A 57671-nucleotide genomic window follows, 5' to 3' on the forward strand; every position below is an offset into this window, starting at 1 on the left:
GGGCGCGAGGTCACCCCGCTCCAGGCCGTCCAGGAGATGAACCGGCGTGCGGGGGCCCAGGGCGTGGGGCGTATTGACATGGTGGAGGACCGGCTGGTGGGCATTAAGTCCCGCGAGATCTACGAGGCCCCCGGGGCGGTGGCCCTCATTGAGGCCCACCGGGCCCTGGAGGCCGTCACCCTGGAGCGTCTTCAGCGCCGCTACAAGCGCCAGATGGAGCAGGTCTGGGGCGAACTGGTCTACGAGGCCCAGTGGTACTCCCCGCTCAAGCGCTCCATGGACGCCTTTATCGAGGACACCCAGAGGTACGTCAACGGGGACATCCGCATGGTGCTGCACGGCGGGAGGGCCACCGTCAACGGGCGCAGGACCGATACCGGGCTGTACGACTTCAACCTGGCCACCTACGAGACCGGGGACACCTTCGACCAGTCCTCCTCGCGCGGCTTTATTGAGATCTACGGAATGCAGTCCAAGCTCGCCGCGGCCCGCGACGTGCGCCTGGGCGGCGCCGGCTTCTGAGGACGGCCGGGGCCTCCCGCGGCCCCGGCCCTGACCCCGGCCCCGTCTCTCGCGAGAACGGTACTTGTTGCTCGTGAGAACGGTACTTGTTGTTCGCGAGAACGGTACTTATTCGTCACCCGCTACGGGACCTGGCGCCTCTGCGGGGGTCCCTATGCGGGGACGTAGCAGGTAGTGCAGAAGGTGGTGCCCTTCTCCTCCATGACGAGCAGGTGGCCGGGGTCGCCCAGGAAGACGCCACCGAATGCCGGCAGGAGGCTCGCGTACTGCTTCCCGTCCACGACCCAGGAGAGTCTGTCCATGACCCGGGAGAACAGGACGACTGACGGTATGTCCTGCACCGGCCTGCCGGTGGAGGCGTCGACGAGGCTCACCGACGACCCCCTGCCGGCCCAGCACATGGCGGCCGACCCGTCCGCCAGGACCGTGAAGTCGACCTCGTACCTTCCTCCACTGAAGGTGTTGTCGTCCCCCAGGTTGAGGGAGGGGCCCGCGCCCCCGGCGTCGCCCCGGCGGCTGAAGGTCCCGTCCCCGTTCTGGACCAGGGCGACGCCGTTCTCCGCCACCACGGCCGTCGCCCCGCTGAGGCTGGTCAGTGAACGTTGGACGACGTCGACTGAGGGGACGCCGTCGAAGACGATGCGCGCGTACTGCCCGGTCTGCTCCCACTGCAGTGCACCGTCCCAGCCAAAGGCGCGGGCTTGGGCCGTGTGCTCTGACGCCGTAGTGACCACGACGACCCCGTCCGTGGCCAGGATAATGCCGCGCTCACTCGGCTCGACGAGCGGTGTCAGGGTCGCCGTGGTCGCTCCTGTCGTAATGTCAATCAGGTGCGGGGTAATGGTGTCACGGTTGCCACCAGCACTGGTGCGCGACGACCGGTAGCCTATGAGGACGTCGGGGCGGGCCGGGTCGAAGAAGGCCGACACATAGGCCTCGTTTGTGCGCCAGGTCTCCTGCATCTGACGGCTGACCGCGATAATAGGACCTTCTGCCGCCGCTCCGTCCCCGTCCTGGTACGGTGGCACCTTCAGCAGGAGGGCGGTGTCATTGTCGAGCGCCCCGAGGAACAGGTGCGACGCAGTGTCCCAGGGGACGGGGGTCACGCCCCCGCTGCGCGGGTCGATGATCTTGTCAACGAGCAGGGGATAGCTCCCCCACCATGACGTATGCACACTGTGGTGACCGTGCTGAAAGTCGTCCCAGTCCCAGTGCGACGCCGCCACCTCGACCGGTTCCCCGACGCCGGAACCGTCAATCGGGTAAAGACGGTAGGAACTCGGCTCCGTGTCCTCTAGGGTACCGTGGAGACCGAACACGTAGTCACCCTGGGGGGATGTGCACATGCCCCTGAATGAGTCAATGCTCCAGGTTCGGGTAGCGCCCCGGGCGAAGTTGGGTGACAGGGCGGACATGGAGAACGTTCCGTGTTTTGTCTGTGGTTCCTCTTCTGTGGGGTCCTGGGGTTCTTCTGAGAGGTAGTGGGAGAGGCTCCAGGTGCTAATGCCGCCTAGGGTGGCTAGGGCGGCTCCGCCTGCGAGGAGGGGGAGTGCTCGGTTGATGGTGCGTCGGGACGGGCCCTGGGGGTGTGTGGTCCCCGGGGTCTGGTTGCTGGTGGTGGTCGGGGTGCTGGTGTCTGTGGTGGGTGCTGGGTAGGGGGTGGTCTGGGCCTGGTCGTTCCGCGGGGTCGTGGTCCCCGCGGTGGCCGGGACGGTGGCTGGGGCCAGACTGGTAGCCAGGGTGTTGGCGGGGGCTGAGCCAGCGGCCGGGGCCTGGTTGCCGGTGGTCGGGGTCGGGTTGGTGGTTGTGGTGGCCTGGTAGTGGGTGATCCACTGGTGGAGGGCGGGGTAGCAGTGGGGGTGGGCGGCAATGGCCGGGTGGAGGTCGGGGCGGGTTGCGGCTATGCGGGCGAGCTCGGCGGCGGGGGTGTGCGGGTTGCTCAGGGCCTCGGCGTCGGGGTCCCGGGGGTGGCGTGGTAGGTGATGGGGTGCTGGTCATGGGTGGAGGGTAGCTCGGGTGGCGCGTGCGTCGTCGTGCCTGATGGGGGTAGGTTCCTGTCCGTGGTGTAGTGGCCTGATGTCATCCTGTGTCGGGGACGTACCCTAGCTGCCGGCGACGTGCCATAGTCACCGGGGACGTACTCTGGAGGCCGTCTGGGGTACGTCGCCAATGACTAGGGTACGTCACCGATAGCTAGGGTACGTTGTCGGTGACTATGGCACGTCACCGTGGGGGATGAAGAGGGTGAGGGGGACAAGGTGCCGCGGGACCCGGTGGGCACCCCTCGCAGCGCCCCGTCCTCGCGGCGGGCGGCCCTGCGGCAGAGGCGTCCGCGGCCAGGCCACCAGGGCGACCCCCCGTTCTCACGGCCAACAAGTACCGTTCTCACGACGAATAAGTACCGTTCTCGCGGAGGAGGGGGTGCGCGAGGGCGTGGACGCTGGGGGCGCGGGCGCCGGGCCGGCTCAGGGCCAGCGTGTTCCTGCTGGCTGGCCCCCACCGAGTCGTGCCCACGACCCAGGGCAGGTCGCTGCCCGCCCTGGCTCCTCTCGTGGTCGCCCGAGTCGCGCCCACGACCCGGGCAGGTCACCAGCACCGGCTGGCCCCGGGATCCGCCTGGCCCCCCACCGCGTGGCCGAGTCGGGCCGCGGGGGCGGCAGCCCGGCCCCGGGATCCGCCTGGCCCCCACCGCGTGGCCGAGTCGGTCAAAAACCTCTTACTATGTCCCCGGCGGGCGTGGTCCGCCCTCGGCAACGCCGAGGCTTTGCTGACAACGTAACGGAAGGCGGCGGATCATCGATGGAGCGCACGCGGACACGCGCTGCTGTGATGAGCTCACGGCCCAGGCTCATGCCCGCGCTGGGCACCTGGGCCTCCTTCCTGACCTTCTCCGGCCAGGGAGTGCGCAATATCGTCGGGTGGACCCTGTTCGGGGTCATCGCCGCCATCAGCACTGTCATCCTCCTGGTCGTCTTCCTGCGTGAGGGGCACCGCGTCCCCCTGCGCGCCCTGCCGCCAGTGGCCTGTGCCTACACCGTCCTGTGCGTCCTCAGCCTCGCCTGGTCGCAGTTCCCGGCGGAGACCGCGCTCGCAGCCGCGCTCATGGTGACTACGAGCGCGGTCGGCATTCTGCTGGCCTGCAGCCTGTCGCTGCGTGAGCTCACCGTCGCGCTGGGACGTGCCCTGGAGGCGACGATCGCCCTGAGCCTGGTCCTGGAGGCCTGGGTCGCCCTGGTCCTGCACCACCCCCTGGCGCCCCTGTACATGCGGAACTGGGACGTGATCCCGTCGTCCTACTACTGGAGCGACGGGCTGCTCTTTCAGGGTGGTCCGATCCAGGGGATCATCGGCAACCGCAACCCCCTGGCCTTCGTGGCCCTGCTGACCCTCATCTGCGTGGTCGTACGATGGCGTGACCACCAGATCAGCAACTCCCACCTCGTCGTGTGGTCCGCCCTGTGCCTGCTCACCCTGGCGCTGACCCGTTCGGCCACCGTCACCGTGGCCACGATGGTGTGCGGGGGGCTCGCCTTCCTGCTGTGGTGCCTGCGCAGGCTGGGGGGCGCCAGGCGGCGGCGGGCGCTCGTCATGGCCGCAGGGGCGGCCATGGTGGCGGGGGCCCTGTCACTGGTCTTCAACCAGACCATCATTATGCTCCTGGGGCGCTCACCCGACGCCAGCGGACGATGGGTGATCTGGGAGCGGGTGATCGCGCTGTGGCAGCAGCGCCCCATCCTCGGCTGGGGGTGGATCATGTACTGGGAGCCCTGGATCCCCATGTTCCAAACCCTGGTCATCCGTCCTGACGGCACCCCTACCATGAGCGCGCACAACGCCTACGTCGAGGCGCTGTTCCAGACCGGCGTCGTCGGTGCGCTGCTCATTGTCCTGCTCATGGCCCAGCTGCTGATCCAGACGGGGCGGCTGGCGCTGCGCTACCTGGACTCCGACTCCTCCGTCCTCCTGCCCGTCCTGCTGACCACGGCCCTGGCGGTGCAGGCACTCAGCGAGTCCCGCCTGCTCTCGGAGGGCAACTGGATGGTCGTCTGCGCCCTGGCCACCTGGCTGGGGCTTCACCGTATGGTCGAGAGGACGGCGAGCCGCTGGCGTCCCTCGTCAGACGCCACCCGCAGCATCTACCTCCCGGCAAGCTCCCGTCGCAGCGAGCGCGTGCTCGTGCCCTAGGCGCGCCTTTCCGGGGGTGGGCGGTCGGGTCCATCGCCGCGGCACCACCCCACAGATGCCGTCCAGCCTCTTCCGGAGTGGGTGGTCAGGTCGGGGCTGCTGGCAGGGTGCGGATGACTGACTCGTACTTGTCGTCCCGAAGCTCTTCGTGGTGCACGCTGACGCATCCGCTGGCTCCTGGGGGCGGTGGGGCCTGCCCCGTCGTCGTGGAGGCCGCCCGGCGGTGGATCCTGGCGGCGGGGCCTGCGCGCCGACTGTCCTTAATCTCCCGCCGTCTCCCGCCCTCGCGTGAGAGCAGGCGCCAACCTGTCCATGGCCGCTGTCCATGGCCACGCGGGTCCTGTCTGGACGCCCCCGACCCCACGCTCGACGCCCTCCTGCTGTCCATGGCCACGAGGGCCCTGTGCTGTTTCCCACCCCTGCGTGAGAGCAGATTGGTTATGCGCACCCTGGCGGGGCCGGGCGCCTGGTTCTGTCGCAATCTGAGGATCAGAGCTGGGCCCACCCTGTTCCCGTCTTTGTACACTTTATGTCCGCGCAGGTCAGGGGTTCGCGGGTCAATGCGGTCGGGGGTGCCCTCCGTTCTGATCCTCAGATTGCGTCACGCACACGGTCCGGGCCACCAGACAGGCGGCAGACTATCCAGAGCTCCGCATAAACCACCTCGAACTGCGCCCGGAGACCACCCGGGCGGCCCCGAGCCGCCCAGATCCGGGGCGCACAGCCTCCTCGAAGGACTGACCGGCCGCCCCTGAGGCGTCCCCACAGCCACCAGGCACCCGGGCCGCCAGACGACCGCCGGGACTAGGACGCACCCGCACAGGCCAGTAGGCGCGTGCCACCCGGCAGTCCACCCCACCACCGAGCCACCGTCCTTCCCGTACGGTCATGACACCGCCTGAGGGCCGTCGGCAGGCAGGCCAGCGTCACGGTCCTCCTCGTACGGTCATGACGACCGCACCACCCGACAGCCCAGCTACCCGCAACCGCCCATCAGCGCTTCCGGGTTCGTGCCAGCGGTCATGTGCCACAGCCCCAGGCACCCGGGCCGCCCTGGCGGTCAGGCCCTGACCCACAGGGGCCACCCGAGCCGCAGCCCCAGGCACCCGGGCCGCCCAGAACCCATTGACGAGCGCTCCTGGCGACCCGGCCCCAGGGGCAGCCCGACGCGCCATCCGTCCTCACCACATAAGTACCGTTCTCGCGGCGAACAAGTACCGTTCTCGCGAGCAATAAGTACCGTTCTCGCGGAGAGGGGGCGGACTGGTGGGTGCCGCGAGGCAGCCGCGGGGCCAGCTCCACCACCGGCGTCGCCCCAGGCTCCCTGGTCCACGTGGCAACCACAGCCCGTAACCCAGGTCACCCAGGCCGAGCTCGAGGCCCTCCCGGTCCACGTGGGTAGGCCGGATGACGGTGTGGGCCTACAGTCCTAGGCGGAGGCCTGCTAGGTACCGCGGCCGGGCGCCGGGGACCCACCAGGGCCCGCTGAGGGGTGCCAGATCGCTCGGCCCGTGCGACCATAGGGCCATGGCTGAGACCCAGGCCGCCACGGAGGCGGCAGCGCCCAACCAGTTGTTCCCCGGTAAGCAGTTCATCTCCACCGTCCTGGAGGCACTGGATACCAAGACCCGGATGACGGGCAATATAGCCCAGCGGTACCTCATGCGCGCGGCCATGGCGGGCATGATCGTGGCCGTCTTCTACATTGTCAACTACGCCATTGTCGGGACCTTCGCCGAGCTAGGGGCGGCGGGGGTGGGGAAGTTTCTCGGCGCCCTCGCGTTCGGACCGGCCCTGGTATTCATCTACTACACCAAGTCCGAGCTCCTGACATCCAATATGATGGTGGTGGTCATCGGCCGCTACTACAAGCGTATTACCACGTGGCGGGGCATGAGGGTCCTGTTCATGTGCTTTATGGGCAACTTCCTGGGCGGGCTCGTCTTCGCCGTCATGTACCGTTTCTCCACCCTGGTGGGAGGCGCCACCGGGGAGCAGGCCGTCCACTCCGTGCAGGCCAAGCTGGCCTACATGGACTCGGTCTCCGGGGTGGGGGACCTCTTCGTACGGGCCATCCTGTGCAACTTCATGATCAACCTGGCGATGCTCCTCATCTACAACGGGTTCATCCACGACGACTGGTCCAAGATCGTGTCCATGATCGTGGCCGTGTTCGTCTTCGCCTTCCTGGGGTTCGAGCACTCCGTGGCCAACACGGTCCTGTTCACCGTCGTGGGCCTCACCCACGGGATCGACGTCCTGGCCGCGAGCGGGAACGTGGCGGTGGCGCTCCTGGGCAACTTCGTGGGCGGAGGCGTCCTCATTGGCGCCTACTACGCCTACGCCAACGACGACCGCTGGGTCCGCAGCCGGGTCAGGGCCGCCGTACCGCACTCCTGAGTCGGGGCGCGCACCGGCGACGTACCTTAGTCACCGGGGACGTACCCTGGAGGTACGTTGCCAGCGATTAAGGTACGTCGCCGGTGGCTACGGTACGTTCCCGGCAACTAAAGTACGTTTCCGGCGACCCGGCGTCCGTGACCGGCGCGGGGGCACGACCCCGGTCCCCGTCCCGGAAGTAGGCCATGATGGCCCCATGAGTGACACCACCGCCACACCGCCCGACGCCCCCTCCTGCCCGGTCGGACCCGCCCCGGGCATGAGCCTGTGGGGAGGGCGTTTTCGCGGCGGCCCGGCCGACGCCCTGGCTGCCCTGAGCGTCTCGACGCACTTCGACTGGCGCCTGGCCCGCTACGACGTCGCCGGCTCACGGGCTCACGCCCGGGCCCTGCACGGTGCCGGGCTGCTGGACGACTCCCAGCTGGAGGACATGCTCCAGGCCCTGGACCGCCTGGAGGACGACGTCGTCTCCGGCGCCTTCGCACCCGTGCCCGCCGACGAGGACGTCCACACCGCCCTGGAGCGGGGCCTCATGGAGCGCGCCGGGGAGGACCTGGGCGGGCGCCTGCGTGCGGGGCGCAGCCGCAACGACCAGATCGCCACCCTCATCCGCATGTACCTGCGTGACCAGGCCCGCCACGTCGCCGGGCTCGTCCTGGACGTGGTCGATGCGCTCACCGGCCAGGCCGCAGCGGCAGGGGAGGCCATTATGCCGGGACGCACCCACCTCCAGCACGCCCAGCCGGTCCTGGTGGCCCACCAGCTGCTCGCCCACGCCTGGCCGCTCATGCGTGACGTGGAGCGCCTGGAGGACGTCGACGCCCGTGCCGCCGTGTCCCCCTACGGCTCCGGCGCCCTGGCCGGCAGCACCCTGGGCCTGGACCCTGACGCCGTCGCCGCCGACCTCGGCTTCTCCTCCGCCGTGGAGAACTCCATCGACGGCACGGCCTCGCGCGACGTGGTCGCGGAGTTCAGCTTCGTCCTGGCCATGACCGCCGTGGACATCTCCCGCCTGAGCGAGGAGATCATTATCTGGAACACCAAGGAGTTCGGGTTCGTCACCCTGGACGACTCCTACTCCACCGGCTCCTCGATCATGCCCCAGAAGAAGAACCCGGATGTGGCCGAGCTGGCACGCGGCAAGGCCGGCCGCCTCATTGGGGACCTCACCGGCCTGCTGGCCACCCTCAAGGCCCTGCCCCTGGCCTACGACCGCGACCTGCAGGAGGACAAGGAGCCGGTCTTCGACGCCGTGGACACCCTGGCCGTGCTCCTGCCCGCCGTGGCCGGCATGGTGGGCACCATGGTCCTGGACTATGGGCGCATGGCCGCCCTGGCCCCCCAGGGCTTCTCCCTGGCCACCGACGTGGCCGAGTGGCTGGTGCGCCGTGGCGTCCCCTTCCGCACCGCCCACGAGATCTCCGGGGCCTGCGTGCGAGTCTGCGAGGAGCGCGGCATTGAGCTGTGGGAGCTGAGCGACGACGACTTCGCCGCCATTGACCCCCGCCTGACGCCGGGGGTGCGCGAGGTGCTCTCCGCTGAGGGCTCCGTGGCCGCCCGCGCCGGCCGGGGCGGTACCGCGCCCGTGCGCGTCGCCGAGCAGCTGGCCCGGGCGACCGCCCACGCCGCCACCCTACGGGCCTTCGCCCGCCAGGGCTCCCTCCTGGACGGCCTCGGGGCGCGGGTGCCAGCTGACGCCGGGACGGGGCGGGGCTAGTGCCCGGGGACGCCGGCCAGGGCCGGGTACCGCCACCCACGGACCCGCCGGCAGGGGTGGTACCGCGCCCGGGCGTGGCCCCCGAGGTGGCCGAGGTGCTGGGGCGCGACAGTCTCCAGGCCGCCCCCGCCCTCCTGGGGGCCGTCTTCTCCGCGACAGACCCGGACGGCACCGTCTCCGTGCGCCTGACGGAGGTAGAGGCCTACCGGGGCGAGGCCGACCCCGGCTCCCACGCCTACCGGGGCCGTACGGCCCGCAACGCCTCCATGTTCGAGGCCGGGGGCGTCATCTACGTCTACTTCACCTACGGTATGCACCACTGCCTCAATGTCGTCACCGGCCCGGCCGGCCTCTCACGCGCCGTGCTCCTGCGCGCGGGGGAGGTGGTGGCCGGGGTGGAGCTGGCCAGACGACGTCGTCCCGCCGCGAGGAACGACCGCGACCTGGCCCGCGGGCCAGCACGGCTGTGCGCCGCCCTGGGACTGGACCGCTCCGAGGACGGCACCGCCCTGGGCGGGCCCGGCTCGCGCGTCAGCCTCGCACTGCCGACACCGGATCAGGCCCCCGAGGCGGCGCGCATCCGCACCGGTCCGCGCACCGGGGTAGCGGGCCCCGGCGGCGACGGCAAGGCCTATCCCTGGCGCTTCTGGCTCGAGGGTGAGCCCACCGTCTCCCCCTACAAACCGGCGGCGCCTCGGCGCAGGCGGGGAAGACGATGACTGGCCCCGCCGTCGATCCCGCGGGACCGGCCGACTACTGGAACCACAACACCGCCTTCCACCAAGAGCTCGTCCGGGACGCCGGGCGGCGCGGAGGGCGGGCTCTCGACGTCGGATGCGGCGAGGGGCTCCTGCTCGCGCGCCTGGCAGGCGTGTGCCGGGAAGCCGTCGGGATCGACAGTGACGAGCAGTCGCTCAGCCGGGCGCGACGGCGTCTTGAGCGCATGCCGAACGCCGAGGCGCTTGCCCACAACATCATGGAGCCGGACCTCGCCGAACGCCTCGGCACCTTCGAGACCGTTACCTGCGTCGCCGTGCTCCACCATCTCCCACTTGACGAGGGTCTGGCCGCCCTGGGCGCACTGGTCGCTCCCGGCGGGCGGCTCATCGTCATCGGTCTGGCCGCCGAGAAGAGCCCATGGGACTGGATCATCTCCGGGTTGAGCATCCTGCCGATCCGGGTGATGAGCGCCTGGCACCGCGAGACCCGCGACGTCGGCGTCGTCACCGCCCGAGCGCGCGAATCGTTGGGGGAGATCCGCGCAGCCTCCTCCAGGATTCTTCCGGGCGCCCGGGTGAGACGGCGCTTCTACTACCGCTACTCCCTCGTATGGGACAGGCCTCGGGATGCGGGATGGATGGCGTGAACGATGTGACGCGCGCGGGCGAAGCGGGTCCTGCAGGTGGTGCCCGGCTCACCGGCCCGATCCCACTGCGGGAGCTCTACAGGCTGTTGAGAGCCGAACTCGGCGAGGTCGAGATGTGGCCTGCGCAGTCGGGTACCGAGTACGTCTGCGGCGCCGTCCTGGTGCAGAACACCGCCTGGGGCAGCGTCCAGCGCGTCCTGGAGGACCTGCGGCGGGCCACCGCCTTCGACCCGGCCCGCCTGCTCGCCCTCGATGAGACCGATCTGATCGATCTCATCCGTCCCTGCGGGTTCATGAGGGCCAAGGCCCGCGCCCTGCGCGCCTACGCCAGCTGGGTCCTCAGCCCGGCGGGGACGGCCGCCCCCGGCCTGGACGACGCCGCCCTGCGCCAGGCGCTGCTGGCGCTGCCCGGATTCGGCCCCGAGACCGCCGACGTCGTCGCCCTCATGGCCTACGACCGCCCCCGCTTCGTCTTCGACGCCTACGGGCGCAGGCTGCTGCGCCAGGCCGGTTACGAGATGGGGCGGCGCTACGAGGACGCCCGCCGCGCCCACGAGGCCGCGGTCAAGGCCGCAGGGTTCGACGTCGCCGAGCTCAAGGACCTCCACGGGCTCATTATCCTGGCCGGCCAGCACGCCCGCGCCGCAGGCGGCTGGGAGGCCTACGGGCCCACAATCGGCATTGGGGCCTGACACCCCTGGCCCGGGGGACGGTGCGCCGCTGTCAGCGCGTCAACCCCAGGACGGTGGCGGGCGCGCCCGGCTCCCTGACCCGGGGTGCGGCACCGGACCCGGCTACAGGGCGCCGGGCGGGCCGGGTCGTGGCAGACTATCCGCGCCGGGAGCAGACCCGGTTCCGGGCGCACCGCCTGGGGGCAGGGCCTGCGAGAGCGCACCAGGAGCACTCCGAGGTGCGCGGGAAACTCACGCGGACGCAGGGGACCTGGACGGGGACCGCCCTACGGGCCAGCCCCGGGGAAACTCACACGGACGCAGGGATAAAGACACATGGAAGGCGACAGGACAGTGACAGACATCCTGGACGAACTGCAGTGGCGCGGGCTCATCGCCCAGCACACCGACATTGACGCGCTGCGCGCGGCCCTGGCCGAGGGCCCGGTCACCTTCTACTGCGGCTTTGACCCCACGGCCCCGAGCCTCCACCACGGCCACCTCGTGGCGGTCAAGGTCATGCGCCACCTCCAACTGGCAGGGCACCACCCGCTGGCACTGGTGGGGGGCGCCACCGGCCTCATTGGCGACCCCCGCGCCAGGGGGGAGCGCTCCCTGAACACCAAGGACGTCGTGGCCTCCTGGGCCCGGTCGCTCCAGGCCCAGCTGGAGAGGCTCCTGGACTTCGAGGGCGACAACCCCGCGCGCATTGTCAACAACCTGGACTGGACCCAGGCGATGAGCGCCATCGACTTCCTGCGCGACCTGGGCAAGCACTTCCGCATGGGTACCATGCTCTCCAAGGACGTCGTGGCCCGCCGGCTGGCCAGCGAGGAGGGCATCTCCTACACCGAGTTCAGCTACCAGGTCCTCCAGGCCAACGACTACCTGGAGCTCTACCGGCGCCACGGCTGCACCCTGGAGGTGGGCGGCAACGACCAGTGGGGCAACCTCGTGGGCGGCATGGACCTCATCCACAAGGTCGAGGGCGCCTCGGTCCACGTCATGACCAACCCGCTGATCACCAAGGCCGACGGCACCAAGTTCGGCAAGACCGAGGGCGGGGCCGTGTGGCTCAACCCCGAGATGCTCAGCCCCTACGCCTTCTACCAGTTCTGGCTGCAGACCGACGACGCCGACGTGGTGCGCTTCCTGAAGATCTTCACCTTCCTGGGGCGTGAGGAGATCGAGCGGCTCGAGGCGGCCACGGCCGACAACCCCAGGGCGCGCCAGGCCCAGCGGGCCCTGGCCCGGGAGGTCACGGCCTGGGTGCACGGGGCCGAGGCCCTGGCCCAGGCCCAGGCGGCCACGGCGGCCCTGTGGGGGCGCGGGGACCTGCGCGAGCTGAGCGCCGGGACCCTGGCGGCGGCCACCGTCTCCCTGCCCGCCACCGAGCTCGTGGTGGGGGAGTCCACCGTGGTGGACCTGCTGGTGGGTGCGGGCCTGGAGAGGGGGCGCAACGCCGCCCGCAAGACCGTGGCCGCGGGCGGCGCCTACCTCAACAATGTCAAGGTGACCGACCAGGAGGCGACGGTGGGCGCGGACGACCTGCTGGCCGGGGGAGTGGTGCTGGTGCGCAAGGGCCGACGCACCCTCGCCGTGGCACGGACCGCCTGACCTCAATACCTGTGGGCAGAGTCACTGTTACTGGGTTTGACGGGTGGAGGCGTTCTACGTATTGTTCTCTCCGGCCCGTGACGAGGTGGAGCGATCCACCAAGGTGCGGGCCGGGGAGCCGAGGGGCGTGACGGCGTCGAGGCAGCTCAGATCACATGGTGACGAGTTGACGAGGCGGACCTGATCCCCTAAAGTTTTCCGAGCTGCCTGAGGGCGGGGTCGCGATGATCGTGGCCGTCAATCTCTGGGTGTGTTGTTTGAGATCTCGATAGTGTGTCTTGTTTTTGTGTTTTTGTTTGTCTGGTTTTTTGCTGGGTGTGTTCTGGGGCCTGGTGCTTGGGTTCTGGGGTGTGCTTGGCTTGTTTTGTTTGTCTGGGTGGTGCTGGTTCCTGGGGGGCTTGTGTTTCCTGGGTTCGTGGTGTCTCCTGGGTGATTGGTTTTTTTGGAGAGTTTGATCCTGGCTCAGGACGAACGCTGGCGGCGTGCTTAACACATGCAAGTCGAACGGGCCTGCCCTTTTTTGGGTGGGTTAGTGGCGAACGGGTGAGTATCACGTGAGTAACCTGCCCCCTGCTCCTGGATAACGCTCTGAAAGGGGTGCTAATACGGGGTGTGCTGGTGCTGCCGCATGGTGGTGCCGGGATAGGTTCCCCTTTTTTTGGGGTTCTGGTGGGGGATGGGCTCGCGGCCTATCAGCTTGTTGGTGGGGTGATGGCCTACCAAGGCGGTGACGGGTAGCCGGCCTGAGAGGGTGGACGGCCACACTGGGACTGAGACACGGCCCAGACTCCTGCGGGAGGCAGCAGTGGGGGGTATTGCGCAATGGGCGGAAGCCTGACGCAGCGACGCCGCGTGAGGGACGGAGGCCTTCGGGTTGTGAACCTCTTTCGCCGGTGGAGAAGGCGCCCCCGTGTGGGGTGCTGACTGTAGCCGGGTTAAGAAGCGCCGGCTAACTACGTGCCAGCAGCCGCGGTAATACGTAGGGCGCGAGCGTTGTCCGGAGTTACTGGGCGTAAAGGGCTTGTAGGCGGCTGGTCGCGTCCGCCGTGAAATCCCCTGGCTCAACCGGGGGCGTGCGGTGGGTACGGGCCGGCTTGAGTGCGGTAGGGGAGGCTGGAACTCCTGGTGTAGCGGTGGAATGCGCAGATATCAGGAAGAACACCGGTGGCGAAGGCGGGTCTCTGGGCCGTTACTGACGCTGAGGAGCGAGAGCGTGGGGAGCGAACAGGATTAGATACCCTGGTAGTCCACGCCGTAAACGTTGGGCACTAGGTGTGGGGGGCCTCTTCCGGGTCGTCCGCGCCGTAGCTAACGCATTAAGTGCCCCGCCTGGGGAGTACGGCCGCAAGGCTAAAACTCAAAGGAATTGACGGGGGCCCGCACAAGCGGCGGAGCATGCGGATTAATTCGATGCGACGCGAAGAACCTTACCAGGGCTTGACATGGGCCGGTCGTCCGCGGAGACGCGGGCTCCCCTTGCGGGGCCGGTCCGCAGGTGGTGCATGGTTGTCGTCAGCTCGTGTCGTGAGATGTTGGGTTAAGTCCCGCAACGAGCGCAACCCCTGTCCCGTGTTGCCAGCACGTCGTGGTGGGGACTCGCGGGAGACTGCCGGGGTCAACTCGGAGGAGGGTGGGGACGACGTCAAATCATCATGCCCCTTATGTCCTGGGCTTCACGCATGCTACAATGGCCGGTACAGAGGGTTGCGATGCCGTGAGGCGGGGCGAATCCCTTAAAGCCGGTCTCAGTTCGGATCGGTGTCTGCAACTCGACACCGTGAAGCTGGAGTCGCTAGTAATCGCGGATCAGCAACGCCGCGGTGAATACGTTCTCGGGCCTTGTACACACCGCCCGTCACGTCATGAAAGCCGGTGACGCCCGAAGCCCGTGGCCCCACGGGGAGCGGTCGAAGGCGGGGCTGGTGATTGGGACGAAGTCGTAACAAGGTAGCCGTACCGGAAGGTGCGGCTGGATCACCTCCTTTCTAGGGATCTAGGGGCCTGCGAGGGGGCGGGGGGCGCGCACGGGCGCGTCCCCGGGTCCCCTCGTGGCCCGTCGGGAGGGGCCGGACGGGCGGACAGCACGGGAACACGCTCCCCTCTCACCCTGCGTTCTGCTGGGTGGGTGGGGGGTGCCCGCCTCTCCTGTTGTGGGGGGGTGGGGGCATGCTGTCGGGGTCTGGGGCTGCGTGCCCTTTTGTGTCCTGCTTCTGCTTCTCTCCTGGTTGTTTGCTGCTGCTTGTTTGGTGGTGGTGTGGGGGGTTGTGGGGGTGTGGGTGGGTTGGTTGTGAACTGTATAGTGGACGCGAGTATCTTTGTTCTCTGTGGTGTGTTTTTGTTGTGTGCCTCGCGCCCGGGTCCTGCTGCGCTGTTCGTGGTGTGGTGGGTTCTGGGGCGTGGTTTCTGCCTGTGTTGTGTGTTGTTTTTATGGGCGTTCGGTGGATGCCTTGGCACCAGGGGCCGATGAAGGACGTGGTGGACTGCGATAAGCCTCGGGGAGCCGTCTTGCGGGCCTTGATCCGAGGGTTTCCGAATGGGGGGACCCGGCGCCCGTCACGGGGCGTCACCCGCGTCTGAATGTATAGGGCGTGTGGGGGTTACGCGGGGAAGTGAAACATCTCAGTACCCGTAGGAGAGGATATTCCGTGAGTAGTGGCGAGCGGAAGCGGATGATGGCTGAAACCGTCGTGGTGCTGGTTACCCGGCAGGGTCTGCCGCGGCGGGGTTGTGGGGTCGTGCCGTCCTGTTCCTGCCGGGGCGGGGGCGTGGTGAGAAACCGTGGTGGTAGCCGAACCCCCTGGGACGGGGGGCCGTGGAGGGTGAGAGCCCCGTAGGCGGAACTGCCTCGGCCGCGCTGGCACGGTGCCCGAGTAGCACGGGGCACGTGGAATCCTGTGTGAATCTGCTGGGACCACCCGGCTGCCTGAATACCTCCTGGTGACCGATAGCGGAGTAGTACCGTGAGGGAACGGTGAAAAGTACCCCGGGAGGGGAGTGAAAGAGTACCTGAAACCGGGCGCCTACGAGCCGTCAGGGCCCTTGCGCCCCCCCGTTTTTCGTGGGGGGTGGGGGGTGGTGGCGTGCCTATTGAAGAATGAGCCTGCGAGTCAGTGGCGTGTCGCGAGGTTAACCCGTTGTGGGGTAGCCGTAGCGAGGGCGAGTCCGAAGAGGGCGTCTAGTGGCGCGTCCTGGACCCGAAGCGGGGTGATCTACCCATGGCCAGGCTGAGGCACGTGTAAGAGCGTGTGGAGGGCCGGACCCGCCTGGGTTGAAAACCGGGGGGATGAGCTGTGGGTAGGGGTGAAAGGCCAATCAGACTCCGTGATAGCTGGTTCTCCCCGAAATGCATTTGGGTGCAGCGTCGCGTGGTCCCCGGCGGAGGTAGAGCTACTGGTTGGCTGATGGGCCCCACAGGGTTACTGGGGTCAGCCAAACTCCGAATGCCGTCGGGTGCGAGCGCGGCAGTGAGACCGCGGGGGATAAGCTCCGTGGTCGAGAGGGGAACAGCCCGGACCGCCGGCTAAGGCCCCTAAGCGCGCGCTAAGTGGGAAAGGATGTGCGGCCGCGGTGACAACCAGGAGGTTGGCTCAGAAGCAGCCACCCTTGAAAGAGTGCGTAACAGCTCACTGGTCAAGTGGTCGTGCGCCGACAATGTAGCGGGGCTCAAGCGCGCCGCCGAAGCCGCGGACCCTCCTTGGCCCCTCCTCGTGGGGGGTGGGGGGTGGTAGGGGAGCGTCCTGTGCTGGGTGAAGCCGGTGGGGTGACCCCTGGTGGACGGTGCGGGAGCGAGGATGCAGGCATGAGTAGCGAGACCGGGGTGGGAGTCCCCGGCGCCGTGTGACCAAGGGTTCCAGGGGAAGGTTCGTCCGCCCTGGGTGAGTCGGGGCCTAAGGCGAGGCCGACAGGCGTAGTCGATGGGTGACGGGTTGATATTCCCGTACCGGTGGGGCACCGCCCGTGCTGACTGGTGGGTGCTAACCCACGCCGGGTGCCGCCTTCTTCCCCTGCCGCGGGTTTCGGCCCGGGTGGGGGTGGTGGCGTCCTGGTCTGGGGGTCCTCCGCCTTGGTAGGCAAGCGTGTTAACAGGGGTGACGCACAGTGGTAGCCTCCGCGGGCCTGATGGCTTGGCCCGTCCAACCGTGTGGCCCGTCCCCCAGGTAAATCCGGGGGGCTGTCTTTGGTGACGAGGGTGAGGCGGGACGGTGACCTGCCCCGTGGGGCGGGGAAGCAGGGTGATCCTGTGGTGCCTAGAAAAGCCTCGACGCGATGGTGTGAGCCGCCCGTACCCTATACCGACACAGGTGGTCCGGCAGAGTATGCCGAGGCGGGCGGGTGAACCGTGGTGAAGGAACTCGGCAAGATGCCCCCGTAACTTTGGGAGAAGGGGGGCCCTGTCCCCTGAGGCCCCGTGCGGGCTGGGGGGGCGGGCCGCAGAGACCAGGGGGGAGCGACTGTTTACTAAAAACACAGGTCCGTGCGAAGCCGTAAGGCGATGTATACGGACTGACGCCTGCCCGGTGCTGGAAGGTCAAGAGGATCCGTCAGCCCCCCGCGGGGGGTGAAGCGGTGAGTTCAAGCCCCAGTAAACGGCGGTGGTAACTATAACCATCCTAAGGTAGCGAAATTCCTTGTCGGGTAAGTTCCGACCTGCACGAATGGCGTAACGACTCCCCCGCTGTCTCCACCACGGGCCCGGTGAAATTGCACTACGAGTAAAGATGCTCGTTACGCGCAGAAGGACGGAAAGACCCCGGGACCTTTACTGCAGCTTGGTATTGGCGTCCGCCGTGTCCTGTGCAGGATAGGTGGGAGGCGTGGATCCCGGCGCGCCAGCGTCGTGGGGAGCCGTTGTTGGGATACCACTCTGGGTGCGGCGTGCGCCTGAACCTCGGCCCGTGACCCGGGTCAGGGACAGTGCCTGGTGGGTAGTTTAACTGGGGCGGTTGCCTCCTAAAGGGTAACGGAGGCGCTCAAGGGTCCCCTCAGCCTGGTCGGTAACCAGGTGTCGAGTGCAAGCGCACAAGGGGGCTTGACTGCGAGACCGACGGGTCGGGCAGGTGCGAAAGCAGGAGCTAGTGATCCGGCGGCCCCGTGTGGGTGGGCCGTCGCTCAACGGATAAAAGGTACCCCGGGGATAACAGGCTGATCCTGCCCAAGAGTCCATATCGACGGCATGGTTTGGCACCTCGATGTCGGCTCGTCGCATCCTGGGGCTGGAGCAGGTCCCAAGGGTTGGGCTGTTCGCCCATTAAAGCGGTACGCGAGCTGGGTTTAGAACGTCGTGAGACAGTTCGGTCCCTATCCTCTGCGCGCGTTGGAGGCCTGAGGGGGCCTGTCCCTAGTACGAGAGGACCGGGACGGACGGACCTCTGGTGTGCCAGTTGTCCCGCCAGGGGCACGGCTGGTTGGCTACGTCCGGGAGGGGTAACCGCTGAAGGCATCTAAGCGGGAAACCATCCCCGAGACCAGGCCTCCGCACGACCACCCCTGCTGGGGTGGTGTGGTAGGCCCCCGGTAGACGACCGGGTTGATAGGCCGGGCGTGGAAGCGGGGTGACCCGTGGAGCTGACCGGTACTAACAGGCCGACACAACACACAAACACACGCGAACGAGCACGCGTCAGGCACACGGAGCGTGCCACGGACCACCCCCACGGGGGTGGGCGTCCACTATACGGTCCACGACCAACCCCCACCACACACGCGGGTCCGCACCACACCGGTGCACGAGCGGGCGTGGGACACACGAGAACAGAACACGGGGCACGCACACCACCGGGACACCACCCCCCACACCCGGGGGGCCACACCACCGGGACACCACCCCCCACACCCGGGGGGCCACAGTAGCCCGTGGGAGCCCCTACCAGGCCCGTCCTGGTGGTCATAGCGGGGGAGCCACGCCCGGCCCCATACCGAACCCGGAAGCTAAGACCCCCAGCGCCGATGGTACTGCACCCGCCAGGGTACGGAAGAGCAGGACACCACCAGGACACCACAACATATATAAACACGGGCAACTTGGCCCCCAATGAGGCGTTTGACACCGCTCTCCTTGGGGGCTAGTTCCCTACCCACGTATCGTGCCCCATCCGAAAGAAGGACAATGGCCCAGGACAGGCGCAGCCCCCACCGCTCACCCGGATCAGGAGGACAGCGGCACGGCTTCCGGTCTGCCGACGAGCGTTCCCGAGGCGGTGGACGGCAGGACCATGACGGCCCCCGCCCGCGCCGTGGTGCGGGCTCCTTCGGACGCGACTCACGAGGGGCACGGGACTCATGGGACCGGGGGTCACGCGACTTCCGGGACCCCCGACCTACGCGAGGACGGGACGAGCGTCCCGCAGGCCGCTCCTACCGTGACGACGGCCGGTATCAGCGTTCTTACCGTAATGACGACCGTGACCAGCGATCCTACCGTGATAATGACCGGTATCAGCGTTCCTACCGAGATGACGAGCGCCCGCAGTCACGCTCTTATCGTGATGACGGCCGTGACCGGCGTTCCTACCGTGACGACGACCGCGGGCGGTCACGCTCCTACCGTGATAATGACCGGGATCAGCGCTCTTACCGCGACGACGACCGCCGTGGGGCGTCCGGCCGCGAGGGCTACCGCCCGCGTGGCAGGCAGGAGCGTGAGGGCCGCACGGACGCCCGGTCCGGCCCCTACGGTCGGCGTCAGACCGGGCGTGACTCGCGTCCACCGCAGCGCAACCGCGTCCCTGAGCCCCCTCTGCCCGCTGACGTCACCGCCGACCAGCTGGAGGCCTCGGCGAGGCGTGAGCTGCGGGCCCTGGGCCGCCAGAACGCCGAGCGCGTGGCCCGCCACCTGGTCATGGTCCAGCGCCTCCTGGACACCGACCCCGAGGCCGCCTACCAGCACGCCCGCTACGCCGCCTCCCACGCCGGGCGCGTGGCCGTGGTCCGTGAGGCCACCGCTATCACCGCCTACCTCTCTGACCACCACGCTGACGCGATCCGGGAGATCCGCGCGGCCCGGCGCCTGTCCGGCATCGACCTCCACCACGCTATTGAGGCGGACTGCGAACGCGCCCTGGGACGCTACCACCAGGCCCTCAAGGCCGCGGCCGCCGCCGACCCCGACCAGCTCGACGACGTCGAGGAGGGGGAGATCGCCATGGTGGTCTCCAGCATCCGCCACGAGATGGGCCAGTCGGACCTGGGCCTCATTGTCATTGAGGACGCCATCCGCCTGTTCCGCGGTGACCGCAAGACCCTTCAGCGCATGCACGCCGTGCGCGCCGACCGCCTGGAGGAGCTGGGACGTGGCCAGGAGGCGGAGTCCATTCGGGAGCGCCTGGGCCTGACCCGGCCGGAGCCCGCCCAGGACGTCGAGGTCTACGACATCCAGGAGGAGTCCGAGGAGGAGGCCCGCGCCGCCCAGGAGGGCAAGGAGGGCGCCACCCGGGACAACGACCCCGGTGAGGACCAGGACGTCGACGGCGGGGAGCACCTTGACCAAGAGGACCGGGGCAGGGCCCGAGGCGGCGACGAGCGGTGGCAGGCATGAGTCAGGTAGCCACCCGCGGTACGCTCCCGCCCGGGCTGCTCGGCTCCGCTACCCCCCTGGCCACCGCCTACGACGTCGCCCTGCTGGATCTCGACGGCGTCTGCTTCGCCGGCGACGCCAGGGTCCCCTACGCCGCCCAGGGCGTCGGCGGGGCCCGGGCCGCGGGCATGCGCCTGTCCTTCGTCACCAACAACGCCTCCCGGGCGCCCGCGCAGGTCGTGGCCAAACTGGGGGCCCACGACATCGAGGGCCACCCGGAGGAGATCTTCACCGCCGCCATGGACGCCGCCGCCATGCTGCGCGAGCACCTGCCAGCCGGCTCCCTGGTCCTGGTGGTGGGAGGGGACGGGGTCCGCCAGGCCCTCCTGGACGAGGGCTTCCGGGTCACCAGCACCTCCGACGACGACCCCGCCGCCGTCGTCCAGGGCTGGGACCCCTGCGTGGACTGGGCGCTCCTGTCCGAGGGCCTGTACGCCATTACCAAGGGGGCCCTGCACGTGGCCACCAACCTCGACGCCACCCTGCCCACGGAGAAGGGCTTCGCCCTGGGCAATGGGAGCCTCGTGGCAGCCATTGCCAACGCCTCGGGCCGTACCCCGCTGGCCGGTGGCAAGCCCTACCCGGGCATCTACGAGCGCGCCCTGGCCCGCGCCGGAGGGGTACGGCCCGTGGCCGTGGGCGACCGCCTCAACACCGACCACGTGGGGGCCCGCGCCGCCTCCATCCCCGGCCTCCACGTCCTGACCGGGGTGTCCACCGCCCGTGACGTCGTCCTGGCCCCGCCCGCCGAGCGCCCCGCCTTCCTGCACACCGACCTGCGCGGTCTCCTCCAGCCCCACCCCGAGCCGGTGCGCGTGGTCGTGGACGGTGACACGTGGTGGCAGGTCGGCCAGGAGCTGGCCCGCGTGGAGGCCGACCACCTGGTCCTGGCCCGTGCCCCGCGTCCCGGGGCCCGCCAGGACCTGACCGGGGCCGCCGCCACCCTGACCCTGGACGCCTACCGGGCCGCCGCCAGCGCCGCCTGGGCCCACGCGGACGAGGCGGGGCAGGAGGCCCTGAGCGTGCCCGAGCTGACGGTGGGCCCCCCAGGACCATGACCTCCGACGCCCTCCTACCACCCCGGGACCAGGCGGCCGCCCACCCGGTCCCGGGCCCGCTCCCACCCCGGATCCTGCAGGCGCGTGAGGGCGTGGAGGCCGTCGCGGGCCTGCCCCTGGCCGAACGGGCCGCCGCCCTCCAGGAGGTCCGTGCCATGCTGGAGGCCGCCCTGCAGGCGGACTGAGCCTCTGCACGTACACGCTCAAGGCCGGGCGCCGCCCGCCTGCCCCCACAGACAGGAGAAGGAGGGCCGTGGCCCGACTCATTCGCATTGACTCCGAGCTCGTGCGCCGCGGGCTGGCCCGCTCACGTACCCAGGCCGCCCAGATGGTCACCGACGGGCACGTCACCCTCGACGGCGTCGTGGTCACCAAGCCCGCCCGGCAGGTCAACCCCGCCCAGGCCCTGGAGATCCGCGTCCCCGGCGACGGGTACGTCTCCCGCGGCGCCCACAAGCTCGCCGGGGCCCTGGACGCCCTGGGCTCCCGTGGCCTGGCGCCCACCGTGCGCGGGCGGCGCTGCCTGGACGCGGGGGCCTCCACGGGGGGCTTCACCGACGTGCTCCTGCGTCGTGGGGCCGCCCACGTGACCGCCGTGGACGTGGGCTACGGGCAGCTGGCCTGGTCCCTCCAGCGTGACCCGCGGGTCACCCAGCTGGACCGGACCAACGTGCGCACCCTCGACCCGGCCGCGGTGGCCCCCGCCCCCGCCCTGGTGGTGGGGGACCTGTCCTTTATCTCCCTGACCCTGGTCCTGGGCCCCCTGCTGCGGGCCGCCGCCCCCGACGCCGACCTGCTGCTCATGGTCAAGCCCCAGTTCGAGGTCGGCCGGGAGCGCCTGGGGCACGGGGGCGTGGTACGGGACCCCGCCCTCCACGTCGAGACCGTCCTGGTAGTCGCCGACCACGCCCACCGCCTGGGGGTGGGGATCGACGCGGTGACCGCCTCCCCCCTGCCCGGGCCCGCCGGCAACGTCGAGTACTTTGTGAACATGCACGCAGGCCAGGCAGGATCCTCCGGCGACCTCACCGGGGACGCCCTCACCCAGGAGACCCGTCGCGCCGTGGCCCAGGGGCCCGCGGGCGCCGGAGGCCGCGGGGGGCGCGTGTGAGCATCCGCCGTATCCTCCTGGTCCAGCGCGACCTCAACGACCAGCCGGTCCCGCCCCACCGGCGGGGCGCCTCCGTGGCCGGGGCCGTCGCCCAGCTGGGTGAGATCTGCCGCTCCCAGGGCGTGGAGCTGATCACCCAGGACGAGCTGGTCACCGACCTGACCCAGGGCGCCAGCATCGACTTCGTCCTGGTCCTGGGGGGTGACGGCACCATCCTGCGGGCCGCCGAGCTGGCGCGTGAGCAGGACGTCCCCCTCCTGGGGGTCAACACCGGTCACGTCGGCTTCCTGGCGGAGGCCGACCCCGAGGCCCTGGAGCAGGTGGTCGCCGAGGTCGTGGCCGGACGCTACACGGTGGAGAAGCGCATGACCCTGCGCGTGGAGGTCGAGGCCCCTGACGGCGCCGTCACCCGCGACTGGGCCCTCAACGAGACCGCGCTGGAGAAGCGTGACCGCGCGCGCATGCTGGAGGTCGCTATCGGCGTGGACGGGCAGGCCGTCTCCTCCTTCGGCTGCGACGCCCTGCTCATCTCCACGCCCACCGGCTCGACCGCCTACGCCTTCAGCGCCGGTGGGCCGGTCATCTGGCCCGAGGTGGAGGCCCTGCTCCTGGTGCCGGTGGCGGCCCACGCCCTGTTCACCCGCCCCCTGGTGCTGGGTACCCACTCGACCCTGGAGGTCGTCATCAAGGACGCCGGGTTCGGCGCGGCCGAGATCTGGTGCGACGGGCGGCGCTGGCACGCGGTGCCCTCAGGATCCACCGTGCGCGTGACCCGCGCGACCCGGCCGGTGCGCCTGGCCCGGCTCAACGACGCCCCCTTCTCCCAGCGCCTGGTGCGCAAGTTCAACCTGCCCGTGTCGGGGTGGCGGGTCCCCGCCCGGGGGCCGCGCCGTGGTCAGGGGGAGAGGACAGCATGATCGAGTCCGTCCACATTGAGGACCTGGGCGTCATCCAGGAGGCGGACCTGGCGTTCGGGCCGGGGCTGACCGCCCTGACCGGGGAGACCGGCGCCGGCAAGACGCTGGTCCTGACCTCCCTGGGCCTCCTGCTGGGACAGCGCTCAGAGAGCACGGTGGTGCGTCCGGGGGCCTCCCGCGCCCTGGTGGAGGGGACCTTCGTCCTGACCCCCGGGGGCCGTGCCGCCGACCGGGCCGTCCAGGCCGGTGCCGAGCTGGACGGGGACCTCCTCATCGCCTCACGCACCGTGCCCGCCCAGGGGCGCTCCCGCGCCCACCTGGGAGGGCGCTCGGTGCCGTCGGCCGTCCTGGCGGAGGTGGGCTCCGGCCTCGTGTCCGTCCACGGCCAGGCCGACCAGCTGCGGCTGCGCTCCTCCGCGGCCCAGCGTGCCGCCCTGGACCAGCTGGGGGGCGCGGAGCACGCCCGGCGCTGCCGGGACTACGCCACGGCCTTCCGGGCCTGGCGGGAGGCCGCCGCCGCCCTGGCCCGGTGGCAGGAGGGGGCGGCCAGCCGGGCGGCGGAGGCCGAGCGCCTGCGTGCCTGGCTGGAGGAGCTGGAGCAGCTCGACCCCCGCCCGGGGGAGGACGTCGCCCTGGAGGCGGAGGCCGCCCGCCTGGACCACGCCGAGGACCTGCGCCGGGCCGTCAGCCGGGCACGCGGCGCCCTGAGCGCGGACGAGGCCTCCCAGACGGTCCTGGAGCCCGACGTCGTCGCCCTGGCCGCCGGTGCCGAGCGGGCCCTGGACACCGCGGCCGGCCTGGATCCCGCCCTGGGGGACCTGGCCGCCCAGGTACGCCAGATCGGGATCCTCGCCGCCGACGCCGCCAGCGAGCTGGGCGACTACCTGGCCTCCCTGGACGCCGACCCGGTGCGCCTGTCCTGGGTCCAGGACCGCCGTAGCGCCTTAAGAGGCGCCTGCCAGCGGATCGGCGGGCCCCAGGAGCTGGAGGACGTGGACGCCCTGCTGGCCTGGGGGCGGCAGGCCAGCGCCCGCCTGGACCACCTCGACGGCCCGCAGGACGCCGGGAGCCGGCTGCGCGCCGACCTGACCGGGGCCCGCCAGGAGCTGGAGCAGGCCGCCGCCGACCTGACCGGGGCCCGCCAGGAGCTGGCCAAGCAGCTGGAGGCGGCCGTCACCGCCGAGCTGGAGGGCCTCCAGATGCGCGGGGCGCGCCTGGTCGTCGAGCTCACGCCCCTGGCCGAGCCCGGGCCCACCGGCGCCGAGACGGTCGCCCTGCTGCTGGCCGCCCACCCCGGCGCCCCCGCCCTGCCCCTGGGCAAGGGGGCCTCGGGCGGTGAGCTCAGCCGGATCATGCTGGCCCTGGAGGTCGTCCTGGCCCAGAGCGAGACGGACCCGCAGGAGGCGGGGCGCAGCGGCCCGGCCCACGGCCGCACCTTCGTCTTCGACGAGGTCGACGCCGGTGTCGGCGGCCGGGCGGCCCTGGAGGTGGGTCGGCGCCTGGCCCGCCTGGCGCGCAGCCACCAGGTGGTCGTCGTCACGCACCTGGCCCAGGTCGCGGCCTGGGCCTCCACCCAGCTCGTGGTCCTCAAGGAGGTGGACGCCGCCCGGGACGGGGCGCCCACCACCTCCACCCGGGTCGTCCCGGTGACCGGGCAGGACCGTGTGCGCGAGCTCGCCCGCATGCTCTCAGGCCACGAGGACTCCGAGGCCGCCCTGCGCCACGCCGCTGAGCTCCTGGCCGAGGCGGGCGTGGCAGAATCCCTGACGTGAGGAACCCCTTCCGCCGTCAGGAGGCGTCGACCCAGGAGCGGCCCAGTGGTGCCGTCCGGGTGGACGCGCGCACCAAGAAGCTCACCAAGAGGCTGCGTCCGGGTGAGATCGCCGTGATCGACCACACGGACCTGGACCGCGTCTCCGCGGAGGCGCTCGTGGAGTGCCAGCCCGTGGCCGTCCTCAACGCCTCGCCGTCGGTCTCCGGCCGGTACCCCAACCTGGGGCCGGGCATCCTCCTGGAGGCGGGCATCCCGCTCGTGGACGACCTCGGGCCGGACATTATGCGCCTGCGCGAGGGCCAGGAGGTCACGGTCGACGGCGCCCAGGTCATCCGCAAGGGCGAGATCCTCGCTGAGGGCGTGGCCCAGACCCGGCAGAGCGTGGACGAGGCCATGCAGGCCGCCAAGGCCGGGCTGGCCCTCCAGCTGGAGGCCTTCGCCGCCAACACCATGGAGTACATGAAGGCCGAGCGTGACCTGCTCCTCAACGGGGTGGGCATGCCCGACATCGACACCTCCATGAACGGCCGGCACGTCCTGGTGGTGGTGCGCGGCTACTCCTACAAGGAGGACCTGGCCGCCCTCAGGCCCTACATCCGCGAGTACAAGCCCGTCATTATCGGTGTCGACGGCGGGGCGGACGCGGTCCTGGAGGCCGGGCTCAAGCCGCAGATCATCGTGGGGGACATGGACTCCGTCTCCGACAAGGCCCTGGCCTGCGGGGCCGAGGTGGTGGTCCACGCCTACCGTGACGGGCGCGCCCCCGGGCTGGGGCGCGTGCAGGACCTGGGGGTGGACCACAAGGTCTTCGCCGCCACGGGCACCAGCGAGGACATCGCCATGCTCATGGCGGACGAGGCCGGTGCCGAGCTCATTGTGGCGGTCGGGACGCACGCCACCCTCCTGGAGTTCCTGGACAAGGGCAGGGCGGGCATGAGCTCGACCTTCCTGACCCGGCTGCGGGTGGGCAGCCGTCTCGTCGACGCCAAGGGCGTCTCACGTCTGTACCGCACCAGGATCTCGGGCTGGCAGCTCTTCCTCCTGGCACTGGCGGGCCTGGTGGCCCTCGTGGTGGCCCTCATGGCCACGCCGGCGGGCCAGACCTTCCTCGGGCTCTCAGGCGCCGTCGGGGACGACATCATCAACTTCTTCCGCTCTCTCGTGGGCCTGGCACCCAGCCAGCCCTCGCTGTAACCGCGCGACAGCGCAGACGAGGCTCGTCATGATCGACTTCCGCTACCACCTGGTCTCCCTGATCTCCGTGTTCCTGGCCCTCGCCGTCGGCGTGGTCCTGGGGGCGGGACCGCTCCAGAACTCCCTGGGCACCGCCCTCAACGACCAGGTCACGGCCCTGCGCGCGGACCGCAACGCGATCCAGGCCCGGCTCGAGGCCACCGAGACCGCCGTCAACGAGCGCGACTCCTACATCGAGGCCGCGGCGGCCGCCTACCTGCCGGGCACCCTGGAGGGGCGCGACGTGGTCCTGGCGGTCCTGCCCGGGACCGAGGGCAAGGACCTGGACGCGCTCAGCGCGAACATCAAGACCGCCGGCGGCAGGGTGGTGGGGCGCGTGAGCCTGACCAGCGCCTGGGTGGACTCCTCCCGTGAGACCTTCCGCTCCACCTACGCCGGGCAGTTCGTCGGCTACCTGAGCAACGCCACCTCCGCGGACGGCAACCGGGTCCTGGGCCAGGGGCTGGGCAAGGCCCTGACGGCGTCCGACTCCAACGCGATCACGCTCATGGACCTGCTCACCGCCTCCGACACCCCGCTGGTGACCGTGGACGCCAAGCCCTCCGGCCCGGCCAGCATGGTGGCGGTGGTCGGGCCGCGCGGGGCGGGTGCCAGCGGCTCGGCGGGCGCGACGCCCACCTCGGGGCAGGACCCGAGTGCCTGGGCGGGGGTCTTCACCGGGCTGGCCCAGGAGGCCACCACCGTGGTGGTGGGCAGCGCGGACAGCGGCACCGACCTGGTGGCCACCCTGCGCTCCGCGGGCGCCTCGGTGACCACCATCGACTCCGTGGGGCAGGCCACGGCCGCCGTCAGCACGCCGCTGGCCCTGGCCGCCACCGCCGCGGGGACCACGGGCGCCTACGGCTTTGACTCCGGCGCCGAGAGCGTCATGCCGCCGGTAAAGAAGTAGGCGCCCTGCCGGGCGGCCGCGCACCTGGACGTGGGTGGTGCCCGCTGGCGCAGGCGCCCTGCCGGGCGGCCGCGCACCTGGACGTGGGTGGTGCCCGCTGGCGCAGGCGCCCTGCCGGGCGGCCGCGCACCTGGACGTGGGTGGTGCCCGCTGGCGCAGGCGCCCTGCCGGGCGGCCGCCACCGGGGGCGGCCACCGGGGCAGGGCCGGGGGCGCGCGCCCGCAGTAGCCTTGGCCCATGTCCTACGCACGACGGCGCAGCCCCCACGCCCCACGCCCCTGCTCCCCGGCCCGCATGGCCCTGGTCGCGGCGGGCGCCACCTGGGCCGGCAACCTGGCCCTGGCCCTGGCTCCCGGGGCGGCCCGGCACCTGGGGCGGGTGAACTTCCACGGCCGTACCGTCAGCCTGCGCGGCGGGCTGGGGGCGGCCGCGGGGGCCGTGACGGCCGGTGCCCGCCTGGGACGGGCCTGCGCCGCGCCCGCCCGCCCGGCCCTGGCGGCGGTGGTAGCCACCGCGGCCGCGGGGGGCGCGGGGCTCCTGGACGACCTGGACCAGGGGGCCCACGACGGCCCGTCCCCGGCCAAGGGCCTGCGCGGGCACCTGCGGGCCCTGGCCCGTGGACGGGTCACGACCGGCGTGGTCAAGGTCGCCGTCATTGGCTCCGGCGCCCTGGTCGGTGGCGTGCTCCTGGCGCGCGGGCGCGGTGGGGGCCTGGTGGCGACGGTGGTGGACGCGGCGGGCTCGGCCGTGGTCATCGCCTCCTGGGCCAACCTGCTCAACCTGCTGGACCTGCGTCCGGGGCGGGCGGCCAAGGCCGCCGTCGTGGTGTGCCTCCCCCTGCTCGCGGGCGGAGGGGCGTCACGCCTGCTCGCCTCCGGGGCGCTGGGCACCGCGGCCGCGACCCTGCCCGAGGACCTCATGGAACGCACCATGCTGGGGGACACCGGCGCCAACGCCCTGGGGGCCCTGGTCGGGACCGCCCTGGCGGCCCACCCCTGCCACCTCCTGCGCGTCGTGGCGGCCGGGACCGCCACCGCCCTGGTCCTGGCCAGTGAGAAGGTCTCCTTCACCCAGGTCATTGAGTCCACCCCCCTCCTGGACGCCCTGGACCGCTGCGGGCGTCTATGAGGAGGACGCCTGACGGCGGCGTGGTCCCACCTCCCGGCGCGGGGGACCACGCCGGGAGGGCCCCGGACCGGCGGGACCCGGCACCGGGGGGCCCCGGCGGGGTCCTGGGCGCCGCCGGGGGCGTGGCCGGGCTGACCCTGGCCTCACGCGCCCTGGGCTTCCTGCGGTGGGTGGTGCAGGCCTCCACCGTGGGCGCCGGGACGGTGGCGGGCGCCTACGCCACCGCCAACCAGGTCCCCAACGTCCTGTACGAGGTGGTGGTCGGCGGCGCCCTGGCGGCCACCGTCGTGCCCCTGCTGGCCCCCGCCACCAGCGCCGGCAGGCGTCGCCAGGCCCAGGAGACCGCCAGCGGCCTGCTGGGCGTCGTGCTCCTGGTGCTCCTGCCCTTAGGGGCGGGCCTGGCGCTGCTGGCCGACCCGGTGGCCCGGCTCTTCCCCGTCTCCCAGGGGGCCGACGCGGCCACCCAGGTCGGCCTGGTCGCGAGCTTCCTGCGCATGTTCGCCCTCCAGGTGCCGCTCTACGGGGTGGGCGTGGTCCTCACCGGCGTGCTCCAGGCCCACCGACGCTTTACCTGGCCCGCCCTGACCCCGGTGCTCTCCAGCCTCGTGGTCATGGCCACCTACGGGGTCTACGGCGCCATGGCCCACGGCTCGCAGACGCCCGGTCCTGCCGCCCTGCGGGTACTGGGCTGGGGGACCACCGCGGGCGTGGCGGCCCTGAGCCTGCCCCTGGTCTGGCCGGTGGCGCGCCTGGGGATCCGGCTGCGGCCCGTACCGCGCCTGGACCGCGCGGTGGCCGGGCGGGCCCTGCGGCTGGGCGGGGCGGGGGTGGTCACCCTGGTGGCCCAGCAGGTCAGCGTCCTGGTGGTCCTGGCCCTGGCCCGGTGGGGCGGGAGCACCGGGACCGTGGCCGTCTACCAGTACACGCAGGCGGTCTACGTGCTGCCCTACGCCGTCCTGGTGGTCCCGGTGGCCACCGTCCTCTACCCGCGCCTGGCAGCGGCCTTCGGGTCCCCGGGCGCAGGACGTGACGCCCCCGGCTCCGCCGATACAGGCGACGCAGGCGATACAGGTGACGCAGGTAGCCGGGGTGGCGGGCCCGGCGGGCCCCGCGAGTCCGTCGGGCCCGTCGGGCCCGGCGGGGGCCCGGCCCCGTCCCCTGGGGCCCGGGATCTGGCCGCCCGCTCCACCGGTGCCGTCACGGCCGTGGCCGTGGCCGGGGCCGGGGCGCTCCTGGCCGTCTCGGCGGGAGCCGAGCGCCTGTTCTCCCTCCTGGCCGACGTCACCGGCATGGGCGCCGCCCTGGTGGCCATGGCCCCCGGGCTCGTCGGCTACGCCCTCGTCTACCAGGTGACCCGGGTCCTGTTCGCCATGGACCGCTCCACCGGCGCCGCCGTGGTCACCGCCGTGGGCTGGCTGGTGGTGGCCGGGGGCTCGTGGGCCGGGGTGGGGGCCCTGTCCGACGGCGGGGACGGGGCCGCGACCCTCCTGGGCGTGGGCCTGGGGCAGAGCACCGGCATGGTGGTGGCCGGGGCGGGGCTCCTGGCGGTCCTGGCCCGGGCCCTGGGCGGCGGGGTCCTGGGGCCGAGCCTGCGCGCCCTGGCGGTGGGGGCGCCGGTGGCCGCCGCGGTGGGCTGGAACGTGTGCTGGCTCACCAATGCCCTGGGATCCGGGCCGGGAGCGGGCAGCGCCCTGCTGGGGGCGGGGGCGGCGGCAGCAGGCGCCCTGGGCACGGCCGGGGTGACCCTGGGTGCCGTCAACCTCTGCGACCCCACCGTCCTGGGCCTGCTCACGCGCCGTGGGCGCACGGGTACGGGGGCGTCGCCCAAGGGCCGGGCGGGTGGCGCCCGGGACGAGCAGGTAGCAGGGAAGGAGCAGCCGTGAGCGCACTACGGGAGGGCGGCCCGGGGGCCGGGGCCCGGGAGGTCCTGGAGGGGTCCGGGGAGTCGGGGTCAGGGAAGACGGGGCCCGGGGAACCGGGGTCAGGGAAGACGGGGTCCGGGGTCCGGGGCCCGGGAGGCCGGGGTCAGGGATGCCGGAGTCAGGGGCCCGGGGGTCCGGGGTCCGGACGGGTCCTGGAGGTCAGCGGACAGGCCGCCGGGGGCGTGCGCGCCCACCTGGGGCAGTGCGTCCGGGTCCTGGACGGGCGGGGTTGGCAGGTCCTGGCCGCCGCTCCCACCGGCGTGCTCACCGGGCTCGACCTGGGGGCGGCCCGCGGGCAGGCCCTGGAGATCGGGTCGCGGCCCTCGCCCAAGGACGTGGCCGTTCTCCGCCGCCTGGGCCGTCTGGCGCGCCGGGCCGACGTCGTCCACGCCCACGGGCTGAGGGCCGGGGCCCTGGCCGCCCTGGCCCTGGGGCGCCGTCGGGGGCGTGCGCGCCTGGTGGTGACTCTGCACAACCTGCCCGTGGGCTCCCGGACCACCCGCGCCCTGGGGGAGGTGCTGGAGCGGGTGGTGGCACGCCGGGCGGACCTGGTCCTGGCCGTCAGCCCGGACCTGGCTGAGCGCGCCCGCCACCGGGGGGCCAGGGCCGTGGGGCTCGCGGTCGTCCCCGCACCCGCCGCCCCGCCCCCGACCGGGGGCGGCGGGGCCGAGGAGGTGTGGGGGGACGGGCGGCGGCTGCTGACGGTCGCCAGGCTCGCCCCGCAGAAGGGCCTTGACCTGCTGCTGGACACCGCGGGGATCCTGCGTGAGCGGGTCGCGGACGGGACCTGCCCGCCCCTGGGGTGGGTGGTGGCCGGGGACGGGCCGGGGTGGCGGGCCGCCCGGGAGCGGGTCAGGGCCGAGGACCTGCCGGTGAGGCTGGTGGGGCGGCGCGAGGACGCGCCCGCGCTCATGGGGGCCAGCGACCTGGTGGTCCTCACCAGCCTGTGGGAGGGCCAGCCCCTGACCCTCCAGGAGGCCCTGCGCGCCGGGGCGGCCGTCGTGGCCACCGACGTGGGCGGCACGGCCCTGACCGCACGCGGGGGGGCGCTCCTGGTGGCCCCCGGGGCGCGTGCCCTGGCCGACGCCGTCACCGGCCTGCTCAGTGAGCCCGCCGCCCTGGAGTCCGCCCGGGCCCGGGCGGCCGCGGCGGCCGCGACCCTGCCAGGGGAGGCGGACCTGGCCGCCCAGCTCACCGAGGCGCTGGGGCCGGGGACGCCTCCCCACGCCACCGGCTCGTCCCGGTGCTACGTTGGAGTCCCGTGATCAGTGCGTCTGCCCGCCCGCGCGGGAACCAGCCAGCCGTCCCCCGGCACGTCTTCGTCATCGGGGGAGTGGTCTCCTCCCTGGGCAAGGGACTGACGGCCTCCAGCCTCGGGTGCCTCCTGCGGGCCCGGGGCATCTCCGTGGCCATGCAGAAGCTTGACCCCTACATCAACGTCGACCCCGGCACCATGAACCCCTTCCAGCACGGTGAGGTCTTCGTCACCGACGACGGGGCCGAGACCGACCTGGACATCGGCCACTACGAGCGGTTCCTGGACGTGGACCTCACGGGTGCGGCCAACGCCACCACCGGCCAGATCTACTCCACCGTCATCGCCAGGGAGCGGCGCGGGGAGTACCTGGGCGACACCGTCCAGGTCATCCCGCACGTCACCGACGAGATCAAGCGCGTCATGCGCGCCCAGGCCGCCCCCGACGCCCACGGCGAGGTGCCCGACGTCATTATCACCGAGATCGGCGGCACGGTGGGCGACATCGAGTCCCAGCCCTTCCTGGAGGCCGCCCGCCAGGTCCGTGCCGACCTGGGGCGGGAGAACGTGGCCTTCGTGCACGTCTCCCTCATCCCCTTCCTTGAGGCCGCCGGGGAGCTCAAGACCAAGCCCACCCAGCACTCGGTGGCCGCCCTGCGCTCCATCGGCATCCAGCCCGACGCCCTGGTCCTGCGTGCCGACCGGCCCCTGCCCGAGGGCGTCAAGGACAAGGTCGCCCTCATGTGCGACGTGGACCGCGCCGCCGTCATCGAGTGCCCGGACGCCGCCAGCATCTACGACGTCCCGCCCACCCTCCACCACGAGGGCCTGGACGCCTACCTCGTCCAGCGCCTCGCCCTGCCCTTCCGGGACGTGGACTGGACGGAGTGGAACGGGCTGCTGGAACGGGTCCACTCACCGGAGCACCACCTTGAGGTGGCCCTGGTGGGCAAGTACGTGGATCTTCACGACGCCTACCTGTCGGTGACCGAGGCCGTCCGCCACGGCGGGTTCGAGCACAGTGCGCAGGTGGCTGTCCGCTGGGTCGCCTCCGACACCTGCCAGAGCCCCGAGGGCGCCCAGCAGGCCCTGGCCGGGGTGGACGCGGTCGTGGTGCCCGGCGGCTTCGGGGTGCGCGGCATCGAGGGCAAGCTCGGAGCCCTGCGCTGGGCCCGGGAGCACCAGGTCCCCACCCTGGGCCTGTGCCTGGGGCTGCAGTGCGCGGTCATCGAGGTCGCCCGCAGCCTGCTGGGGCTGTCGGAGGCCTCCTCCACCGAGATGGAGCCGGGCACCCCCGACCCGGTGGTGGCCACCATGGACTCCCAGCGCGGGATCGTCTCCGGTGCGGGGGACCTGGGCGGCACCATGCGCCTGGGCGCCTACGACGCCGTGCTGGTCCCCGGCTCGCTCGTGGCCCAGGCCTACGGCACCACCCGGGTCCGCGAGCGCCACCGCCACCGCTTCGAGGTCAACAACGCCTACCGTCAGCGCCTGGCCTCCGTGGGCCTGCGCGTCACCGGCACCTCGCCCGACGGGGACCTGGTGGAGTTCGTCGAGCTGGACCGCCGGCTGCACCCTTACTTCGTGGCCACCCAGGCCCACCCGGAGTTCAGGTCCCGTCCCACCCGCGCCCACCCGCTGTTCGCGGCCCTGGTGGCCGCGGGCCTGGAGTACCGGCGCAGCCGCCTGCCGGACCCGGGGAGGGCGGTACCCCGGGCCGGGGCGCGGACCCCCGAGGCCTCTGCCACGGAGCCAGCGGCCCAGCCCCCGGCCCCCGACCACCACCGAGCCCAAGGAGAGGCGTCATGACCACCCCCGACCCCCAGCCCCTGGCCGACGAGCCCCAGGAACGCCAGACCACCGCCCACGAGCGGGTGTGGTGCGGGCCCATCTTCGCCGTGGACGCCGACCACGTGCGCCTGGGGCCCGGCCAGGAGCCGGTGGCCCGCCAGGTCGTGGCCCACCACGACGCCGTCGCCGTGGTGGCCCTGCGCCAGGGGCCGGACTCCTCCCAGGACGACGGGGCCGCCGAGCTGCTCGTGGTCCGCCAGTACCGTCACCCGGTGCGCGCCGCCCTGTGGGAGATCCCGGCCGGCCTGCTCGACGTGGCCGGGGAGGCGCCGGTGGCGGCGGCGCAGCGCGAGCTGGCCGAGGAGACCGACTACCGGGCCGCCAGCTGGCACGTCCTGACCGATTTCTACGCCTCCCCGGGCTTTGCCACCGAGGGGGTGCGGGTCTTCCTGGCCCGGGGCCTGAGCCTGCTGCCCGTGGGGGAGCGGGTCGAGCGCCAGGCCGAGGAGGCCGAGTTCGTGCCCCGCTGGGTGCGCCTGGACCGGGCCGTGGACGCGGTCCTGTCCGGGGCCCTGCACAACCCGGCCACCATGATCGGGGTGCTGTCCGCCGTGCAGGCCCGCGCCCGGGGCTGGGAGGGCCTGCGCGGCCCCGACGCCCCCTGGCTGCGCAGCCCCCGGAGCCTGCACGGCCGGGGTCCCTGGGGCTGACCCCCGGCCGGCGGCGGGCGCCCGGCGGCGTGGGCCGCCGCGGCGGGCCGTGGGGTGGCGCGGCGGGCCGTGGGGTGGCGCGGCGTGGGCCGCCGCGGTGCAGCCGGGCCCCTCCGGGCGGCCGGCGTGTGGCCAGCGGCTGGCAGCCAGCGGGCGCCCGGCGGCGGGCACCGGGGTGCCACGCGCCCTTCCGGCGTGCCCGATACCACGTTCTGACACCCTGTTCGGGACTTGCGTCCCAGGAATAACGGAACAAGTATTTTGGGTAAAATCTGGTGCGTCAAGCGAATCGGGCCGCCCGGCCCCGCCACCCTGCCGACGGCGCCGTCCGGGCCCGTCCGAGCCACCCCTACGCACCGCCGTGACGCGGAGAGGAGCAGCCATGCGCAAGGGCGACGACGAGTCCACCCGAGCCAAGGTCCTGGACCTCATCGTGGAGAAGGGCCCCATCTCCGCGGCCCAGCTCGCCGACATCCTCAGCCTGACCCCCGCCGCGGTCAGGCGGCACATTACCAGCCTGGAGCAGCGCTCCGAGATCACCGTCCACGCCCCCGCCGGGGGCGGCAAGCGCGGCCGGGGACGCCCCGCCCGCCACTACGTGGCCACGGCCATGGCCCGTACCTCCTTCGCCGAGGGCTACGCCGACCTGGCCAACCGGGCGCTGGGCTACCTCAGCCAGGTGGGCGGGACCAAGGCGGTGGACTCCTTCGCCGCCGCGCGCGGCCGAGACCTGGAACGGCGTTACATGCCGATCGTCGAGGCGGCGGGGAAGGACCCCTCGGACCGGGCCCAGGCCCTGGCCGACGCCCTGACCCTGGACGGCTACGCCGCCACCGTGCGCGACGTGGGGGACGGCACCTTCGCCGTCCAGATCTGCCAGGGGCACTGCCCGGTGCGCGACGTCGCCGGCCAGTTCCACGAGCTGTGCGACGCCGAGACGCAGGCCTTCTCCCGCCTCCTGGGGGTCCCGGTCCAGCGCCTGGCCACCCTGGCCGGCGGGGAGCACGTGTGCACCACGCACGTGCCCATCGCCATGCCCACCCTACGTACCCGCGCCGCGCGCGCGGCGGACAGACGAGCCGCCGACCGCGGTACCGCCGCGCGCGGATCCCGTCCGGCGCGCGGGGCCCGCACCCAGAACACGGAAGGAACCCGATGACAGCCCCGACCGAGGCTCCTCGCACCGACGACGAGATCATTGACTCGATCTCCACCAGCTACGACTTCGGCTGGCACGACTCCGACGAGGTCGGCTCCGCCGCCAGGCGGGGGCTGGACGAGTCCGTCGTCCGGGAGATCTCAGCCATTAAGGGCGAACCGGAGTGGATGCTCGCCAAGCGGCTCAAGGCCTACGAGATCTACCTGCGCAAGCCCATGCCCACCTGGGGCGTGGACCTGAGCCAGATCGACCTGGACGCGGTCAAGTACTACGTGCGGGCCACCGACCGCCCGACCAACTCCTGGGACGACCTGCCCGAGGACATCAGGACCACCTACGATCGCATCGGCATCCCCGAGGCCGAGCGCGAGAGGCTCGTGGCCGGGGTGGCCGCCCAGTACGAGTCCGAGGTGGTCTACGAGCAGATCCGTGAGGACCTCACCGAGCAGGGCGTCATCTTCGTGGACACCGACACCGCCGTGCGCGAGTACCCCGAGATGGTCCGCGAGTACTTCGGCAGCATTATCCCCGCCGGTGACAACAAGTTCGCCGCCCTCAACACGGCCGTGTGGTCCGGCGGCTCCTTCATCTACGTGCCCCCCGGTGTGCACGTGGAGATCCCCCTGCAGGCCTACTTCCGCATTAACACCGAGAACATGGGGCAGTTCGAGCGCACCCTCATTATCGCCGACGAGGACTCCTACGTGCACTACGTGGAGGGCTGCACGGCGCCCATCTACTCCTCGGACTCCCTGCACGCCGCCATTGTGGAGATCATAGTCAAGAAGAACGCCCGGGTGCGCTACACCACCATCCAGAACTGGTCCACCAACGTCTACAACCTGGTCACCCAGCGCGCCACCTGCGCCGAGGGGGCCACCATGGAGTGGGTGGACGGCAATATGGGCTCCAAGCGGAACATGAAGTACCCGGCCGTCTTCCTCATGGGCCCCCACGCCCGCGGGGAGGCCCTGTCCATCGCCTTCGCCGGGGAGGGCCAGCACCAGGACACCGGGGCCAAGATGATCCACATGGCGCCCCACACCTCCAGCCACATCGTCTCCAAGTCGATCTCCCGCCAGGGCGGGCGCAGCGCCTACCGCGGGCTGGTGCAGATTATGAGGAACGCCCACCACGCCAAGTCCAACGTGCTGTGCGACGCCCTCCTGGTGGACGAGATCTCCCGGTCCGACACCTACCCCTACGTGGACGTGCGCACCGACGACGTCGAGATGGGCCACGAGGCCACGGTCTCCAAGGTCAGCGCCGACCAGCTCTTCTACCTCATGCAGCGCGGACTGACCGAGACCGAGGCCATGGCCACGATCGTGCGCGGGTTCGTCGAGCCCATTGCCCGTGAGCTGCCCATGGAGTACGCCCTGGAGCTCAACCGCCTCATTGAGCTGCAGATGGAGAACTCCGTGGGCTGACCCGCCAGCGACCGCACCCGACCGGATACCCAGCAGCCGTCAGCGGCACAGGAGCTACTCAATGGATCTCACCACCGACCACTCGCGGGCCGCCCTGGAGGGCGCCCACAGCCACGGCGCCCCACGCTACGTCGCCTCCCGCGCCGACCGCCCCACCTCCTTCGACCCCGACCTCTTCCCGGTGCCGCGCGGGCGGGAGGAGGAGTGGCGCTTCACCCCCATGAGGCGCTTCAGGCCGCTGTTCGACCTCGACGCCGTGTCCGCCGGGACCCGGCAGGCCGAGGCCACCGGGGCCCTGAGGACGGGCGTGGACGCCCCCGACGGCGTCACGGTCCGGACCCTGGGGCGCGACGACCCGCACCTGGGCAGGATCGGCGAGCCGGTGGACCGCACCGGCGTCGTGGCCTGGGCGGCCTTCCGCACCTCCACGGCGGTGACCGTCGAGGCCGGCGCCCACCTGGAGCGCGCCGTGCGCCTGACCGTGACCGGCACCCCCGACGCCAGTGCTCCCGACGCTGGCGGCCCGGACGCGGCGCCCGCCACGCCTGCTGCCCAGCACCTGCTCATTACCGCCCGGGAGGGCTCCCGGGCCACCGTCCTGCTGGACCACGTTGGTACCGCCACCCTGACCCAGACCGTGGAGATCGACGTCGCCCCCGGCGCGGACCTGACCGTGGTCACCATCCAGGACTGGGACGACGCGGCGGTGCACGCCTCCAACCACCGGGTGCGGGTGGCCGAGCGCGCCACCCTCAAGCACGTCGTCGTCTCCCTGGGAGGGGACGTGAGGATCGCCCCCGACTTCATCTTCTCCGGCGAGGGCGGGCACATTGACGCCTACGGCGTGTACTTTGCCGACGCCGGGCAGCACCTGGAGCACCGCCCCTACGTGGCCCACACCGAGCCGCACTGCTACTCCCGGGTCACCTACAAGGGCGCCCTCCAGGGCGAGGGCGCGCACTCGGTGTGGGTGGGGGACTGCCTCATCGGGGCCGCTGCCCGCGGCACGGACACCTACGAGCTCAACCGCAACCTCGTGCTCACCCCCGGCGCCAAGGCGGACTCCATCCCCAACCTGGAGATCGAGAACGGCAATATCGAGGGCGCCGGGCACGCCAGCGCCACCGGCCGCTTCGACGACGAGCAGCTGTTCTACCTGCGTGCGCGCGGCATCCCCGAGGCCGAGGCCCGCCGCCTGGTGGTCCTGGGCTTCTTCGGCGAGATCGTGGGCGAGATCGGCGTCCCGGAGGTCGAGGAGCACCTCATGGGCGCCATCGAGCGCGAGCTGGAGCTCACCGGGCTCATCGCGGCCCGCGCCCAGGACCCGGCCTCCAGGTGACCGGGCCCCACGCACCGACCCCCCGTACTGACTTCAAGGAACCAGCCATGAGCACTCTGCAGATCAACAACCTCCACGTCCAGGTCGCCACCAACGACGGCCCCAAGCCCATCCTCAAGGGCGCCACCCTGACCGTCAGCTCCGGGACGGTCCACGCCATTATGGGCCCCAACGGGTCGGGCAAGTCCACCCTGGCCTACTCCATCGCCGGCCACCCCGACTACGAGGTCACCGACGGCGAGGTCCTCCTGGACGGGCAGGACCTGCTGGAGATGAGCGTGGACGAGCGCGCCCGGGCGGGCCTGTTCCTGGCCATGCAGTACCCGGTGGAGGTCCCCGGCGTCACGGTCGCCAACTTCCTGCGCACCGCCAAGACCGCCATCGACGGGCAGGCCCCCAAGGTGCGCACCTGGGTCAAGGAGGTCGGGCAGGCCATGGAGCGCCTGCGCATGGACCCCTCCTTCGCCCAGCGCGACGTCAACGCCGGCTTCTCCGGGGGGGAGAAGAAGCGCTTCGAGATCCTCCAGATGGAGCTGCTCAGGCCCCGCTTCGCCGTCCTGGACGAGACCGACTCCGGCCTGGACATCGACGCCCTGCGCATTGTCTCCGAGGGCGTCAACCGCCTCCACGCCACCACCGACGCCGGGTTCCTGCTCATTACCCACTACACGCGCATCCTGCGCTACATCAAGCCCGACCACGTCCACGTCTTCGTGGACGGCCGGGTGGCCGAGGAGGGCGGCCCCGAGCTGGCCGAGCGCCTGGAGAGCGAGGGCTACGACCGCTACCTGGCCTGAGGGCCGGCCGCTGCGCCGGGGAGCCGATCCCGCGCCCGCCGGCGCGCCGCCCTCCTGCCCCGGCCCTCCTGCGCCGGCCCTCCTGGTGCGCCAGCTCCGCTGGTGCGCCGGCCCCGCACCCACCCACCTACCACCCGCCCAGGAGGCACCATGACCCAGGAGCCCATCGCGCTGAGCGCCGCCGAGGTCCAGGCCGTCCGCGCCGACTTCCCCTTCCTTGCCCGCCCCGGCCGCGACGGGCGGCCCCTGGCCTACCTGGACTGGGGGGCCACGTCCCAGAAGCCCGAGGTCGTCATCGCCGCCGAGGCCGAGTTCTACCGCCGCTCCAACGGAGCCGCCGGACGCTCCACCTACCAGCTCGCCGACGAGGCCACCGCCGCCCTGGAGGACGCCCGCCAGGCGGTGGCCGCCTTCGTGGGGGCCCGCGGGGAGAACCTGGTGTTCACCAAGAACGCCACCGAGGCCATTAACCTGGTGGCCCTGGCCGTCGGCCACGCCAGCGCCGGGCGCCCGGCCGCGGGCGGGGCGGGGCACCGCGCCGACGACGACCCCTCCCGGCGCCTGGCCCTGCGCGGCGGCGACGAGATCGTGGTCACCCGCGCCGAGCACCACGCCAACCTGGTTCCCTGGCAGGAGCTGGCCGCGCGCACCGGCGCCACCCTGCGCTGGCTGGACCTGGACGCCCAGGGGCGCATTGACCTGGGGACCCTGGACGTGCTGGGCGAGCGCACCCGGATCCTGGCCCTGACCCACGCCTCCAACGTCACCGGGGCGGTCAGCCCCCTGGAGCAGATCCTGCCCCGGGCCCGCCAGGTGGGCGCCCTGGTGCTGCTGGACACCTGCCAGTCCGGCGCCCACCTGCCCCTGGACTTCGCCTCCCTGAGCGCCGCCGGGGTGGACGCCATGGTGCTCTCCAGCCACAAGATGCTCGGCCCCACCGGGATCGGCGCCCTGGTGGCCACCACCGACCTGCTGGCGGCCATGCCCCCGGTCCTGACCGGCGGCTCCATGATCGAGGTCGTCACCATGGGCTCCTCCACCTACATGCCCCCGCCGGCCCGCTTCGAGGCCGGCAGCCAGCCCCTGGCCCAGGCCGTGGGCTGGGGGGCCGCGGTGGACTACCTGGCGGGCATCGGCCCCGGCCGCCTGCACGCCACCGAGCAGGCGCTGACCGCCAGGCTCCTGGAGGGCGCCGGCAGGGTGGAGGGCCTGCGGGTCCTGGGGCCCGGGGACACCGAGCAGCGTATCGGCGTCGTCTCCTTCGACCTCCAGGGGGTCCACCCCCACGACGTGGGCCAGGTCCTGGACGCGGTGGGCGTGGCCGTGCGCACCGGGCACCACTGCGCCCAGCCCCTCCACGCCCACTTCGGCGTCCACGCCTCCTCGCGCGTGTCCCTGGGGCCCACGTCCACGCCCCAGGAGGTGGACCGCTTCCTGGAGGCGGTGGCCTCCGTCCGCTCCTACTTCCAGAGGTGAGCATGAACGACCTCGACCAGCTCTACCAGCAGGTCATCCTCGACCACTCCCGCGAGCGCCACGGCGAGGGGGACGTGGACTCCCCCCACGCCACCAGCCACCAGGTCAACCCCACCTGCGGGGACGAGGTGGACCTGGCCCTGCGCGTGGAGGACGGCCGCATCACCGCCCTGGGCTGGCACGGGCAGGGCTGCTCCATCTCCCAGGCCTCCATATCGGTCATGCACGACCTCGTCTCCGGCGCCGACCTGGCCACCGTGGCCCGCTTGGAGGCCGACTTCGACGCCCTCATGCACTCGCGCGGGCGGGGCGTGGAGGACACCGTCCTGGACGACCTGGACGACGCCGCCGCCTTCGAGGGGGTCTCCAAGTACCCCAACCGGGTCAAGTGCGCCCTGCTGGGGTGGATGGCCCTCAAGGACGCCCTGGCCAAGGCCGGGGCGGTCCTGGAGCGTCCCGGGCAGGACGGGCCTGCCGGCCCCTCTCCCGCCAGCTCCGCGCCCGCCGCCGTCAGCCCGGCCGACCACGACGACACCGACCCCCAGACACCGAAGACCAAGGAGGACCTATGAGCACGAGCCCCGTCGGGAGCGACAACCCCATGGCCGCGCAGCACACCCCGGAGACGGCCGAGCTGGCGGCCGCGGACGCGGCCGCCATCGAGGAGGCCCTGCGCGACGTCATCGACCCCGAGCTCGGTATTAACGTGGTCGACCTGGGGCTGCTCTACGGCACCTCGATCGAGCCCGACGGCACGGTGGTCCTCGACATGACCCTGACCACCGCCGCCTGCCCGCTGACCGACATGATCGAGGAGCAGGCCCAGCAGGCCCTGTCCCTCATTGCCGACAGGGTCCGGGTGCAGTGGGTCTGGCTGCCGCCGTGGGGCCCGGACAAGATCACCCCCGAGGGGCGCGAGCAGCTGCGGGCCCTGGGCTTCAACGTCTGAGCCCGGGCCGGGGCCGTGCCCCGTGAGCCCCTTGGCCTCGTGCCAGGGTGCCCCAGCTGGTGGAACTGCACATTCTTTTTACAAACCGCGATCATAGAATCGCGTGATCACGCGGATCTGTGGGGCGGACCGGGGGCCGGGAGGCAGAATGAATGTGCAACGCGGGCGCCGTTGCACATTCATTGTGTTCCTGGACGTCTTCTGGGCCGGGATATCGTTGGAATGACGCCACTGGCCCTGCCGGGACCCCAGGATGAATGTGCAACGGCGCGCCTCAGGGCAGGTCCGGGTCCGCGACCCCCAGGACGGCCTCGCGCAGGACGCGCGCGTGACAGCGGACCCGGTCGTGGGCCGCCACCAGGAGCGTGACCCGACCCGACATCGCCCGGCGGCGCAGGTCGGCGACCGCCTCGGCACCAGGGGTGCGGCCCAGCTCGGCGCGGTAGTCCGCCACGAACTCCGGCCACGGCACCGTCCCGTCGTGCAGGCCCCGGCGCAGGCCGGTGCTGGGGGTGGCGTCCTTGGCCCACCCGTCCAGGGCCGCCCGCTGCCTGCTCACGCCCCGGGGCCAGAGCCGGTCCACCAGGACCCGGTACCCGTCGGCCTCCGCCGCCTCCTCCCGGATCCCCTTAATGACGACGTTCTCGGCCGCAGGAAGACTGCTCATGGCCCTACCCTAGCCCCGGCAGGCCGGGGGTGGGACCACCTCGCCGTCGCGCACCCAGTGCCCGGAGCGCCCTGACGGAACGGACCGCGGCGACCAGGGCCGCCAGGGGGAGCAGCCAGGGCCCGAGCCGCCACGCGGGGGACAGGACGTAGTCGCCGTACTCGTAGGCGAGGCTCGCCACGGCGGCGACGGCGCCCCAGGTGAGGGCGCACGCCCCCGAGGTGAGCGCCGCGAGCCCGTGGCGGCCCCGCCGGGCCTGACGGACCGCCGGGTACATGCACGCGGCGAAGACCAGGGCGCTGACGGCCATGAGGGTCGTCAGCACCCTCGGGTCGGGGACCGTGCCCAGGGGGGCGTAGTGCGCCTCGCTGTCGCGGGCCGTCCAGTGCCCGGCCAGCTGGTCGACCAGGGCCGCGGCCGCCAGGACGACGCCGGCGGCCACCGCCACCCGGGCAGGCGCCCCTGCCCGGGGGCGGGACTCTGTCGAGGTCTCTGTCATGGGGTACTCCTTCTGCGACTGACCGGAAGACGTGCACGCGGGCTCAGAGGAGCCCGGCGCCCCAGGCGCGGGCCGCCCGTGCCTCGCCCTCGTTAAGGGGACCCCGGGAGCCCGCGACGAAGCTGCGGGTCCCCACGCTCCTGGGCCTGAGCATCCTGGCGACCTGCCTGGCGGCGGAGCCGCTGACCCAGTTGCGCCGGGTGACGGTGTCAATGGCGAGCACCCGCGTCCCGTCCGGGATGGTGGCGGCACCCAGCCACTCGCGCATCCCGGGCTCCTCAGGCGACCCGCCCCGGCTCCGGGCCGAGTGTCTGGAGGCCGGGGTCGGCAGCCCCCGGTTGTGGGTGGGGGCCGCCAGGACGAGCAGGGAGACGTCGCCCGACACCGTTAATGCGGCCCGGGCGGCCGGGACGACGTCGGCCTGGGCCCCGCCCTCCCGCAGGCCGGCGGCGACCTCCTCGGCCAGCGCCCGGGTGCTCCCGAAGCAGGACTCCACGATCAGCAGCGCCTTCATTACTCCCTCTTCTTGCTCTCCTTGACTCCTGGCCCTGTGGACCGGTGCGGCGGCCTGGGCGCCGCGGCACCCGCCCATCGTGAGGTGTGACGCCACGTCGCACGCAAACCGTCACGGGGCGGGCTCGCGCCACCGCCTGATCGCGGCGAAGAACTGCTCCTCCAGGGCGGCGGTGACGCGGTCGTCAGAGGAGTCCACGGCGGCCAGCAGCCGGAAGAACGACCTCACCAGGTCCTCGTCCACGGTGCGCGCCAGCTGCCTCAGGAGGGCGGCGTCCAGGTAGGACTCCAGGCGCCTGACGGCCTGCCCGGCTCTCCGGGCCACCTCCTCGTCGGACAGGCAGGCCGGGTCCTGCCCGTAGGCGGCCAGCGCCTCGGCGTCCTTCAGCGGGTCAGGCCCGTGGAAGAGCGCCTCGGCCTGCGGCGGCATCTGGCCGCGGTAGCAGGCCAGGTCGGTGACGTCGCGCTCGCGGCGCACCGCGGCACGGGTGCGCTCGTCGGGCGCGGCGGCCTCCAGGCGGTCGAAGAAGGAGACCATTGCCGTAGGCATGGGGGAGACCGTCATCCCCTGCCGGGCTCGCTCCAGCAGCCCGGCCAGCATGTCGCGCTGCCGGGTCACCTCGGCCAGGTGGGCCTGGGCGGCCTCCAGCGCCCCGGCCAGGTCCTCCACCACCGGGTCCGTGGCCTCCTCGGTACCGGGCGCGGCTCCGGTAGCAGGTGCGGCGCGGGGGCCGTCAGCCGCTCCGCCCGCGCCGCTGGCAGGCTCCGCGCTCCCGCCGGGCCGGCCTGCACCGGGCCGGTGGGCGCCAGGGCGGCGGTCCGCACCGGGTGCGCGCCCGCCGGGCCCGCCGGGCGGGTCGGTGCGCTCAATAATCCGGCCGACGGCCGCCAGCGGGACGCCGGCCTGCACCAGCCAGCGGATCCGTGACAGGCGGGCCACGTGGGCCAGCTCGTAGTCGCGCCACCCGCCGCGCTCGGGCGGTACGGGCAGCAGCCCCAGGGAGTGGTAGTAGCGCACCGTGCGCACCGTGGTCCCGGTCAGCCTGGCAATCTCCGCAACACGCACGCCCACAGTGTGGCACGCCCCGGGGCTACGGCCCGGCGGGTATCCGTACGGGCGTCCGCCCATGCCCCCGTCCGGGCCTCCGTGCACGCCCTGGCCCGTGCACCACCGCCTGCGGGGACGGGGTCCGCGCCCGGGCACGTCTCCGCCGGTACCTGCCCTCGCCCCGGCTCCCCCGCCCGGGCCCGGCGGCAGGGTGACGGGGCCCGCACCGGGCGGGGTACCCTAGAGGGGTGTTCTACGACCTGCTGTACAAGACCGTCTTCAGCCACATCGACCCTGAGCTGATCCACGACATCTGTATGGAAGGTATCGCGCTCACCGGCAGGATCCCCTTCCTGCGCGACTGCGTGCGCCAGGCCTGGGGACGCCGCCCCGCCTTCCCCGTGCCCAGCGCCAACCAGGGCGGGCCCCTGGCCCGTCCCGTCCCCGGCGTCCTGGGGCTGGCCGCGGGCATGGACAAGGAGGGCAGGGCCGTGGAGGGCCTGGACCTGCTGGGATTCGGCTTTATCGAGGTCGGGACCTTCACCGCCCGCGCCCAGGAGGGCAACGACAGGCCCCGCATGTGGCGCTACCCGGCCACCCGCGCCCTGCGCAACCGTATGGGCTTTAACAACCCCGGGGCCGACGAGGCCGCCAGGCGCCTGCGCGCCCTGCGCTCCACCCGCCGGGGCCGGGCCGTGGTAGTGGGCGCCAATATCGGCAAGACCAAGGTGACGCCGCTTGAGGACGCCGTGGAGGACTACCGCTACTCCGCCTCCGCCGTGGCCCGCTGGGTGGACTACCTGGTGGTCAACGTCTCCAGCCCCAACACCCCCGGCCTGCGCAGCCTGCAGGCCGTGGAGTCCCTGCGCCCCATTCTGGCCGCCGTACGCCAGGCCGCCGACGCCGCCGCGCACCGGAGGGTGCCCCTCCTGGTCAAGATCGCCCCCGACCTGGCTGACGCCGATATCGACGCCGTCGCCGACCTGGTGGTGGACATGGGCCTGGACGGGGTGGTGGCCACCAACACGACCGTCAACCACGACCTGGGGGAGGGCGGCCTGTCCGGGGCGCCCCTGCTGCCGCGCTCCCTGGAGGTGGTGCGCCGCCTGCGCGACCGCCTCGGTGAGGGGCCCACGATTATCGGGGTGGGCGGGATCAGCTCGATCATGGACGCCGAGCTCATGCTCGACGCCGGGGCCGACCTGCTCCAGGCCTACACCGCCTTTATCTACAACGGCCCGGCCTGGCCCGGCCGCATTAACCGCGCCCTGGCCACCCGCCGCCCGGCCCGCTGAGCGCCCACCCGCCCGGGCGGGCCAGCTGCTGGCCGGGGCCCGGGGCGCCTTAGGCGGGACGCGGGTTGGGGGACTGGGTCCGGTCGGGGTCGCGCTCGACCACCTCGCCCAGGGCGGCGTCAACGGCCTCCATGACGTCCTGGGGCAGGCTCACGCCGCAGGCCTGGACGTTCTCCGCCAGCTGGGAGGGGCGGGAGGCGCCCACGATGGCGGCCGAGACGAAGTCGTGCTGGAGCACCCAGGCGATCGCCAGCTGCGGCATTGACAGCCCCACGTCCTGGGCGACGGGCCGCAGCGCCTGGACCGCGCTGAGCACCTCCGGGCGCATCCATCGCGAGATCATCCTCGCCCCGCCGCGCGAGTCCGTGGCCCGCGAGCCCTCCGGCGCGGGCTGGCCGGGCAGGTACTTGCCCGACAGGATCCCCTCGGCCATGGGGGACCACACGACCTGCCCCATGCCCAGCTCGCTGCAGGCCGGGACCACGCGCTCCTCGATGACCCGCCACAGGGCCGAGTACTGGGGCTGGTTGGACACCAGGCGGAACCCCATCTGGCCGGCCATCTCCTGGCCGGAGCGGATCTGGTCCGCCGTCCACTCCGAGACCCCGATGTAGAGCGCCTTGCCGCTGCGCAGCACGTCGGCGAAGGCCGCCATGGTCTCCTCCAGCGGCGTCTCGTAGTCGTAGCGGTGGGCCTGGTAGAGGTCCACGTAGTCGGTGCCCAGGCGCCGCAGGGAGGCGTTGAGGCCCTCCATAATGTGCTTGCGGGACAGACCGACGTCGTTGGCGCCCATGGGACCCACCGGCCAGTAGACCTTGGTGAAGATCTCCAGGGACTCGCGGCGCTGCCCCGCCAGGGCCCGGCCCAGGACCTCCTCGGCGGCGCCGTTGGCGTAGACGTCGGCGGTGTCAAAGCTCGTGATCCCCAGGTCCAGGGCCGTGTGGACGCACTCGATGGCGGTGTCCGCCTCCACCTGGGAGCCGTGCGTGAGCCAGTTGCCGTAGGTGATCTCCGTGATCTTCAGCCCGGAGCTGCCAAGGTGTCGGTACGCAACCATGGCCCAACTCTAGCGATCCGGGGCACCTGCCGGGCCCAGGGCCGCACCCGGGGCGGGCGCTGAGCGAACGGGGCTTGACATACGGCGGGGCGCCGGGCCCGGTCAGCTCGGGTACTGGCCCCGGCTCACCTGCGGCTTGGGGATGCGCATGATCCGCATCGTGGTGTAGCGGCTGAAGGTGTACCACCGCAGCCTCCTGGCGGCGGAGACCTTCTGCGCGCCGAACTTGGCCACCAGGCGGCGTCGCAGGCGCCACCAGCACACGAACAGGTCCACGATCATGGCCATGAACGCCAGGTAGATGAACAGCATGGTGTACCCGACCCACAGGCGGACCTGGGTGCTGACGAACTCGGCGCTGATGAACATGGTCAGCATGATCGCGAGCATCCCCAGGGGGAGGGCGAGCTCGCCGATGCTGTAGCGCGCGTCCACGTAGTCACGGATGTACCGCTTGATCGCCCCCTTGTCCCGGGTGGGCATGTAGCGCTCGTCGCCAGCGCGCATGCCCTCCTGCTGGCGCTTCCAGGCGGCGTCGCGGGCGGCCCGCTCCTGCCTCCTGGCCTCCTTGCGGTCGGTGGGCACCACCGGGTGCACGCCGCGTGCCTGCGCCTGCCTGCGCTTGGGGGTGGGGCGCCCCTTGCGGGCGCTCTGACCGGGCCTGAGGGGCGCGGGGGAGGGGGCCGGATCCTCCGGGGGCGCCTCGTCGTGCTTCTTGAACAGCTTCACGTCCCCAGGGTAGCCGGTGGCGCGCGATACCCTGCGCACATGAGCCCAACCACCCCCACCGTGAGCGTGGACGCCGTCCGCGCCGCCGTCCACGACTCCTTCCCGGCGGTCGTCTCCGACCTGACCGACCTGGTGGCCATCCCCTCGGTCTCGGCCGACGGCCACGACCAGGCCCAGGTGGCCCGCTCCGCGCGGCACGTGGCCGGCCTCCTGCGCCAGGCCGGGCTGGAGGCCGAGGTCCTGTCCGTCACGGGGCCGGGGGGCGTGCCCGGGCGGCCCGCCGTCCTGGCCCACCGGCAGGGCCCCCAGGGCGCCCGGCGCGTCCTGCTCTACGCCCACCACGACGTCCAGCCCGTCGGGGACCCGCAGGGGTGGGCCCAGCCCGACCCCTTTACCGCCGTGGAGCGCCACGGGCGCCTCTACGGGCGCGGCAGCGCCGACGACGGCGCCGGGGTGGTGGCCCACGTCCACTCCCTGCGCACCCTGCTGTCCCTGTGCGGTGAGCTGCCCTGCACCGTGACCGTCTTCATCGAGGGTGAGGAGGAGGTCGGCAGCCCGTCCTTCCGGACCTTCCTGGAGACCTACCGGGACCGCCTGGACTCCGACGTCATCGTGGTGGCCGACTCCTCCAACTGGACGGTGGGGACCCCGGCGCTGACCACCTCCCTGCGCGGCGTGGTCCAGGTCGACGTGCGCCTGGACACCCTGGACCACGCCCTGCACTCCGGCCAGTACGGCGGCCCGCTGCCCGACGCCGTGACCGCCATGTGCCGCCTGCTCGCCACCCTGCACGACGAGGCCGGGGACGTGGCCGTCCCGGGCCTGGTCGCCCGCCCCGAGGCCGCTCCCGGCTTCCCCGAGTACACCGAGGCGGCCTTCCGCGCCGACTCCGGGGTCCTGGAGGGGGTGGAGCTCGTGGGGACCGGCGACCTCACCGCCCGGCTGTGGACCAAGCCGGCCCTGACCGTCATCGGCATGGACGTCACCCCCCTCCACCTGGCCGGCAACGTCCTGTCCCCCTCCTGCACCGCGCGCCTGTCCCTGCGCATCGCCCCCGGCCAGGACCCGCTGGCCGCCCGCCAGGCCCTCGAGGCCCACCTGGCCGCCCACGTGCCCTTCGGGGCCAGGCTGACCCTGAGCTGCGGGGAGACCGGCCCCGCCTTCCAGGGCTCGGCGGACACCCCGGCCGGGCGGGACGCCTGCTGGGCCCTGTCCACCGCCTGGGGCACGGGGGCCGTCACCATCGGCCAGGGCGGCTCGATCCCCTTCATCTCCACCCTCCAGCAGACCTTCCCCGACGCCCAGGTCCTGGTCACCGGCATCGAGGACCCCGACACCCGGGCCCACAGCGAGGACGAGTCCATGCACCTGGGCGACCTGGAGAACGTGGTGGTCGCCCAGACCCTGCTCCTGGCCCGCCTGGGCGGCGCTATCGCCCCGTGAGCGGGACGGGCTGAGCGTGCGCGTCCTGCTCGCCCCCGGCGGGATGTACCCCGAGCCGCGGGGCGTACCGCTGGCCGGTGCCGGCACGGGGCTGCCCGCCCACCGGGTGGCCCGCGCCCTGGCCGACGGCTGGGCGCGCGCCCGCCCCCGTGACGTGCTGCGCCTGCTGGCCCTGCCCGACGGCGGGGCCGGCAGCGCCGCCTCCTGGCCCAGGGGGGTGACACGCTCCCACAGGCTCGAGGTGGCCGGGCCCCTGGGCGGGGAGCGCCCGGTGGACCTCCTCTGCCTCACCGCCCCGCGTCAGGGCGCCCCCTGCCCGTCCACCTGGTTCCTGGACGCCGGGAGCCTGCTGGCCCTGCCCGCCGACCCCCACCAGGCGGGCCTGCACCTCCTGCGGGGCTCCAGCCGCGGCCTGGGGCAGGCCCTGGCGGGGGCGCTGGACCTTGTCGGCGGGCGGGACACGCTGGTGGTGGGCCTGGGACGCAGCGCCGTGCACGACGGCGGCTCCGGGCTCGTCCAGGCCCTGGGAGGGGTGGAGGGCGCCCAGGACGTCGCCTCCGGGCGCGACCTGGTCCTGGCCCTGGCCGACACCACCGCCCTGGGCGGCGTGGCCGGTGCCGGCCGGGAGCTGGCCAGCCTGACCGACCTGGAGCCCGCGGTGATCCAGGAGGCCGACCGCGCCGCCTGCACCACCGCGGTGGCACTGGCCGCCGGGCTGTCCGGGCCCGCGCCGCGGCCGGTACACCTCGTGCCACGAGGGCTGGCGGAAGGCGAGGTGGTGCGGGCCACCGCCTGGGGCACGGGGGCGGCGGGGGGATGCGCCCTGGTGCTGCGGTCCCTGGGGGCACGGGCCCTGCCCGGGCCGCGGGTCATCTCCGGCCTGGTGGGGCTGGACCAGGAGGTGGCCGGCGCGGACCTGGTGGTGACGGCCGTGGGGGAGGCCTACACCCTCCTGGAGGACTCGGTGCCGGTGGTGGCCGGCCAGGCGGCCGCGTCCACGGCCCTGCCCGCGGTCCTCGTGGCCGGCCGGGCCCGTCTGCCCCGGTCCGAGCTCGCCCAGGCCGGCCTGGGCGGTCTGCTCACCCTGGGCCAGGGGTGGCCGGACCCCCACGGCCTGGAGGAGGCGCTGCGGCGCGCGGGCGCCCGGCTGGCCCGTACCTGGTCGCGCTGAGCCGCGGGCCCGGCGCTCAGGCGGGACGCCAGCGCTCAGGCGGGGGGCGCGACCGCCGTCGACCCGCGCACAATGAGGTCCGGGGTGAAGAGCATCTCCACCTCGGCCACCTTCTCGCCGCGGATCTGGTCCAGCAGGGTGCTCACCGCCGCCCGGCATATCCTGGCCACCGGCTGGCGCACCGTGGTCAGCGGCGGGCTGGTCATGGGGATGAGGAGGGTGTCGTCGTAGCCGATGACGGATATGTCCCGGGGCACCGTCAGCCCCTGGGAGCGCGCCCCCTGGATGACGCCCAGGGCGATAATGTCCGAGGAGCACACCACCGCGGTACAGCCCTGGGCCAGGAGCGCATGGGCGGCGGTGGTGCCGGCCTCGTAGGAGTAGAGCGTCTCCACGATCCGCAGGCGCTCACCGGGCAGCCCCGCCTCCATGGCCTGGACGTAGCCTGAGCGCTTGCGCTGGGCGGGCACCATGCGGGCCGCCCCCATGGCCAGCCCGATCCGCCGGTGGCCCAGGCCGATCAGGTGCTCCACGGCCATGCGGGCCGCCGTCCGGTCGTCGGTGGCGAAGCCCGGGGCGGTCACGGTGGGGGCGTTGCCGTTGACCAGCACGATCGGCACCCCCCGCTCCCGCAGGCGGTGGTAGCGCGTGACGTCGCCGGTGGTGTCGGCGTGGCGTCCGGAGACGAAGATAATGCCGGCCACCCCCCGCTCGACCAGCATCTCGATGTACTCGTCCTCGCTGGTCCCCCCCGGGGCCTGGGTGCACAGCAGGGGGGTGTGCCCGCTGGAGGCCAGGAGCTGCTCGATCTCCTGGGCGAACAGGGGGAAGATGGGGTTGGACAGCTCGGGGACGATCAGCCCCACCAGGCCCCGGGAGGCCTGGTGGAGGGACTCGGGGCGCTCGTAGCCCAGCAGGTCGAGGGCCACCAGGACCTGACGTCTCGTGGTGTCGGCCACATTGTCCTTGCCGTTGAGCACCCGGGAGACGGTGGCGGTGGAGACGCCGGCCTGCCCGGCGATGTCGGCGAGGGTGATGCGCTGGGACATGACTGGTCCTTAGTCGGTGGTCCGGGAGTCGGCACGGTAAGGGGTCGCCGTCACTGACGCGGTCCCCCGGGTGGCGCCAGGAGGACGACGGCGGATCCGGGGCCGGTGGCACCCACCCGCACGACGGCCTCCTCCTGGTCGTGCACGACGCTCACGCCGTCCAGGCAGTGGCGCTCCACGACCCCGCCGGCGGGCAGAGCGGGCAGAGGCACCAGGATACTGTCGCAGGCCCGGCGGGCCAGGACCACCAGGACGTCGCCGGCGGGGTGCGTACGGGTCCACGCCACCATGTCCGGCCCGGCGTGGACGAGCCGGGTCCCGCCCCGGCGCAGGGCCACCAGACGGCGGCGCAGGGCCGCCAGGCGGCGGTAGCGTGAGAGCACGACCTGGTCCACCGGGCCCCAGGAGCCCCGCTCGCCCACGGTCGCGCCGTCGCTGTCGCCGCCGTCCGCCCAGGGCATCGTGGTGCGGGAGTGCTCCCCGGTGCGGCCGGTGGCGCCCAGCTCGTCGCCCATGAAGACGGTGGGGACCCCCGGGGCGGTGAACAGCGCCGTCGCCGCCACCAGGTGGTTGGCCCGGGAGCCCACGACGGTGCGTACCCGGGGGGTGTCGTGGGAGCACAGGAGGTTCATGGAGCGCGCCCAGGAGCTGGCGGGCAGGTGGGCGGCGTACAGGCGGACTCCCTGGAGGACGGCGTCGCCCGGCAGGTGGGGGATCGAGGTGGGGATGCCCAGCCAGGTCAGGTTGTCGGCGGGGTCCGGGTCGCCCAGCCAGCTCCACAGGGGCCGGGTGAAGCCCAGGTAGTTCATGGTCCCCTGCCACCCGGGGCCCTCCAGGTCCCGGGAGGCGTCGTGGCCGTGCTCGGCCACCAGCCAGGTGGGGCGCCCCGTGGTGTCGCTGACCTGGCGCATGGTGGCGCGCATGTCCTCGGCGACCTGGTGGGCGAGGTCCACCTGCCCCAGGCGTCCGGTCATATTGGCCACGTCCACCCTCCACCCGTCGGCCTCCACGGGCCCCGTCAGCCACTGGGCGGTCACCGAGCCGGGGCCCCTGACCAGCAGGTCGCGCAGGGCGGGGTCCTGGTGGTTGAGCTTGGGGAGGCTGGGCACGTCCAGCCAGGCGTCGTAGCGGTCGGGATAGCGGGTGAAGGAGTAGTAGGAGACCTCGGGGGCGTCGGGGCGGGAGGTGGCCGCCCTGAACCACTCGTGGGTCACGCCGGTGTGGTTGGTCGTCAGGTCCAGCACGAGCCTCATGCCGCGGGCGTGCAGGGCCCGGCTGAGCCGGGTCAGGGCCTCGGTCCCTCCCAGGAGCGGGTCGACCTGCCTGAAGGTCGTGGAGTCGTAGCGGTGCGCGGAGCGGGCGGGGAAGACGGGGGTGAGGTAGACGGTGTCCGCCCCCAGGGAGCGGATCCAGTCCAGCCGCGAGACGACGCCGTCGAGGTCACCTCCGTACCAGGCGGCGCTGGCGGCGTCCCCGGCGTCGGGGGGCTCGGTCCCCCAGGCGTGGGGGACGGCCCAGTCGGGGGCCTGCCGCAGGTGGCCGGAGCGGGAGAAGCGGTCGGGGAAGACCTGGTAGACGATGGCGTCCAGGACCCACTGGGGGGCGTCGTCGTGGGCCAGGACCTTGAAGTCGGTGGCGTCGGGGACGTCGTGGTCGCTCAGGCCCGCGGCGTGGTACCACAGGTAGGGGCGGGGGCCCCGGGGCTCCAGCAGCAGGAAGCGGTAGCGGTTGAGGGGGTTGAGGAGCGCCACCGTCCCCTGCCACCAGGAGCCGGCCGCCGTGGCGCCCGCCCGGGTCATGGGGGTCACGACGGGCTCGCCGTCGACCACCTGGTGCAGGATGACCTGCTCGGGGCGGCGGGCGGCGGGCACCCACAGCCTGGCGGTGAGGCGGGCGCCGGGGTGGCGCGTCCCGGTGAGGAAGGAGGGGCCGGTGTCGTGGTGGGGCTCGGCCAGGAGCCCCGCGACGCCGTCCGGCGTCGAGACGGACCCGATGGTCCTCCCGACGCCGGACGGCCGTGTTGCGGAAGCGGGCACGGGCCGCGGCCTCAGCCCTTGACGGCGCCCGCGGTGGCGCCGCCGACGATGTAGTGCTGGAGGAACTGGAAGAGGGCGATGACCGGGATCATGGTGAGCACGGCGCCCGCTGCGAACAGGCCCAGGTTGTTGGACCGGTCGCCGGACAGCAGGCCGTACAGGCCCACGGCCAGCGTCTTCTTGGAGTTGTCGGTCAGGAAGATCGAGCCCAGGAGGAAGTCGCTGATAATTCCGACGAAGGACAGCAGGAAGGTCGTGGCCAGGATCGGCTTGAGCGTGGGCAGCAGGATGATGCGGAAGACCTGCCAGTGGGTGCACCCGTCGATAATGGCGGCCTCGTCGAGCTCCCTGGGGATCGTGTCGAACGTGCCCTTGATGAGCCAGACCTGGCCCAGGGCCCCGCCCATGAGGGCCAGGCAGTACCCGGTGAGGGTGTTCAGGCCCAGGACCGGGACGATGTCGCCGATCTGGGAGATCATGTTGTACAGGGCGATCATGGACAGGATGGCCGGGAACATCATGATGAGCAGCAGCGCCAGCAGCCCGCCGCGGCGCCCCTTGAAGCGGAAGCGGCTGAAGGCGTAGGCGGCCAGGACGGACAGGAAGATCTGCGAGGCCGCCACGATGGAGCACACGATGATGGTGTTGAGGTACCACCGCAGGAACGGCCCGCGGGCGCCGGACAGGAGGGTCTGGTAGTTGACGAGGCTGATCCGGGTGGGGATGAGCCTCGTCGAGGCCACGGTCCCCAGGGGGTTGAACGAGGCCGAGATGACGTAGAGCACGGGGAAGGCCGCGAAGAGGATGGCGAGGACGCCGATGACGTGGCGCCAGCCGATCTCGCGGAACCAGCGCCCGAAGGGCATCCGGTTCATCTCGATCTCGGGGGCGCCGTCGGGGCCGGTGATGGATTCGGTCTTAGCCATGGTGATGCTTCCTTCCCGCGCTCAGTTGATGTCTTCGAGCGCCCTGGTGGCGCGGAACTGGATGGCGGCGAGAACGCCGGTGATGATGAACAGGATCACGGAGACCGCGGAGGCGAAGCCGTAGTCCGCGCCCGAGCCGCCGAAGGCGATGCGGTAGATCATCGAGATGAGGATGTCCGTGCCGCCGCGGGTGTACTCCCCCTCGGCGAAGGGTCCGCCCTGGGTGAGCAGCTGGATGGCGTTGAAGTTGTTGAAGTTGAAGGCGAAGGAGCTCACCAGCAGCGGGGCGACCGCGACCAGCAGCAGCGGGGTGATGATCTTCGTCGTGGCCTGGAAGCCGGTGGCGCCGTCGACCTTGGCGGCCTCCTTGACGTCGGAGGAGATCGACTGGAGGGTCCCGGTGCACACGATGAACATGTAGGGGAAGCCCATCCAGGTGTTGGTCAGCAGAATGGCGACCTTGGCCATGGTCGGGTCGCTGAGCCAGGGGATGCCCACGTGCAGCATCTGGTTGATCAGGCCGAAGTCCTTGTTGTAGAAGTTCGACCAGATGAGCAGGGAGATGAATCCGGGGACGGCGTAGGGCAGCAGGAGGAAGGACCGGTAGAGCTTCCTGCCCTTGATCCGGTCGTCATTGAGGACCAGCGCCAGGAAGAAGCCGAGGATGAAGGTCAGCAGGACCGAGCCGAAGGCGAAGGTCAGCGTCCACAGGAAGGCCTGGAAGAACTGGCCGGCGATCTTGCCGTCGGACAGCAGGCGCGAGTAGTTCGCCAGTCCGACGTTCTGCTGCCAGGACTGGGGCAGCCTGTTCCCGTTCGCGTTGACGAAGTACTCGGAGATGCCGACCTTCTGCACCGTGTAGACGTCTCCGGTCTCGGTGTTGGTGATGGAGTCCGCCGCCTCGTCGTAGACCATGGTCTTGGTGCCCTCGAAGGCGGACTTCACCCCCTGGACCTTGACGGTGGTGGTCTCCGAGACCGGCACCGTGAGGCTGGTGATCGCGTCGTAGGCGCTGTTGACGTCCGTGTGGGACAGGATGGTGTAGCCGTCGGCCCTGGTGACGAAGCCGTTCTCGACGGTGACCGTGGAGGGGTCGACCTTCTGGACGGTTTCGCCGTCCGAGCCGCGCAGGACCTCGTTGGTCCCGGGGTCGACGAGGAACAGGGCGAAGGGACCGCCCGTGGCGGAGCCCGTGGTGGCGACCGTGAGGTTGTAGATGGGCGAATCCGGTGCCTGGACGACCGAGTTGTTGGTGATGGTCGTGATGGCCTCCTCCTTGGTGTTGCGGAAGCCGTCGCCGAAGTTGGTGAAGGAGGTCTGCACCGTCATGACGATGGGGACGATGAGGAAGACCGCGAGGAAGAAGGATCCGGGGAACAGGTACTTGCCGGGGATGAAGCGCTTGGTGGAGTACAGGGCGAAGATCGCCGCGGCCGCCAGCAGCACGATCACGAGCCACGCCCACATCTGGAACTTGATGAGCAGCGGTACGAGGTAGATGGTGGCGGCCAGGGTGAGGGCGAGGACCGCGACGCGGCCGAGGATGGCGGGCACGCTGGTCGACTTCTCCCGGGGCGCGACGGGGGAGGATGTCGTCATTGTCGATGAGCCTTTCCAGCACGGGTGGTGCTTGAGGTGGGGGAGGAGCGGGGGTGGGGCGGAGTATTCCGGGCTCCGGTGACGGGGGTTCAGCCGATGTTGCGCTTGATCTCCTCGCCGGCGCTCCTCATGGTCTGCTCCGGGTCGGCCCCCTTGACGATATTGGCCTGGGCCAGGCCCAGCGGCTGCCACACCGCGCTCATGGCGGGGATGGCGGGCATGGGGTCGGCGGCGGCGGCGAAGTCGGCGATGGTCGCCATGTCGGGGTTGGAGGACTTGAGCTTGTCGGCCAGGTCCTTCTGGACCGGCGGGAGCTCGTTGAGGGGGAACATGGCCTCGGCGAAGGAGGAGTCCTTGGCGACGTCGGCCACGAGGGTCTCGGCGAAGGCCCTGTTCTTGCCCTTCGAGGCGACGTAGAAGCAGTTGACCCCGGCGAAGGGCGTGGCCGTGGAGCCCTCGATGTCCCCGAAGCCCGGGATCTTGGCGATGGTGTAGTTGATCCCGGCCTTCTTGATGTCGCCGAGCGCCCAGGGGCCGGAGATCAGGTAGGGGGCCTTGCCCTCGGTGAACAGGGAGATGGCGTTGTCGGTGGTGACCGAGTTCCTGAGCACGCCCTCGGCGCCGAGGGCGCCGATCTTCTTGGCGGCCGCGATCGAGCCCTCGCCGCCCACGCCGAGGTCGCCGGCGAGGTAGCCGCCGTTGGCGTCCTTGCCGAACAGGTAGCCGCCGCCGGCGGTGTAGATGGGCTCCATGTTGTAGGCGTCGCCCTTCTCGCCGACGGGCAGGGACAGGACGACCTCGGTGCCCGCGGCCTGGCCGGCGGTCACCAGCTCCTCAATGGTCGCGGGGGCGGTCACGGAGGTCAGGGCCTTGTTGACGAACAGGGCCAGGGTCTCCACGGCGTAGGGGGCCGCGTAGGTCTGGCCCTCGTAGGCGACGGCCCGGAGCGCGATGTCGGTGTAGTTGGCCCGGGCCTCCGCGGAGAGCGCGATGGGCAGGATGGAGCCGTTCTGGACGAGGTTGCCGATCCAGTCGTGGGCGCCGAGGACCACGTCGGGCCCGTTGCCCGCCTGGTTCGCGGTGATGAAGTTGGACTGGAGGTCATTGGCGACCGTCTGGACCGTCACCGTGATGCCCTGCTGCTCGCCCCACTTCTTGGCGAATTCGGTCAGTGAGTCGGCCTTCTTCTGGTCGGCCCAGATGACGAGGTCGGCAGCGGCGTCGTGGACCACGGGCTCACCGGAGGCCTGGGCGCTGGGGGCGTCGGTGGGGCCGGAGGAGGATCCGGAGGTGGTGGAGTCGTCGCTTGAGCAGGCCGCTGCGGTGAGGGTGGCGGCGATGGCGGTCACGGACAGGAACGACCGGCGGTTGAGGATCACCGTGATTCTCCTTCGAATCGGAGGTAGTGGGTGGGGGGACGGTGCGCCCGGTGAGAGGAATATAACTCCTTCGTGCAAGGATTGCAAGAACTTTGGAACAACTCCTTGCACGGACCCCTCGGCCGGTCCCGGCACGCCTCCTGCGCGTGGCCCCCGGGGCCGCCCTCCCGGGGCCAGGTGGCGTGCCGGGGCCTAGCGCACCGTGCTGGAGCGCAGCCAGACCGTCGTGGTGGGAGGCACCCTGAGGATGCCGTCGGACCGGTCCAGCATGTGGGAGGAGAGCAGCACCTTGGCCCCCGCGGGCAGCACGACCGCCTCCTGGGTGGTGTTGACCAGCACCAGGACGTCACGGACCAGGAAGGTCAGCACGCCCGGGGGGCACCACCCCACCCCGGTGACAAAGGCCAGGGAGGCGTTGGCCAGGCCCCGCTCGCGGCGCAGGCTCGCGGCGTAGCGGATGGTCTCCAACGGGGAGCAGAACTGGTAGGTCTGGCCGACCAGGGCCTGGGAGATGACCCGGACCAGGTCGGTGGGGCGCAGGTCGCGTACCTCCTCGCCCAGGCAGACCTCGTCGCCCTGGCGGACGTAGACCACACCGGGCAGGGACAGCATGAGGGTCTGGAGGGCCAGGGCCCGGCGGACGCGGGCGTGGGCCTCCACGGCGAACCACCGGCGCCCGTCACCGGGGTCGGTCTCGGGGCCCAGGGCGTAGCTGGGCAGGACGCGCCACATGGGCGGGGCGCCGAACCGGTCGTGCTCACGCAGGGACCGAGAGATGTGCCGGGTGATGGAGCCCGCGTCCCACCGCACCAGCATGAAGGAGTCGTCGCGCAGGTGGTGGAACCAGTCGTCCTGGAGGTGGTGGCGCAGGTTCTGGGGGTAGCCCGCCGAGACGTCCGCGCCCAGGATCCCCTCGGGGGCGTACTCCACCAGGAGGGCCTGGATGGCCGAGACGTAGCCCGAGATACGCTCCAGGTCGGTCCGGCCGGTCACCTGCGGGGGGACGATCGTGCCCAGGTCCACGCCGTCGGAGCCCGCCTCCAGGAAGGCCTCGGCGCGCCGCAGCAGCCCCGGGCCCAGGGACTCGCGCCCCATGACCACGGGGTTGGGCTCACGGGCGGAGCGGCCGGTGACCGGCCCCAGCGCCCCCGAGACGCGGGTAATGACCCTCAGGCCGCGTTCGTGGGCCCTGGCGATAAAGGCCCGTAACGCCTCGACGTCCTTCTCCGCGTCCGGATCCACCCAGGCGG

44 protein-coding genes and 3 rRNA genes (2 of these 47 cut by a window edge) are annotated in these 57671 nt (G+C 72.0%); 34 read left to right on the top strand and 13 right to left on the bottom strand.

From position 1 onward, the window contains the following. A protein-coding gene (locus tag JJJ15_RS12535; RefSeq protein WP_200510970.1) for an argininosuccinate synthase crosses the window boundary here: on the top strand, positions 1–522 show its 3' end. 699 nt of this gene lie to the left of the window's left edge; only the last 522 of its 1221 coding nucleotides appear in the window; its start codon lies off the left edge, out of view; its stop codon occupies positions 520–522. Between the two features lie 152 nt (positions 523–674). Here JJJ15_RS12535 and JJJ15_RS12540 read toward each other — a convergent pair whose 3' ends face one another. Continuing rightward, complete coding sequence (locus JJJ15_RS12540; protein ID WP_200510971.1) at positions 675–1937, bottom strand: hypothetical protein; 1263 nt, start codon at positions 1935–1937, stop codon at positions 675–677. Positions 1938–3351: 1414 nt separating this feature from the next. Here JJJ15_RS12540 and JJJ15_RS12545 point away from each other — a divergent pair. The 30 genes from JJJ15_RS12545 (at position 3352) to JJJ15_RS12690 (ending at position 41010) form a co-directional block, all read left to right on the top strand. Then, positions 3352–4707, top strand: coding sequence for an O-antigen ligase family protein (locus JJJ15_RS12545; RefSeq protein WP_246742081.1), 1356 nt, complete (start codon positions 3352–3354; stop codon positions 4705–4707). Positions 4708–6234: 1527 nt separating this feature from the next. Beyond that, complete coding sequence (locus JJJ15_RS12550; protein WP_200510973.1) at positions 6235–7107, top strand: formate/nitrite transporter family protein; 873 nt, start codon at positions 6235–6237, stop codon at positions 7105–7107. A 196-nt stretch (positions 7108–7303) separates the two neighbouring features. Continuing rightward, a complete protein-coding gene (argH, locus tag JJJ15_RS12555) occupies positions 7304–8824 on the top strand; it encodes an argininosuccinate lyase (protein ID WP_200510974.1) in 1521 nt (506 codons plus the stop codon). A gap of 56 nt (positions 8825–8880) precedes the next feature. Then, positions 8881–9543: a DNA-3-methyladenine glycosylase gene (locus JJJ15_RS12560; RefSeq protein WP_200512090.1), complete on the top strand. Its 663-nt coding sequence runs from the start codon at positions 8881–8883 to the stop codon at positions 9541–9543. Continuing rightward, positions 9540–10190, top strand: a complete 651-nt coding sequence (locus JJJ15_RS12565; protein ID WP_200510975.1) for a class I SAM-dependent methyltransferase — start codon at positions 9540–9542, stop codon at positions 10188–10190. The genes JJJ15_RS12560 and JJJ15_RS12565 overlap by 4 nt, the downstream gene beginning before the upstream one ends. Positions 10191–10303: 113 nt before the next feature. Beyond that, entirely contained in the window at positions 10304–10882 is a 579-nt protein-coding gene (locus JJJ15_RS12570; protein ID WP_246742082.1) for a base excision DNA repair protein, read from the top strand. Between the two features lie 333 nt (positions 10883–11215). Then, a complete protein-coding gene (gene tyrS / locus JJJ15_RS12575) occupies positions 11216–12478 on the top strand; it encodes a tyrosine--tRNA ligase (RefSeq protein WP_200510977.1) in 1263 nt (420 codons plus the stop codon). Positions 12479–12917: 439 nt separating this feature from the next. After that, positions 12918–14463: ribosomal RNA gene (locus JJJ15_RS12580) — 16S ribosomal RNA — on the top strand. Positions 14464–14893: 430 nt separating this feature from the next. Beyond that, positions 14894–18076, top strand: a 23S ribosomal RNA gene (locus JJJ15_RS12585). A gap of 278 nt (positions 18077–18354) precedes the next feature. Next, positions 18355–18471 (top strand): 5S ribosomal RNA (gene rrf / locus JJJ15_RS12590). Together the 16S, 23S and 5S rRNA genes form the textbook arrangement of a ribosomal RNA operon. 827 nt (positions 18472–19298) lie before the next feature. Next, complete coding sequence (locus JJJ15_RS12595; protein WP_348641478.1) at positions 19299–20012, top strand: hypothetical protein; 714 nt, start codon at positions 19299–19301, stop codon at positions 20010–20012. Then, the gene (locus JJJ15_RS12600; protein ID WP_200510978.1) at positions 20009–21109 is read left to right on the top strand and encodes an HAD hydrolase-like protein; all 1101 of its coding nucleotides are present in this window, start codon (positions 20009–20011) and stop codon (positions 21107–21109) included. The genes JJJ15_RS12595 and JJJ15_RS12600 overlap by 4 nt, the downstream gene beginning before the upstream one ends. Further along, the gene (locus JJJ15_RS12605; protein ID WP_200510979.1) at positions 21106–21294 is read left to right on the top strand and encodes a hypothetical protein; all 189 of its coding nucleotides are present in this window, start codon (positions 21106–21108) and stop codon (positions 21292–21294) included. The genes JJJ15_RS12600 and JJJ15_RS12605 overlap by 4 nt, the downstream gene beginning before the upstream one ends. A gap of 68 nt (positions 21295–21362) precedes the next feature. Continuing rightward, positions 21363–22220 carry a TlyA family RNA methyltransferase gene (locus JJJ15_RS12610; RefSeq protein WP_200510980.1) on the top strand — a complete coding sequence of 286 codons (858 nt, stop codon included), beginning with the start codon at positions 21363–21365 and terminating at the stop codon, positions 22218–22220. Then, positions 22217–23137 (top strand): NAD kinase, encoded by a 921-nt coding sequence (locus tag JJJ15_RS12615; RefSeq protein WP_174714744.1) that lies wholly within the window; start codon positions 22217–22219, stop codon positions 23135–23137. The genes JJJ15_RS12610 and JJJ15_RS12615 overlap by 4 nt, the downstream gene beginning before the upstream one ends. Further along, positions 23134–24909 (top strand): DNA repair protein RecN, encoded by a 1776-nt coding sequence (gene recN / locus JJJ15_RS12620; RefSeq protein ID WP_200510981.1) that lies wholly within the window; start codon positions 23134–23136, stop codon positions 24907–24909. Before JJJ15_RS12615 ends, recN begins: the two co-directional genes overlap by 4 nt. Beyond that, the gene (steA, locus tag JJJ15_RS12625) at positions 24906–26105 is read left to right on the top strand and encodes a putative cytokinetic ring protein SteA (protein WP_200510982.1); all 1200 of its coding nucleotides are present in this window, start codon (positions 24906–24908) and stop codon (positions 26103–26105) included. Before recN ends, steA begins: the two co-directional genes overlap by 4 nt. Positions 26106–26133: 28 nt before the next feature. Further along, positions 26134–27054, top strand: coding sequence for a copper transporter (locus tag JJJ15_RS12630; RefSeq protein WP_200510983.1), 921 nt, complete (start codon positions 26134–26136; stop codon positions 27052–27054). 237 nt (positions 27055–27291) lie between these two features. Beyond that, on the top strand, positions 27292–28182 hold the full coding sequence (locus JJJ15_RS12635) for a hypothetical protein (protein ID WP_200510984.1): 891 nt from the start codon (positions 27292–27294) through the stop codon (positions 28180–28182). A 20-nt stretch (positions 28183–28202) separates the two neighbouring features. Then, positions 28203–30065: a lipid II flippase MurJ gene (locus JJJ15_RS12640; RefSeq protein ID WP_348641479.1), complete on the top strand. Its 1863-nt coding sequence runs from the start codon at positions 28203–28205 to the stop codon at positions 30063–30065. Between the two features lie 191 nt (positions 30066–30256). Beyond that, positions 30257–31369, top strand: coding sequence for a glycosyltransferase family 4 protein (locus JJJ15_RS12645; RefSeq protein ID WP_246742297.1), 1113 nt, complete (start codon positions 30257–30259; stop codon positions 31367–31369). Beyond that, positions 31366–33168: a CTP synthase gene (locus tag JJJ15_RS12650; protein WP_200510986.1), complete on the top strand. Its 1803-nt coding sequence runs from the start codon at positions 31366–31368 to the stop codon at positions 33166–33168. Before JJJ15_RS12645 ends, JJJ15_RS12650 begins: the two co-directional genes overlap by 4 nt. Continuing rightward, the gene (locus JJJ15_RS12655) at positions 33165–33860 is read left to right on the top strand and encodes an NUDIX hydrolase (RefSeq protein WP_106108950.1); all 696 of its coding nucleotides are present in this window, start codon (positions 33165–33167) and stop codon (positions 33858–33860) included. The genes JJJ15_RS12650 and JJJ15_RS12655 overlap by 4 nt, the downstream gene beginning before the upstream one ends. A 382-nt stretch (positions 33861–34242) precedes the next feature. Further along, positions 34243–35019, top strand: a complete 777-nt coding sequence (locus JJJ15_RS12660) for a helix-turn-helix domain-containing protein (protein ID WP_129591459.1) — start codon at positions 34243–34245, stop codon at positions 35017–35019. Then, positions 35016–36449, top strand: a complete 1434-nt coding sequence (gene sufB / locus JJJ15_RS12665; protein ID WP_106108951.1) for a Fe-S cluster assembly protein SufB — start codon at positions 35016–35018, stop codon at positions 36447–36449. The genes JJJ15_RS12660 and sufB overlap by 4 nt, the downstream gene beginning before the upstream one ends. Positions 36450–36510: 61 nt before the next feature. Next, positions 36511–37788 (top strand): Fe-S cluster assembly protein SufD, encoded by a 1278-nt coding sequence (gene sufD / locus JJJ15_RS12670; RefSeq protein ID WP_200510987.1) that lies wholly within the window; start codon positions 36511–36513, stop codon positions 37786–37788. Positions 37789–37835: 47 nt separating this feature from the next. Next, complete coding sequence (gene sufC, locus JJJ15_RS12675; protein ID WP_106108953.1) at positions 37836–38585, top strand: Fe-S cluster assembly ATPase SufC; 750 nt, start codon at positions 37836–37838, stop codon at positions 38583–38585. 150 nt (positions 38586–38735) lie between these two features. Then, positions 38736–40061: a SufS family cysteine desulfurase gene (locus JJJ15_RS12680; RefSeq protein ID WP_200510988.1), complete on the top strand. Its 1326-nt coding sequence runs from the start codon at positions 38736–38738 to the stop codon at positions 40059–40061. 2 nt (positions 40062–40063) lie between these two features. Then, positions 40064–40633, top strand: a complete 570-nt coding sequence (gene sufU, locus JJJ15_RS12685) for a Fe-S cluster assembly sulfur transfer protein SufU (protein ID WP_106108955.1) — start codon at positions 40064–40066, stop codon at positions 40631–40633. Continuing rightward, positions 40630–41010, top strand: a complete 381-nt coding sequence (locus JJJ15_RS12690) for a metal-sulfur cluster assembly factor (RefSeq protein WP_106108956.1) — start codon at positions 40630–40632, stop codon at positions 41008–41010. The genes sufU and JJJ15_RS12690 overlap by 4 nt, the downstream gene beginning before the upstream one ends. Before the next feature lie 274 nt (positions 41011–41284). On the opposite strand, the gene JJJ15_RS12695 is transcribed toward JJJ15_RS12690, so the two are convergent. The 4 genes from JJJ15_RS12695 to JJJ15_RS12710 form a co-directional block, all read right to left on the bottom strand. Then, positions 41285–41677, bottom strand: a complete 393-nt coding sequence (locus tag JJJ15_RS12695; RefSeq protein WP_200510989.1) for a DUF488 family protein — start codon at positions 41675–41677, stop codon at positions 41285–41287. Positions 41678–41681: 4 nt separating this feature from the next. Further along, the gene (locus JJJ15_RS12700) at positions 41682–42176 is read right to left on the bottom strand and encodes a hypothetical protein (protein ID WP_200510990.1); all 495 of its coding nucleotides are present in this window, start codon (positions 42174–42176) and stop codon (positions 41682–41684) included. A gap of 43 nt (positions 42177–42219) precedes the next feature. Further along, positions 42220–42690: a flavodoxin gene (locus JJJ15_RS12705; RefSeq protein WP_200510991.1), complete on the bottom strand. Its 471-nt coding sequence runs from the start codon at positions 42688–42690 to the stop codon at positions 42220–42222. Between the two features lie 111 nt (positions 42691–42801). Next, a complete protein-coding gene (locus JJJ15_RS12710) occupies positions 42802–43755 on the bottom strand; it encodes a MerR family transcriptional regulator (protein WP_200510992.1) in 954 nt (317 codons plus the stop codon). Positions 43756–43985: 230 nt separating this feature from the next. On the opposite strand from JJJ15_RS12710, the gene JJJ15_RS12715 reads away from it, so the two are divergent. Further along, entirely contained in the window at positions 43986–45032 is a 1047-nt protein-coding gene (locus JJJ15_RS12715) for a quinone-dependent dihydroorotate dehydrogenase (protein ID WP_200510993.1), read from the top strand. 49 nt (positions 45033–45081) lie between these two features. On the opposite strand, the gene JJJ15_RS12720 is transcribed toward JJJ15_RS12715, so the two are convergent. After that, positions 45082–46089 carry an aldo/keto reductase family protein gene (locus JJJ15_RS12720; protein ID WP_200510994.1) on the bottom strand — a complete coding sequence of 336 codons (1008 nt, stop codon included), beginning with the start codon at positions 46087–46089 and terminating at the stop codon, positions 45082–45084. A gap of 102 nt (positions 46090–46191) precedes the next feature. Continuing rightward, the gene (locus JJJ15_RS12725; RefSeq protein WP_200510995.1) at positions 46192–46818 is read right to left on the bottom strand and encodes a DUF3043 domain-containing protein; all 627 of its coding nucleotides are present in this window, start codon (positions 46816–46818) and stop codon (positions 46192–46194) included. A 39-nt stretch (positions 46819–46857) separates the two neighbouring features. Here JJJ15_RS12725 and JJJ15_RS12730 point away from each other — a divergent pair, with 39 nt between their 5' ends. Beyond that, on the top strand, positions 46858–48261 hold the full coding sequence (locus JJJ15_RS12730) for a dipeptidase (RefSeq protein ID WP_106108961.1): 1404 nt from the start codon (positions 46858–46860) through the stop codon (positions 48259–48261). 16 nt (positions 48262–48277) lie between these two features. After that, a complete protein-coding gene (locus JJJ15_RS12735) occupies positions 48278–49432 on the top strand; it encodes a glycerate kinase (RefSeq protein WP_200510996.1) in 1155 nt (384 codons plus the stop codon). A gap of 35 nt (positions 49433–49467) precedes the next feature. Here the strand turns inward: JJJ15_RS12735 and JJJ15_RS12740 are convergent, their stop codons facing one another. The 6 genes from JJJ15_RS12740 to JJJ15_RS12765 form a co-directional block, all read right to left on the bottom strand. Further along, positions 49468–50481 (bottom strand): LacI family DNA-binding transcriptional regulator, encoded by a 1014-nt coding sequence (locus JJJ15_RS12740; protein WP_200510997.1) that lies wholly within the window; start codon positions 50479–50481, stop codon positions 49468–49470. Positions 50482–50531: 50 nt separating this feature from the next. Next, positions 50532–52517 carry an alpha-amylase family glycosyl hydrolase gene (locus JJJ15_RS12745; RefSeq protein ID WP_200510998.1) on the bottom strand — a complete coding sequence of 662 codons (1986 nt, stop codon included), beginning with the start codon at positions 52515–52517 and terminating at the stop codon, positions 50532–50534. An 11-nt stretch (positions 52518–52528) separates the two neighbouring features. Then, positions 52529–53443 carry a sugar ABC transporter permease gene (locus JJJ15_RS12750; protein ID WP_200510999.1) on the bottom strand — a complete coding sequence of 305 codons (915 nt, stop codon included), beginning with the start codon at positions 53441–53443 and terminating at the stop codon, positions 52529–52531. Between the two features lie 21 nt (positions 53444–53464). Beyond that, the gene (locus JJJ15_RS12755) at positions 53465–55042 is read right to left on the bottom strand and encodes an ABC transporter permease subunit (RefSeq protein WP_200511000.1); all 1578 of its coding nucleotides are present in this window, start codon (positions 55040–55042) and stop codon (positions 53465–53467) included. A gap of 89 nt (positions 55043–55131) precedes the next feature. Continuing rightward, positions 55132–56421 (bottom strand): extracellular solute-binding protein, encoded by a 1290-nt coding sequence (locus JJJ15_RS12760; RefSeq protein WP_200511001.1) that lies wholly within the window; start codon positions 56419–56421, stop codon positions 55132–55134. Between the two features lie 192 nt (positions 56422–56613). Continuing rightward, positions 56614–57671: the 3' portion of a glycosidase gene (locus tag JJJ15_RS12765; RefSeq protein ID WP_200511002.1), read on the bottom strand. Its footprint extends 178 nt past the window's final position; only the last 1058 of its 1236 coding nucleotides appear in the window; its start codon lies beyond the right edge, outside the window — the gene reads right to left on this strand; the stop codon is at positions 56614–56616.

Origin of the sequence: Actinomyces sp. HMT897 (genome assembly GCF_016626125.1) — a bacterium.
GTDB lineage: Bacteria > Actinomycetota > Actinomycetes > Actinomycetales > Actinomycetaceae > Actinomyces.

Coding starts and splice junctions, on each gene's coding strand:
- JJJ15_RS12695 (WP_200510989.1), bottom strand. CDS start 41,677: ATGAGCAGTCTTCCTGCGGCCGAGAACGTCGTCATTAAGGGGATCCGG.
- sufB (WP_106108951.1), top strand. CDS start 35,016: ATGACAGCCCCGACCGAGGCTCCTCGCACCGACGACGAGATCATTGAC.
- JJJ15_RS12565 (WP_200510975.1), top strand. CDS start 9,540: ATGACTGGCCCCGCCGTCGATCCCGCGGGACCGGCCGACTACTGGAAC.
- JJJ15_RS12700 (WP_200510990.1), bottom strand. CDS start 42,176: ATGACAGAGACCTCGACAGAGTCCCGCCCCCGGGCAGGGGCGCCTGCC.
- JJJ15_RS12690 (WP_106108956.1), top strand. CDS start 40,630: ATGAGCACGAGCCCCGTCGGGAGCGACAACCCCATGGCCGCGCAGCAC.
- sufD (WP_200510987.1), top strand. CDS start 36,511: ATGGATCTCACCACCGACCACTCGCGGGCCGCCCTGGAGGGCGCCCAC.
- JJJ15_RS12705 (WP_200510991.1), bottom strand. CDS start 42,690: ATGAAGGCGCTGCTGATCGTGGAGTCCTGCTTCGGGAGCACCCGGGCG.
- JJJ15_RS12750 (WP_200510999.1), bottom strand. CDS start 53,443: ATGGCTAAGACCGAATCCATCACCGGCCCCGACGGCGCCCCCGAGATC.
- sufC (WP_106108953.1), top strand. CDS start 37,836: ATGAGCACTCTGCAGATCAACAACCTCCACGTCCAGGTCGCCACCAAC.
- sufU (WP_106108955.1), top strand. CDS start 40,064: ATGAACGACCTCGACCAGCTCTACCAGCAGGTCATCCTCGACCACTCC.
- JJJ15_RS12730 (WP_106108961.1), top strand. CDS start 46,858: ATGAGCCCAACCACCCCCACCGTGAGCGTGGACGCCGTCCGCGCCGCC.
- JJJ15_RS12540 (WP_200510971.1), bottom strand. CDS start 1,937: ATGTCCGCCCTGTCACCCAACTTCGCCCGGGGCGCTACCCGAACCTGG.
- JJJ15_RS12630 (WP_200510983.1), top strand. CDS start 26,134: ATGATCGACTTCCGCTACCACCTGGTCTCCCTGATCTCCGTGTTCCTG.
- recN (WP_200510981.1), top strand. CDS start 23,134: ATGATCGAGTCCGTCCACATTGAGGACCTGGGCGTCATCCAGGAGGCG.
- JJJ15_RS12755 (WP_200511000.1), bottom strand. CDS start 55,042: ATGACGACATCCTCCCCCGTCGCGCCCCGGGAGAAGTCGACCAGCGTG.
- argH (WP_200510974.1), top strand. CDS start 7,304: ATGAGTGACACCACCGCCACACCGCCCGACGCCCCCTCCTGCCCGGTC.
- JJJ15_RS12655 (WP_106108950.1), top strand. CDS start 33,165: ATGACCACCCCCGACCCCCAGCCCCTGGCCGACGAGCCCCAGGAACGC.
- JJJ15_RS12545 (WP_246742081.1), top strand. CDS start 3,352: ATGAGCTCACGGCCCAGGCTCATGCCCGCGCTGGGCACCTGGGCCTCC.
- JJJ15_RS12570 (WP_246742082.1), top strand. CDS start 10,304: ATGTGGCCTGCGCAGTCGGGTACCGAGTACGTCTGCGGCGCCGTCCTG.
- JJJ15_RS12740 (WP_200510997.1), bottom strand. CDS start 50,481: ATGTCCCAGCGCATCACCCTCGCCGACATCGCCGGGCAGGCCGGCGTC.
- JJJ15_RS12635 (WP_200510984.1), top strand. CDS start 27,292: ATGTCCTACGCACGACGGCGCAGCCCCCACGCCCCACGCCCCTGCTCC.
- JJJ15_RS12660 (WP_129591459.1), top strand. CDS start 34,243: ATGCGCAAGGGCGACGACGAGTCCACCCGAGCCAAGGTCCTGGACCTC.
- JJJ15_RS12720 (WP_200510994.1), bottom strand. CDS start 46,089: ATGGTTGCGTACCGACACCTTGGCAGCTCCGGGCTGAAGATCACGGAG.
- JJJ15_RS12605 (WP_200510979.1), top strand. CDS start 21,106: ATGACCTCCGACGCCCTCCTACCACCCCGGGACCAGGCGGCCGCCCAC.
- JJJ15_RS12680 (WP_200510988.1), top strand. CDS start 38,736: ATGACCCAGGAGCCCATCGCGCTGAGCGCCGCCGAGGTCCAGGCCGTC.
- JJJ15_RS12600 (WP_200510978.1), top strand. CDS start 20,009: ATGAGTCAGGTAGCCACCCGCGGTACGCTCCCGCCCGGGCTGCTCGGC.
- JJJ15_RS12550 (WP_200510973.1), top strand. CDS start 6,235: ATGGCTGAGACCCAGGCCGCCACGGAGGCGGCAGCGCCCAACCAGTTG.